Raw genomic sequence first — 57671 nt, 5'->3', positions numbered from 1 at the left:
TTTGTTTAAGCCTAGTATCTCCTATAAGCTGACAAATACGATATAACGAAATATTAATTTACGCAACAGTTATAATGAAATTAACTCAGTCTGTTACACTATGTTAAAATCGGATATAGTGGTAAATATAGAGGAACCGGGGTTATATAACCCCAGTGAATTCGGATGATTATTTAGCGGCTAAAATTTACTTGTTGCCGGATGCTGGCGCCCTACTCTTCTGGCGTTAATTAATATGATTTTAACTTTTTACTTGTTTCCTCTCCCCAGCGTTTGACGATGAATGCTTTGTGCTCTGGTAAAACTACTGAGACCCGCTCATATCCAGGAGGTAGACTTTGCCTGAATGTGCCACCCGCCAGCTCATCCAGGGATTCTTTATCCAGATCTGTTGATTCAAGCAGCATTGGTAGGGGCACTTCTAACGCATTCGCAATTGCTTCCATCACCTTGAGAGAGGGATTTCCGCTACCTGTTGTTAAATCAGAAAGAAAGGAATTTGATACACCAGATAGATCATGTAATTCTTTTTTGGTCATTCCGCGTTCATCCAAAATATGCAAAATATTGGTAAAGAATATATCGTTGTACACTGAGGATTTACCTTGTTTGGGTTTGGGCGGCAGAATAATTTTAGCCGCTAAAATATTGTTGACGATGAGTTAATGTTTAGCTAAACTTGAAACTCAGAATAAAAAGGAATTTTTATATGAGTCATAGTATGTGCCAGTTTAATCGGTAATCTTACCTGTGATACCGGTATTCGTCATAATCATTCTTCTAGTGGCAACTGTGTAGTATTCAATCTACAGTTAGTGAGATATGACGCATTGAGCCAACGTGCAATGATAAGGACGAAAAAACGGAGTAAGGCTTCAACATCATTGCCGAGGAATTCGGATACCTGGACACTAAAGCTCCAGGATAATAATAACAACGCGGAAAGCACCCCAACGGAGCGATAACGTGATGAGTCATAACGAGACAATGGAAAAGCTGAAAGCGGCTCAGGCGGCACAACGGCGCAATATTGAATCTAAAGCGCACCCGGGCGAAACCTATGAACAGACTGCAGCAAGGCTTCGTCAGGATAATGAGAACAAAGCCAGGGCTGCGCGTGACAAACCTTCCAAATCAGACATGCGTAAACCGCCAAAGGGTGACGAGCAGCTAGATTTTTTCGTACCCGCACTCTATGACGTTGGCACCAAGGACAGCCGCAGCATCATGGATGTGGCTGTTTTCCGTTTGTCCAAGAAAGACAAGCGTGCCGGCGAAACAATCCGCTACGAGATGTCGGACGGCTATGTGGAAGTCAAAGCCGGCCCGGACGGCATGGCGTCCGTATGGGACTATGACATCGTGCTGATGCTGGTATCGCATCTCACTGAATCGATGAACCTCTACCGGGAAGGAAAATGCGAAAAACCCGGTCGCACATTCCGGCCTCATGTTTCCGAAATCTTGAAGTTTTGCCGTAAAGGGGACGGAGGCAAGCAGGCAGACGAAATAGTTGCGGCGCTAGACAGGCTCAAAGGTACAACGATCAAGAATGTGCGGAACAGGACAGCCGCCAAAAGCGGGCGAGCCATGCTCGAAGTCGAGGCCGAGGGCCTGCTAAACAGCTATCGCGTAATTTCCTATACGGATTCTGGCAAGGTCGCTTCTGTCGAAATCGAAGCCCCGAACTGGCTTTACCGCGAAGTCACCACTGGAAAGCGGCCGGACGTGCTAACAGTCCATCCCGACTATTTCCTGATCGATCCAGGCATCGGCCGCTTTGTCTATCGCCTGGCTCGCCGCGCAGCTGGCAAAAGACAAGCTAAGTGGGCATTTCAGACGATCTATGACCGTAGTGGAAGCAGTGGTACGTTCAAAGAGTTCTGCCGCATCCTTCGCCGCATTATCAAATCCAACGAAATACCTGAGTACCTTCTTAAAGAAGAACAAGGACAAATCGGTCCCATCCTGGTGATGCGACATCGAGACGCAACCCTTGATTCATCTGACGATAGCATTGATGACGAACCAACAGAAATAGAAACCGATCAAAAGTAATATTACTAATCATTCTTTCACAGTACGAAAGCGTCATTCCTCTTTCAAGTTTCCGGTGTGTAATGTACGGACGCCGGTAGGATAAATTTGGCCTTAAATATCCTAAAGGGATCTCTAAAAAGAAAAAAGTAGCAACATTGAAAAAGGAAAAATTGTACGTTAGCTTCTATTCTACGGCTCAATCAATCAACGCAGCCGCCTAACATGACTTAAATCCTCTTTGCCGATCAGTCAGATTTGGAAACAAAACTTAGTGCTTCGCTTGAGGCATTCTCCTGCTCCCACCTGCGTACCAGTGCAAAAGCCCTGTGACGCAATGACTGAGGGAACTGCTTTTTTTCTACAATGAGATCAAGCGCCTCCTTCGCTTCCTTATCAATTGGTGCGCCTTGCTCAATCCAAGCAACGGCTAGACTAGGCCAATATTCTGTCTCCCACCCTAGACCAGCAAGGACAACGTTTAGCGCTGGCACTTCGGAAGAATCGTGCTCCGTATATGGATACTCAAGATTAATGATTAGTGTGCGCGGATCCATACTTGGTGCCAAATAAGTTAATTGGCCAGTCTAGTTGACGGAATGGCTATTTACAAATGCATTCTGGAATCTATTCAAATGAAAACGGAAAAAAGTCTTATGCCATGTTGGCCATGACAGAAAAAGATTCCGAATTCTGCGGCTAATCCTCTCATAAGCCTGTGGATAACCCGTACATTACACACTCAGGACCGTGTATCACACACCAAAATCCGTACATTACACACTAAAATCCGTACATTACACACCGTGCTCTTCCTCAAGTGTTTGCAAATAAACAAGTTTTAACCTTTTTTCACGTCTAAAACTTATTAAAACTTATTAAAACTCTTAAAACCTTTGTCAAAATGATTAACTGCCACCCGATTTCAGGAAATTACTTAGTAAAATGATAAGAATATCGTGAAAAGAATTAATCCTGCATCTGCACTATAAATTATCAAGAAAAAGCTTAGCCTCAAAACCTTATCCTAAGTATCCAAATCAAAACCCGTACATTACACACCAAGCGTTTTTGAACTTTAAAATCCAACCTTACGAAAATGTACTTCATCATCTATGTTTAAGATTCAATTTAATAATTGTTCCAAAAATCTCACATAGCCGAAATGCTAACGTATAAGATATAAACTGTCTCAGTTCGACCCAAAATTGCCTTTGAAGCATATTACGTGATCGGCCGTTGAACGCTGAACTACGGTCATTCAAGACACCAAGGTAAATCTCTTATCACTTCTCTAGATACTTGTTACTACCGCAATGAAAAATGCATGTTTGAGTATCTATTTGAATTATCTTCAGATACATGTGTGTTATTAACGATTTTTTCAATAATATTTTCAATTTTTTCGTCGCTAATTCCGTGCAATTCATCTGTAGTTAATACTTTATCAAAGTCGTTTTGAGCTTCATAAATCTTGCGCCTTTTATCCCAGTCATTCATATAGGCTTTACTGGTTACTCGTCCCAGATGCTCCCAATAGATCACCCGCTCATCTGAAAAACGAATTACGAAATCCGGGTGTATATCAAATGTCTTCCCCTTAACTTCGTATAGTTCTTCATAAGCAAATGAAAAATTGCCATACCTAGCCTTAGCTTCTAATAGTTTTCTATAAATAATGTATTCGACCCGGCTCTTTACTATTGCTCCTTCATCCGGAACATACGCATAAAATTGCCCTCCATCAGAGAAAAGACTTGTGCGCCTTCCGACAACTGCGCTTCTATACCTTATCTTGTTGAGAAAATCTGGAGCTGCGATTACATCATTACCTTGTTGAAGAAAGATCGTGACTCGATTCCTAGCTCGCGTTAGAGCAGTATAGAGAAGTTCTCGAGATGTATATTGAGCCTTCTCGGGTAACACAATGAATACGTGATTGAATCCGCTACCTTGCGATTTATGCACGGTAATCGCATAAGCGAGCTCCAGCATATTCTTGGTTCGTAGCGAATCCATAGAAATAGGTTTTTCGTTATCTATAAAAAATACCCGCCCGTTGTCCATAATGGCTCCAAGTGAGCCATTTGAAACTAATAGTTCGTTGTCGCTGTATTCGTTCTGGGTATGCATGACTTTGTCGAATAGCTTGAATACAACATCACCGCTATTCCGCTCAAAAGGCACACCTGGCCTCAATTTATCCTGAAAATGGAGGTTGATACCTGAGGCGCCATAGTATCCACTTTTATATGGCGAAAGAACTTGAAACCTTTCAAGTTCTTTCGGCTTTTGCGATGGACTCTTTATACCCAGGAAACTAGGCAAATTGTCAGTATAACCTTCAGCATCTAATAGCTCTTTAACTTTGACTGATAAGTGATCCTGCAATTTTTCTCTTGTATGCCAAAAAACCAACTCAAAGGCGTCGTCGTAAATACGACCTTCTTGCGTTATTTTGGCAAGATGTCCTTCTGCAAACTTACTTTCATTCGAGAATATTCGAGTAAATCCAATGAACTCTTCACTCATCTCGGCACGGCAATTAACCTCTAGCTGAACGCTATAGTTATTATAAGTTTCGGGTTTTTCCACCATCATATCAATGATGTCCGAAAACGGCTTACCAAAACCAATTGGTGGAAGCTGATTAGGGTCACCAACAAGAATTAGCCGCTTTAGGTTTTTGCTATCGACGCTTCGCAGGGTTGCTGCAAGCTTTGGTAAATCAACCATTGAGGATTCATCAATGATTAGATTGTGAATAATACTAGTTGCAGCTTGTGCTTTAGTATTTTCTTGTTCAATTAGAAATTTATCGATAGTTTTTGCATTAATTGATCGGATGCCTTCTTCATTGTTTTTCAGACGGATGACAGCCTTGCCTGTCAATGAAAGGACGACATGTGTTTCGCTATGATTTCTGAGGAAGTCAATAATCTTTAGAAGCTCATAAGATTTTCCCGCACCAGGAAATCCCGTGATCACAAAAAACGATTTACGAGCAATATTGTTGTATAAATGCCCACGCTCGTTTCGAAAAAGAACCTCATCAAATCTATCGCCAATTCTTTTACGAAGTGAGTCACTCGAATCCGATAAACCTGCTTCGAGTGACCTTGCAGATAGGCTATGGTCATTACGATTGATAAGACTCATGATGAAATCTTTTACGAAAACTTCGTCATCATAGAGTTCTTTCAGATAGTACTGGTGTCGATCATGAACTTTTCGGATGACCAATTTTTCACAAAAAAACTGTTCCACATCCTCATCTAGATCAGTCAGGTGCTCTCCGATCAAATACGGAGTATCCATTTTGTAAAATAACGAGTAGAATTCTGCCTCATTTATAATTTCCTTACTCTCGAGAAAGCAGTCTCCGGTCGATTCCCGATTACGCAAAATCTGGATAATTACCGCTCTAAGTCTTCGACTATCAGTTGGGCGAAAGTCATGAAAACCTTTAATTCGCCGCTGATACTTTAAAAGCGGCATTAAACTAATGTCGATTTTAAACAGATCGACCTGCCCGTCGATTTTTTCTCCAGAAAGTTCCTCTTCCGTTTCCTTTCCTGACTCATACTCCTCATAAAGAAGGTATGGGTTATGGCAAATAGCGGACAATTTATGACGAATACCTTTCTTCTTAATAATCCGTCTAAATTGATGCGCGGTAAGGTTAAGACTCGCAAGACGAAGAATGTTTTCACTATTGATTGAATGTTCCTCCATGAACTCCTGAACTTCTGCCACCAGATCATCGAATACATCATCAACTGAGTCCAATTCCCCACCAAGTGTGTCGCGGAGCTTAATTACATCCCCGTCATCTGCTAAATCAATGGTATTTATGAGGTCATTAACTTTTTTGAAATAGTGCTCTTTAATTCCGGGTATAGCTAAAAGCAAGTTTTTGAGCCCTGGTAAATAGCCACGCTTATCCCAAGTAAACTTGATTAAATCCTCAACCCTTTCAAGTTGGAGTTCCGTTTCATTATGATCAATAAATCCATGTTCCAATACAGTTAGTAAGCTACGACGAATCTTCATTAAAAGGTAGATTGCCTGGTCATCATCGATATGCTTGGCAACGTACGTAAAACCATCTCTTAATTCTGGCTCGTCGATAGTTACCGCGATCGCTTTGAGTAAATCCTCTGAAATACCACCACTATCGGAGAGTTTATCCAAGTATTCATGATACGGAATTCTTATTCCTGTATTTTCGAACCCCAGAGTGTAGCGAAGAGCCCAGTTCATTGAAGGGAAATTGGGCTGTTTAAGCTCATTGGCTTTTTTTACAAGCTGTTCCTTTGTTATATCAAAATATTCTGGCGTACCTTGATCTGCTAAAAGAGCACACCCGGTCACCAGATACTTCATATCTTCCCCTGAGATAGGGTTACTATAATTGCAGTAGGTGAATACAACGCTTTGATTTGGTTTTACATTGCGCTGAAAAAGTCTAATTCTGTTTTCAAAAATTTCTTTAGGATAGTAATTACCCCCATATTTTTTCTTTTCCTCGGGTCCTTTGACGAACGCCAGTTTGAAAGGCCAGGAAATCAAGGAATATGGGGGCAGATGTTGATTAATGTGCGGAAAATCTGGAGCAACAGGGTTATCATGATGAAACTTAAGGTTATATTCGCCGAAGACATTTATTGACCAAAAACAAGGTGGCTGATATTCGCCAAGATTTGGCGAGTCTGCTTTGCATCCAATACAATCCAGTTGATTTTCGACAGATATTTCTCGACGCCTCCGAATCCGCTCAGATAGCAATGAGTATTCACCAATGCAAAAATCATTTTGTTCGGGTGCCTTACAAATATTACCGTTCCATCTGTTATCATGCCACGCTGTCCTTAGGCAAAGGTGCTTGATATCAATATCCTGAGCCTCTTGGCTTGCGTAGAGTGCAAAGTTGTTATGATCAAGCCATTTCTGCTCAGATCCAGCACTGCGAGTAGCCTCATAGATTCTTTCTAACTGTTTTAACTGCTTGAAAGTTGGCATATCGCCAATTTTCAGTCTGTTCGCAACAGAGTAAGCAATGCTTCTATCTGTTCCAGAAATATTCTGGTTCTGAGAAATTTTATAAATTTCTTGAACATCAAGCTTTTTAGCCCATGCTTTTAATTCTTCATAACTCATTCCCATGCTTAACCTGTTCTATCCTATAATTTTTAATGACTAGTATTATGTACGGTAATTTAGTGAAATTTGTTAAAAGGTCAGTGAATTCCATTGACTCCTGGAAATGAAATTTCTATAACCGAGCGCGGCAAATTATAGGATGCTTCATACCATATAAACAGAGTCATCTTAGTAGAGTTGATCGTAGCTGCCAATTCAGGCTTGATCTTCCGTTACAAATTATATAATTAGGTTCGCCGCTAAGACATTAGATTACTGTCCAGTAATAAATAGCGGCATATAGCGGTAAAGCTGCCATTAGTCGAAAATTGGTGACAGTCTTTTGTTGGCACAACTGAGACCGTCAATGTTAAGTTCAATATAAATTGATGTTTGAAGCTGCCAGGTCAAGCTCAGACTTTTACACTCAAAGAAATTGCATCTTCAGCCTACTCAACCATATATGCCTCAAATTGAGTACCTCCGGCTATATCTGAGATAACTTAATTTCAAGATCAGAATTATCTTTATAAACCAGAAAGCTCCAATCAAAATACTTGACAGAATAGGACATAATGCCCTATTTTGACATTTGAAGGCCGAGCATTCCGCTCAGGTCAATTACCGGAGAATTCCCGATGAACCAAACTCAAAAACTATCGCTCGTTATTGCCAATCAACTTGCTGAACCAGTTTCATCTGATGGGATGGATGAACTGGAGGCATCTGCACAGCGTATGCCGGCCATTTCCATTGTACCGCCTGGGTTTGTTTTGGTTGATGTTATCTTACCCTCACATCAGGCGTTAATTGCCAGAAAATGGGCGGCTCAAGCAGAGATCAATGTCCCACTGAATGAGCAATTTGACACCACAAACGAAGATTAAGATGATGCAACAGGCTTCAGGATAGGACAACAGTGCTGCGAAATTATTAGTCTGAATCACTCAATATTTACAAACAATATAGGCGATAAGGCGGTTACTACAAAATCAACACCTGATAGTGGTACAGTTTGGGCTCATGATGGCATGACTACCGAGAATTCGGATAAACATAAATGGCTAATAAGTGATCACCTGTAATCCCGGATGTGTAAAATTAAGTTACAGCTTTGATCAACTAAAAATATTGGAATAATAGGAGAATAGAATTTGAGTCGCCCAGACACAACCATTAGACACGAATGCCTGCGCCCGGCCGAAAGATGGACTCAACCAACCGGGGAGGAAATCCGTGAGGTGCTGCGCCTCGCCGGCGGACTCACTGGTAGCAAGACTGCAAAAACACTTGGCCTTGGTGCCAAAGGCGACCGCACAGTAAGACGCTGGATCAGTGAAGAGTCGCCTATCCCTTATGCAGCATGGGCGATTCTGTGCGATCTCGCTGGATTCGGTCCAATTTGGAAAGACGGTTGAACGCCAGAAAGGAATTTTAGCCGCTAAATTTTTTGTTTAGATTCAGTAAACTGAACAATAATGGTTCAGCCGGATTGTTGAATAGGGAACGACGCTGGTTAGACAGTAAGACGACACAAAATAAGAAAGCCCCGGAGAATTCCGGGGCCCTGGCTTGGCGCTGTAACACCTAAGCCGTACTTTCCCAGGGCGGGATAAGATTAACATTGGACACGTTATAGCGTGGAGAGTCAAGTCATGACGAATATTATCAAGTTTCCTCAAAAGAATACTCAGCTAGAAAATTCCAATCCCGCGACGGTTAAGTCAGTTAAAAACTGTGATTCCAAGAAAAAATCTGTTCTCGATGGATCGCTGCACTTTGTTTGGGTGGTGGTCGTACTAATCTGGCCGATTCTTAAATGGATACTCTCCCTCGATGTTTTTTTTCAAATGCTGCGCATGATCTACCACTGGAATACACCCGGCGTTTATGCCGGTTGGACTTTTCTTCTGCATTTCTCATTGCTAACGACGCTCACCTATTTTGTTTCGTTTTTCAGACCGAAAGGGGCCAGATAACCAATACGCCTGTTCTTTGATTTTAAGAAGAAATAGCTACGCGGGCGGAAATGGCAGTGTAAATTTTAGCGGCTAAAATGATAAAGAATTTGACAAACAATAATAGTTTAGCTTAACTTTTAAGCATGGTCGGCGGCTGTAACCGCCTTTGTTCAACAACCAGGGTGTGAATGTATATGGGTGCAATCCATGAAGAAACGGTTAACCGAAGCCCAGTTTCAAACTGTCGTCAGGAAGCTGGAAATCGGACAACAGACCATCGAAATAGCACGGGGCGTATTAGTCGAGGGAAGGTCACAAGCCGAGTTTGTAGCCGAACTGGGCTTGAGTAAAGGAGCTGTATCACAAGCTGTCAGCCGTGTATGGATGGCTGCACAGAAAGCAAATCTTCCCGAGGGGTACGAGCGAGTGACAGCGGTACTACCGGAGCATCAAGCGTTTATCGTCAAGAAATGGGCAGAGGACGCAACAAAAAAACTGGAGATAAAAAAATGAAAACACTGGTCACAGCGAACCAAAAGGGGGGCGTCGGTAAAACTTCAACCCTTGTGCATCTTGCGTTTGACTTCCTTGAGCGTGGTATGAAGGTTGCTGTGATCGACCTTGATACACAGGCAAACGCTTCTTACACGCTGCAGGAGTTTCAGAGCGATTACCTGGCCAGCCAGATGTTTGCGGCGGAGGGCGACGAGCTACGCGCTTGCTTCAACAACCTGCCCGACGTACCAACCATGTGTCTGATAGCTTCCGATGCGCCTATGGCGAACATGGAGAAGCTCACAATGGTAGAAGCGGCGACGAGCTTTAAGAAGAATATCAAAGTGCTGGATGAATGCGGTTTCGATGTATGCCTGATCGACACCGCCCCGTCTCTTGGCGTCAGCATGGCCGCTGCTCTTTTTGCGGCCGATTATGTTTTTTCGCCTATTGAGCTTGAAGCCTATAGTATCCAGGGCATTAAGAAAATGGTCACGACTATCGTAAACATCCGCAAGTCAAACCCCGGTTTGCAATTTTTGGGCATGGTGCCCAGTAAGGTCGATGGCCGAAACCCACGCCACGGCCGGCACTTGAAAGAACTGGAAAACGCTTATCCCCAACTGATGATACCAACCGGCATTGGCCTTCGCAGCAGCATTGCCGACGCACTTGCCTCGGGAGTGCCCGTCTGGAAGATTAAAAAAACCGCCGCCCGTAAAGCCGCGAAGGAAGTCCGCGCGCTTGCTTCACACATTTTTGAGAAGATGGAGATTACACAATGAATACCAAAAAGTCACAGATATCCGGCTTGGGCCTGGATAGCATAGGTGATCTTTCGGGGCTTTTGAATCAGCCGGAAACCACCATGAGTTTCGGTCCACTGGATCTGTCACTGGAACTGATTGATGAAGACCCGAACCAGCCAAGAAAAAAGGATAACCCTGGTTTTTCAAAGTTAAGCCTGGATGAGTTGGCCGCGACAATCTCTCTTCGTGGCGTCAAGACTCCGATTTCCGTTCGTGAGAATCCAGAGGTAGAAGGCCGGTACATCATCAATCATGGCGCCCGTCGTTACCGTGCATCCAAAGTTGCCGGCAAGACAACTATTCCGGCATTCGTGGACAACGACTACAACGAAGCCGATCAGGTCATCGAGAACCTGCAAAGAAACGAGCTGACTGCCCGCGAGATTGCCGATTTTATCGGCCGCGAACTTGCGAAGGGCAAGAAGAAGGGCGAAATTGCCAAGGAGATCGGCAAATCGCCGGCATTCGTGACGCAGCATGTCACGCTGCTGGATTTGCCAGAGCCGATCGCCGGAGCATTCAACAGCGGTCGGGCTAATGATGTAACCGTTATCAATGAGCTGGTGACGGCATACAAGAAGAATCCCGATGAAGTGGATGTATGGCTGGCTGATGAAAGCCAGGAACTGACGCGGGGATCGGTCAAGCTGCTGCGCGAATTTCTGGAAGACAAGCGCCGGCACAGCGGAGAGCAGGGTAGCGACGAAGAAAGCGACCCTAACACAGTAGATGCTCTGGCTGGCAAGACCGATGCTGAAGCTGGCAGCAACGACCAAGTCTCTGAAGGTTCCAAATCCAAAAAGGAAGAGAAGACGACCGATCCGGAAAAGCTGAAAAAAGCCATAGTACGGGTCCAGCATGACGGACGACTGGCACGCCTGGTGCTCCACCGACGCCCTCCAGAAGATGGCTTCGCCTGGCTGAAATACGAGGATGACGGCCATGAGTTCGAGGCAAACCTCGGCGATGTGCAGCTTGTAGCGATCCTGGAAGGCTAACAAATAAGATCAGTCTCTGAATTCAAAGTAACCTTTTAATTTATAAGGAAATAAGTACAAATACCTAATTATTTAGTAAGTTATTGGTAACTTAGTGGTCTTCATCTAAAATTGCAGACAAGCACCGGAGCAACAATAAAAAAGCCAGCCTCTAAAAGCTGGCTTTTTTATTGTGCCGGATGAAATTCAACCATGTTTATTAATCTGCAACCATAGAAGAGGGTCATGAAACAGCGTCTTGTAGTTATGAATGGGCAGCGCATTCTTCAAAGCGAGCATGAAGGGGTGTGGAAGAATCAGAAGGTGGACAAAGCAGGCGAACTAAAGCCCGGCATATACAACATCTACATGGCGGAAAAGGCGGACAAGTCGAAGCGGTATGATGGTGTAGTCGTTCACACGGATAACGATAACGTGTACCAGAAAATAGACAAGAAATTTGTCATGCATTCCCGGAAAGATTTCGATATAGTGCCTGTTATGGGGAGTGCGAAAAGCATCAGTTATAACGATCAAGGCAAAGTTGTTGTTTCGGTTGAAGCCGTCACACTTAGCCGAGGGCGCTCTCGATAAATTTTAGCCGCTAAAAAGCGGAAGTGTCTTTGGATAAGTTTGGAATAGGCAATCGTGACCTTTAGGATGATTTTCCCAAGTATATACGAAAGGGTGTGCGACAATGAGTCAGAATATCAGTGAGTAAAATTGGACGATATGGACGAAATTCGAAATAGAATCTCTACGGCACGGCGTGCAAGTGACATGCGATTGAATGAAGGCAAAACTAAAACGCTAGCGACTTTCAGCTTCTGGCCGAACAGCATTATTTAAGAAAGACTAGGTTCGATTCACCATGGGTAAATCAAATTTCTATTTTGAAACATGTTAATTAAAGTAATATCGAGATCAGCCCACGAATGCTTCAAAAAGTGATCCTGTACAGCTTTGGTTGAGCAGAATTTTAGGCGTTGAGTTTATTACGACGACAATTATTACTTTCTTTGTTTTCTTCGTTCTTCTTCTCCTTCTTTCCACGATTTAAGTGACATCCGAAGATATTCTATTTTTTTTGATAACTTTGGAATTGGTTTTATCAATTGATCAAATTTAACTATGGCATGATTATTCCTAACATTCTCATCCCATTGAGTTATCCACCACCACTGGACATATTCTTTGATAGCCGCCTTACCTTCCCCAATAACTTGTCTTATCTGAGCCTCAGACTCGGGCTGATCCATAACAGTTATGTACTGCTTTGGTTTGGTAAACCATCCAGATTTGCTTAAGGTCTGCATCGGAGCGCCCGAAGTCTTCTTGACCATATTTAACACGCGCTCCTCAAAGTTTTTTGGCTCCGGATGATAGCGCATTTTTTTATATTGGCTTACAAAACGTCCCAGTCGAGAAAGCACGTCTGGCGGATAAATGCCCATTTTTTTGTCGAACCTTCCTTCTCGTGTCGCCGCTTCATCAAGGCTGCCAATCATATTGGTAACAAGAACATAAGCAACAGATTGATGCTTTGCCCGCTCGTTCAGCATCTTTAGCTTGGGAAGCATGCCTGGCGTCAGGAAGGAAAACACGTTTCTAGTGCCAGAATCGTTGGGATCGCGATGCCACAGCACGGGGTCAAATTCATCGAAAAGTATCACAGTGCGCGTCAGCAAGGAGAGTGCCTCGAATACAGCGCGTGCTCTCTTTTCGATGGCTTCTTCCCCCTTCACGACAATATCACTGGGGGTCACCTCTACCATGTTTATACTACACGTTTTGGCAAGTGCCTCGACGAGTGTCGTCTTGCCCGTACCAGGAGGACCGTGAAGAATTAGAGAACAAAGATCGGAATTTTTTGTTTCTGTTCTTTTCTGTGGACAAGTTGCGTGAGCTCGCATTCTTTGAAGTGCAATAGCAACAGATTCTTCCCGACTGAAAGAATCTTGTTCTGGCCATTCTGAAAACTGAAAATTATCAGGGCGCTCGACTTTATCTATAAATAATCTCAAACCATAATCCGGATAAAACAGATCATCGAGATCAGGTTTTTTTTCTAAATCCTTGGAATCTTTTACAGTAAAATGATCTAAGACGAGATTGTTGATCTGCTCATTGAGCATCTCGTGGATCATAGATAAGGCTAAGATTGCTTTGGCAGTTGCCTCTGAACTAAAGGTATTACTAGGAAAATACTCATAATGCCAGCCTGGTGTTTTTTCTAGTTTTCTAGGAGAGACCTGCTCACGTGTATCTTTGAAGAAGTTGAGTATTTTGCTAATTAACTCTGGCTGTATAACACTATTTGTGAGATGCATGTTTTTCAATAACTGAGCAAAGGCATGTAAAATATCGGCGTTATATACAAAAGTCATCCTATCATCTCCCACATGTATAGGACGGCTGCGCAGAAACATTCCCCGGTCAGAAATGGTCTCGGCAAGATGTCGAACTGCACGTTCTAAGCGATGATCATTGTTCCATTCATTAGTCAACATTCCATAGGAAGCAGCTGCACAGACCATCTCGCAAGGATCCCACTGCCGTTTTTCACCTGCCGATACTTTGGAAACTTCACGGTCCAGCACCGATGGTAGATAGCTCTTTTGAGTCGGATGCAGAATGTTATATACATGAGAGTCTATCATCTTGAATATGTCTCTAAGTGTTTTCCATTCTGGGAAGTGGCTAGGATCTATAGCTTTCAAGGCATTATCAGCATTTGATTTAGCGTCTTTGAGTATTCCCTCTAATACATAACGATGAGAAAGATCTGTTTGAAGTTTTCTTGCTTTGTTATTTCTGTACGGTTTTGTGCGTATTTCATAATTGCGGTACTTATCTATTTCTTTTTTGGCAGCGTCTACGGTCGCTGATGAATTTCGTATTACCTTACTCACCTCTTCTACTACTAGTTTTAAGTAATTATCAGTATCTTTATAATTAAAGGGAAATGACTGGAGATCAAAAGCAAGTGCATCTGATAAGTTTTGTTGGGCCGTATGGTAAGCGTGCGCTAATCGGTCCTTTTCTGCATCACACCAATCCTTTAAGGAGGGGTAAATACTATTGAGGATCTTGATCTCATCACTCGCAGTTTTAAACTTGTCGACCTGTTCGAAGAATGTGGCAGTATTAAGGAAGATATGCTGAAAGTCTGTAATTGCTTTTACACACTCACTTGTTGTGAAAGCAGATATTAATTTGTGGGATGGACTTGAACGAGCACCCCCTATACCATAATCAGGATAGTCTACTGAATAAATTTCGCGAGCTATCCAATAAAGGCAGAGAAACACTGGTTTTGTAAAAGCACAACCAGGTATTGCTACAAGGGCTTGCATCACTAATGCCGCATCCAGAACCGAACAAGGATTTGGAGTGCCTGGACGGCGTGGTCGGGGCTTTATCCCTGCAGTACTCCGATTTTTTTTTGTATGGGGTAATGTAACAATATGATTCAGCGTTAAATTCTTTAGATAATCTATATATTCTATAGGTGGTTCCTCTGATCTTTCTCGAATTGCCTTAACCACAATAGCTATGGTTGCTGTTTTCTCCTTATCCATAAGTTCTATTTTATTCTCGTCAGTCAGCCAGTCATTCAAGGACTCAAGCCCTTCATCAAGAAACTGTGTAATTTGCATCCTTTGCTCGTTCAGATCGCGTAATAAAGGAATTTGATCTTCTAGCTCACTGCTTTGGCCATTCATGGGATTTTCCTTGATTGTTGTTGAGTTAGAAAGCGTTTGATCTTTCAGGAACATTAAACAAGGTAAAGGAGTGGGGGGCGAGATTGAATTGATTTTGAAAATATGTTTTACATGCACCAATTTTTGGTGATTACTTTTCATGACAAGTTCCTTATGGGGTGTAGATCAACGACAACTACTTTCCAAGTATCAACAAAACTTTAACAGATCAGCATGATTTAAGATTTTGATTTATATAAATATTGACATCTAGAGAGTTTTCAATGTTCAAAAATAACAAAAAACAGATGGTAATTAACAAAGAACGGGGTCTTGCAATCCAACATGGCCGTATGGTGGATGAATTGTAAGGCGGATTTGCCTTGGCAATCCACCAACAAACGGAGCCTTGAAACCATAATGTTTCGCAATATCATCCGGCCTGTTTGGCAGCACGGGGTCTGCCATCGAATTTACAGGGATGCTGTATCAGAGCTATATCATCATCCTATGGCCTTGAATTTTATTTCAATCATGCCAGATTAAATCCATACTTTTACGTGATCGCCTTACATCAAAGCCCAAAGAGCAAGTCCAACTGCAAAAAACGTCATGCTGGCAGCTATCAAGTTCATAATCGCGACACGCCGAGATTCACGGATCGAGGAAGCGAGCCGGGTTGTTGTTGATTCCACTTCGTGGCGCAACGACTCGGCCGCCGCCTTTGCACCGTCCTGCATGGTTGTTAGCATCGTCTCACGGCTGACTGTTAGGGCTGCGTTGAGTGTTCTTTCTGCCTTGTTTTTGGCGTCATCGCCCCAGCGATGGGCGATGGATTCCATCTCTTCCTTGAAGCGATCCAGTATTTCCTGCTGGGCGGTTGCGCTGTCCTGCATTAACCGTTCGTTGATCGTTTGCAAGATCAAGATCGGATCGTCCCGGCCAACGGCAATGCCGTGCTTCGCTGCGATTTCCTTGATGGTTTCCTCTATCTTGTCAGTCGCCATCACAGCACCGCCGCGTTTTCAAGATACCCAAAGATTTGTGTGCGCACAATCTTGAGTCTCTGTCTGGTCATGATTGTCAGCGATTTCATTGCCAGGGCTTCATCGAAGGTCAGTCGGGCTTGCAGCATTTCCGAGAAGTCCCGGCCGTAGGTTTCTTCCTTGAGTGTCGGTATCTGGATAATGGCCGATACGCGATCTTTATTGTCTTTATATGCCTTCATCTGTTCAAACCCTTTTCCTTCGTGCTCGATAGGTCCCCAATAAGGGTTCAACCAGACAACAAACACGCATTCATCCGGGAACTGGCCGGCGAGTTGCGCAAATCCGCTTACTGTGTCTTGTAGAGCCTGACCACCGGTGACGACGGTATGAACAATCAGCTCATGCCCCATGTCTTGGAGCAGCGCCGGAACTTCGTTACTGATGAGATAGTGAGACAAGGCAACGAACGAACTGGCCCCATTGTCGATAATTACATCACTATCGCTGGGCGCTATCAGTTCAACCAGGGCGTCGAAGTTGCGGGTATTGATTTCATCGCCATCCATAATGTTCAAGCGACGTGCTTTTAGCGCCTTATATCCCTCAAATGTTGCATTTACCGGATCAGTGTCGATGCATAGAGGAGATTGCCCCTTGCTTGCCTTGTACTGAGCTATTGCAGCTGCGATCATCGACTTGCCGACGCCGCCTTTACCTTGTAAAACCATATGGATTTTGGCCATTAGAATAGATCCTCTTTATTTGGTGTTGGGTTAAATGTAAAGCCGCTCATTGCACGGGCTTTGTTCTTCTTTGGTCCCGAAGGCGCCTTAGTTCTCGTAGCATCAGCCTTCGGGCCGGTCTTTGTATCATCTTCTCGGGCTGGAGCAGGTACAGCGGCCTGCTTCGCCTGATTGGCCGGCGCATGAGTGATATGCCGACGGACGTGCTTCAGGAATGTCTCGTATCGGTAAGGTATCTTTCCCGTTTCGTGCATATGCTCCCAAATGGTCTTGAACGCATAACCAGCTTCAACTGCCGCCTTCACGTCGGCACGCACGGCCAGGAAAGCTACCATGTTTTTGTCCTGTCGAGGCCTCGAATCCTCTCGTTTCTTCACCCAGTCGGCCAGTTCTTCGGTATAGCTCTTTGCCATCTTTATCGATCCATTGTCGTGTCATCAGAACACTGCTTAAGCGCAACTACACCGCTACCGCATCGCTATAAGTGCACTGCTGTAACTCTGCCGGTGCGCCACTAGCGGCCATTATAAGCTGATTTTATATAATTTCGCTATATCGTAAATCAAATAGTATTATTACAGCGAGGAAATAGCGTATAAATCGAAATGACTAGTGGGTACTTTTTATGGCGTTAAGAACGCCGTAAGGCGGGCAGGATGTGTGAAGTAGGCCCACCAGCAAGCTTGGCAGTCCTACTTCACTAGCCCTTATTCGCGCTACGCACTCAACGGTTATCCTGCTCTGCGAGGCTGGCCGGCTACCGCCGGCTTTAGATGAGGGAAATGATGAGAGATAAGAAGAAAACCCGGAAAGAAAGTCCGCCCATCAAGGTGTACTGCCTTCCAGAAGAGCGACTGCAGATCGAGGCAAACGCCAAGGCAGCGGGCATGAGTCTGTCTGCTTTTCTGCTGACTGTCGGGCGGGGCTATAAAGTCACAGGCATTGTAGACTTCGAACAAGTGCGCGAATTGGCACGCATCAATGGCGATCTTGGACGTTTGGGCGGTCTCCTGAAGCTTTGGCTGACAAATGACAGACGTACTGCTCAGTTTGGCGAGGCCACAATCCGGGCGTTGCTGAGCAGGATCGAGTCCACGCAGGATGAAATGGGGCAGGTTATGAAGTCGGTGGTTCGCCCAAGGGCTGAATCATGAATTTTTTAGCGGCTAAAATCCTCAGGGAGGCGACTTGATTGCAAAGCATGTTCCTATGCGGTCGCTTGGCAAAAGCGATTTTGCAGGACTGGCGGATTACATCACCGATACACAGGGAAAAACCGAAAGACTTGGGCAGGTTCAGGTCACGAACTGCGCAGCAGGAACGGTGCAGGCCGCGATTGATGAAGTGCTGGCGACTCAGCACATCAACACTCGAGCCAAGGGAGACAAGACCTATCACTTGCTCGTCAGCTTTAGAACGGGCGAGAAGCCCAATGCCGACACCATCAAGGCCATTGAAGAGCGGATCTGTGCCGGTCTTGGCTATGGTGAGCATCAACGGATTAGCGCCGTACATCACGATACGGACAATCTGCACATTCACATTGCCATCAACAAGATTCATCCAGTACGGCACACGATGCACGAACCGTATTATCCGCACCGAGCTTTGGCTGAGCTATGCACCATCATTGAACGAGACTATGGCCTTGAGCCGGATAACCACGAATCGCGCAAGCGGAATGCCGAAGGGCGGGCGGTCGACATGGAACGCCATGCCGGTATCGAAAGCCTGATCGGCTGGATCAAACGGGAGTGTCTGGATGAAATCCGAGAGGCTCAGTCTTGGGCAGAGCTGCATCAAACTATGCGTGCAAACGGCCTTGAGTTGCGCGAACGCGCTAACGGTCTGGTCATCGAAACCGTCGACGGAACGATGGTTAAAGCAAGTACAGTAGCCCGCGATTTTTCTAAACCGAAGCTGGAAGCCAGGCTTGGTTCCTTCGAGGCATCGTCCGAACGGCAAGCGCAAATCAATGTGAAGCGGCAATATCAGAAGTACCCAGTACGTCTGCGTGTCAACACTGTTGAATTATATGCCAGGTACAAGGCTGAACAGCAAACCTTAACAGCTACCAGGACGGCCGCTCTGGAGAAGACAAAAAAGCGGAAGGATGAGCAGATAGAGGCTGCCAAACGGTCGAGCCGACTGCGGCGGGCGGCCATCAAAATCTTGAGCGAGGGGCGACTGACCAAAAAGCTGCTGTATGCTCAAGCCAGTAAGTCTCTGCGCAACGAAATCCAGGCAATCAACGAACAGTATCGAAGGGAGCGGAAGAGATTCTACGATGAGCACAGACGCCTCACATGGGCTGACTGGCTCAAGAAAGAGTCCATGCAAGGCAATGGCGAGGCCCTGGCTGCCCTGCGTGCCCGCGAGGCCGCCCAAGGCCTCAAAGGCAATACCGTCAAAGGCGAGGGTCAAGCCAGGCCTGGCCACGTACCCATACTGGACAACATCACGAAGAAGGGAATCATCATTTACCGTGCCGGCATGAGCGCCATACGAGACGATGGCGACAAACTGCAAGTATCACGCGAGACCAACAGCGAGGGTCTACAAGCGGCTCTCAGGCTGGCAATGGAGCGATACGGCGAGCGTATCACCGTCAATGGAACGGCCGAGTTCAAGGCCCAGGTCGTGTGGGCCGCCGTTGAATCACAATTACCCATCATCTTTGCCGATCCCGGCCTTGAGCGCCGGCGGCAGGAACTTTCAACGAAGGAGAAAGCAAATGAGCGAACCGGATCAATTTCCGACCGAGGACGAACTGATCGACGCGGCACTGGCCGCGCTGGACCAGGATCCACTGCCGACCAGCACGCTATCAGATTTAGAGGCGGGCCTAACGACAGCCGAGCAGCCGGAGCATCTGAACGCTCCGCCGGTATCGTCGGGAAGCCCAACATTGGACGCCCTGGACGAGTTCCGCCGCCCCAAAGCCAGCACCGTTTGCGAGAACTGTCCGAACTCGGTGTGGTTCGCATCGCCGGCGGAAGTGAAGTGCTATTGCCGCGTAATGTTCCTGGTCACGTGGAGCAGCAAGGAACCCAACCAGATAACACACTGCGACGGGGCGTTTTTGGGGCAGGAGTGAAACCGGAACAAATCGTTGCCGCTGAAAAATATATTGACGAGAGAGAGCAAAAGAGGTTTAAAATTTACGATATACCGAAGCATTTTCTATATAACGGACAAAATGGCACCTTCACTTATGGCGGTACCAGAAATGTCGACGGGCATGCTTTGGCGCTACTGAAACATGGCGATGAAGTCATGGTGCTGCCTATCGATCAGGCTACGACTAGGCGATTGAAGCGCATCGGGGTAGGCGATCCCGTTACGGTCAATCCGACAGGATCGCTCAGGACATCGAAAGGAAGGAGTCAATGAAACCTAAACACAATAATGCGGTTGGTCCCCAGGTTCGGGACAAAAAGAAAGGCAATAAACTGCTACCGACTTTGGGAGTGCTTTCTCTTGGTGCCGGACTGCAATCGGCCACTCAGTTTTTCGCCTACACATTTAACTATCAGGATAGCCTTGGCGCCCATGTAAGCCATATTTATACGCCCTGGTCGATCTTGCAATGGGGATCGATGTGGTACGGCCAGTATCCGAATGAAATCATGCGGGCAGGAAGTATTGGCATGTTGGTTTCCACTGTTGGGCTGCTTAGCGTGGCCGTAGCTAAGGTTATTTCCTCGAACTCATCCAAAGCAAGCGAGTACCTTCACGGTTCGGCTAGATGGGCCGGGCAAAAGGATATTCAAGCTGCGGGCCTATTGCCACGGCCGAGAACTTTTCTTGAAATCGTGACAGGCAAGGAGTTGCCCACTGCTGCCGGTGTGTATGTCGGCGGATGGGAGGACAAAAATGGTAAATTTTACTACCTGCGCCATAACGGGCCTGAACACGTCCTGACGTATGCGCCGACCCGTTCCGGCAAGGGTGTCGGCTTGGTTATTCCGACCCTGCTTGCATGGCCGGCCAGCGCCGTGATCACCGATCTGAAAGGCGAGCTTTGGGCCTTGACCGCTGGCTGGAGAAAAAAGTACGCCAGAAATAGAGTATTAAGCTTCGAGCCGGCATCGATCAATGGCGGCGTTTGCTGGAATCCCCTGGATGAAGTCCGGATTGGCACGGAAAACGAGGTAGGCGATGTACAAAACCTTACTTCCCTCATTGTTGACCCAGACGGCAAAGGTCTTGAATCCCATTGGCAGAAAACAGCCTTCGCGCTGCTGGTCGGCGTGATCCTGCACGCGCTTTACAAGGTCAAACACGAAGGTACAGAGGCTACTTTACCATCCGTCGATGCCATGTTGGCAGATCCAAACCGTGACATTGCCGAGCTTTGGATGGAAATGGCAACTTACGGCCACCAGGACGGTCAGAACCATCCAGCTATCGGATCGGCGGCTCGGGACATGATGGACCGGCCCGAAGAAGAGGCTGGCTCGGTCCTTTCCACGGCCAAATCTTACTTAGCCTTGTACCGCGACCCTGTTGTGGCCCGGAATGTCAGCAAGTCAGAGTTTCGCATCAAGGACCTGATGAACCACGACGACCCGATAAGCCTATACATAGTCACTCAACCGAACGATAAGTCCCGGCTGAGACCTTTGGTGCGCGTGATGGTGAACATGATCGTGCGTCTGCTGGCCGACAAGATGGAGTTCAAGAATGGCCGGCCCGTAGCCCACTATAAGCATCGTTTGCTCATGATGTTGGATGAGTTTCCAAGTCTTGGAAAGCTGGAAATCCTGCAGGAGTCGCTGGCTTTCGTGGCTGGCTACGGCATCAAGTGTTATCTGATTTGCCAGGATATCAACCAGCTTCGTAGCCGGGAAACGGGATATGGTCATGATGAGCAGATTACCTCCAATTGTCACGTTCAAAATGCTTATCCACCTAACCGTGTCGAGACTGCCGAGCATCTTTCGCGTCTGACCGGGCAGACCACCGTGATTAAGGAACAGATTACAACCAGCGGCCGCCGCACGGCCGCCATGATGGGGCAGGTATCACGCACGATCCAAGAAGTACAGCGGCCTTTGCTTACACCCGATGAATGTCTGCGCATGCCGGGGCCGCGCAAGAACGCATCGGGCGAAATCGAAAAAGCGGGTGACATGGTGATCTACGTTGCCGGTTACCCGGCCATCTACGGAAAACAGCCGCTCTATTTCAAAGATCCTGTCTTTCAGGCTCGGGCTTCGATTCCGGCTCCAAAACTGAGTGACAAGCTTATTCAAGTGTACAAAGCGGATATTCAGATATGAGCCGTATCTTGGAACGTTTTACGAGTGGCGTCGCGGTTGCGGGTATTGCCGCCATGTTCGTCAGCGGGGCCGCATACATCGTCGGCGCACGCATCAACACTACGAAAAGCATCCCGATCGGGCTGTACTGGATCAGCAATGAGCCAGTGGCTAAAGGCGCTTATGTGATGTTTTGTCCACCGCAAAACGGCGTGTTTGTGAAGGCGAAGGAAAGAGGATACATCGGGGCCGGCTTCTGTCCCGGCGGATTTGGCTACATGATAAAACGAATTTTAGCGGCTAAAAACGACATTGTAGCGATTAATGATGAGGGAGTACGGGTAAATGGTGAGCTTCTTCCTCTCAGTGTTCCGCGCAAGGTTGATACTGTCGGCCAAGCGCTGCCGCAATTCCATGTTGACCATTACAGATTAGGCGAAGCAGAGCTGCTGCTTATGTCCGATGTGAGCGACACATCCTTCGATGGCCGCTACTTCGGGCCGGTCAATCGGTCGCAAATCAAGGCCGTGATTCGGCCGGTAATTACACAGTAAGGAGAGGGAATGAATTTGTTTATTGCAGAAAAACCGTCTGTGGCAAAAGCCATTGCGGGCGAATTGGGGATTACTGGAAAAGGCGACGGATTCATCCAGTGCGGCAACGACAAAATAACCTGGTGCTTTGGCCACATGCTCGAGCAGGCCGAGCCGGATGACTACACACCGGATGACGTACCACGCGGCCAGAACGGCCGGAAGGTCTGGCGAATCGATGAACTGCCCATCATTCCTACGAACTGGATTCTCAAGCCCAAGGAAGATGCGAAAAAACAGCTTGCAACGATTGGAAAGCTGCTCAAGGAAGCTGACGTAATTGTGAACGCCGGTGATCCCGACCGGGAAGGGCAATTGCTGGTTGACGAGGTCCTTGAACACTTCTGCAATACCAAGCAGGTACGCCGGTTTTGGGTATCCGCACAAGATGCTGTTTCAGTCAGACGCGGGCTGGCCGCCTTAAAGGACAACACCACTTTTGCCGGCTGGGCCGATGCCGCCAAGGCGAGACAGCGGGCCGATTGGCTCATCGGCATGAATCTTAGTCGCGCATATACACTTCGGGCGCAGCGGGGTGGTTCCCGCGCACTCTTAACTGTTGGACGTGTGCAGACGCCCACATTGGCCTTGGTTGTTACTAGGGATCGGGAAATAGAAGGATTCAAGCCGGTGCCTTATCACACCATTCGGGCCGATATTCAGCACGTCGGCGGCCCCTTTACCGCTGCCTGGAAGGCTAAAGAAGATCAAGTTGGCCTCGATTCCGAAGGTCGGCTCGTCGATACGGGCATTGCCGATGCGCTTGTCGAGAAGGTGACTGGCAAGCCCGGCATCATTGCCGAGTATAAGCAAGAAGCCAAGAAACAGAACCAGCCGCTGGCTTTCGCACTGTCTGATATTACCCTCCTGGCTTCCAACAAATTTGGGTACAGTGCCGAAGATGTGCTGAACGTCTGCCAGACACTTTATGAAACCCACAAGTTGACCTCGTATCCACGCACAGATTGCGCCTATCTGCCGGAATCCCAACATGCCGACGCAGTCGATGTGCTGGAAGCGGTCAAACACGTCAATCCCGAGCTGGACGGGATAGTGGACGGCACAGATCTACGCATCAAGTCCAAAACATGGGACGACTCAAAAATCACCGCGCACCACGGAATCATCCCGACGATGCACAAAGGCAGTAAGGCGGGCCTCACTGACAAGGAGCGCAATATTTATGAGTTGATTGTCCGGGCTTACCTGGCGCAGTTCTACCCGCTGCACGAGTATATGAAAACTACCGTGGCGGCAGAAGTCGAGGGCGAAACCTTCACCGCGAGCGGAAAGGTTGTCACCCGTAATGGTTGGCGGGAGGTATTTCATGAGTCCGACGAAGACGGCAGCAAAGATCCGGAAGAGGGCAGCAATCAACACCTGCCGGCCATGAAACAAGGCGACGGCGTGACCTGCACCGCGGCCATCAGGCGGGACGCCAAGACGAAACCGCCAGCCCGGTTCACAGAGGGCACACTGACCCGCGCAATGGAGAACATCCATAAATTCGTGTCCGATTCCGAACACAAGAAGATGCTGCGCGAAGGCGACGGCATCGGCACATCGGCCACCCGCGCTTCCATTCTTTCCGAATTGAAGCGCCGCGAGTTCTTGGCCCTTAAGGGCAAGCAGATCGTCAGCACGATCCTGGGCCGCAGTGTCATCGACGCTCTTCCAGAAGTCGTGAAAAGCCCGGTTCTGACCGCCTTATATGAGCGGATGTTGAAAGGGATCGAGCAAGGCACCGCCGAGTTGACCACCTTCATTGCCAGGCAGGAAGCTTTCATCCGCGACCAGGTAGAGAAGGCTAACGAGGGAGCGGTGCACATCGCCGGCGGCAAAGAAGTTGTTCCGGTGTCCTCGCTGCATAAATGCATGGCATGCGGCAGCGGCTTGTCACGCCGGCCCAGCAAAAAGAAAGGCCATTTCTGGTGGGGATGCAGCAACTTCCCTACCTGCAAGCAAACCTACCCTGAGCTAAAAGGACGACCGGACTATAGCAAGGGCCGTAACAATGACAGTAATTGAGGAGTAAAACCATGATGCAAAGTGAAGATAATAACAGTTCAGCCAACGAAGTTGGGATCGAGTCTGAGGCAGACGTGCTCGTTGAAAAGTTGAGCGATGCAGAAACAACGCCAAGCTTTGAGGTAGAGTTTGATCCAGACGAGGCCGAGAAAGCCGGCGCCTTTGAAGAGGACGCCATCAGTGAAGCCGATGCGTTAGAGAGTAGCGCTGACCTGATAGACCTTGAGTAGTCGAGTATGGCTAAGCAATCTTACCCGGATCAATGGGATTTATTCGATGATTGGCTGGTTGCCGGGAATGCGGCAGTATCCCCGGTTATTCGACCAAAAGAGACGGACTCATTAACCGCATCGTTTGATCAGTCTCGCTATGTTCTCGCGCTACGTTTAGCTGAAAAGCTGGACAGGGACGGAGAAATCACAGTCAAGTTCTTAACTGACGAGGCGAATCGCGCTTTCGGCGGCACTCAGGCGGAAGGCATCTATTCTACCAAGGACGCCTATGATGCGATGGAAGCGGCTTTTAACATCCATCTTGGCAATACTGAGAAAGCCGACTGGACTGATCAAGACGCGGCATGGGCAAATAGCAAAGCAATCGAACTAACCAAGCGTATTCAGAAACTGCCCACGCAAACGCGTCGTGATGAGGAAATGGATGAATTCCAGCAATTCAGTACGCCTCCGGCACTCGCGTTTGTGGCTAATTGGGTGGCAAACGTCAAACGCAGCGATGTGATGGGCGAGCCGTCTGCCGGCACTGGTGATTTGGCAATCTGGCCAAAGATTGCCGGAGCCGAGATTGTTCTGAATGAGTTATCGCCACGCAGACAGGTGTTACTTTCCTCACTGTTCCCCCAGGCGAGACTGTTCAAGGAGAACGCGGAGCAATTGGACAACGTACTACCGTCCGATATAAAGCCTTCAGTCATTGTCATGAATCCGCCGTTTTCATCGACAGCAGGGCGTGTGCAGGGGCAACGCGACACATCGAACGGCGCTAGACACATCGAGCAGGCATTGAGACGGCTACAGGACGGCGGCCGGTTGGTGGCTGTTGTCGGCAATGGTATGGCGGCGGACCGACCGGCATTTAGCAAGTGGTGGAAGGAAATAGAGAAAAAATATAAGGTCCGTGCCAATGTCGGCATAGCCGGCAAAGAGTATGCGAAGTATGGCACGACGTTCGATAACCAAATTTTGGTTATCGATAAAACCGGGCCGACGACTCAGCCTGTTTTGACAGGTAGAGTCGAATCGGTCGCCGATTTACCCGCATTGTTAGAGGACATTAGAAATGAACGTCAGCACTCTCAACGAGAATTCAATCAACCGGCAGTCACAGCGGATACTCAAGCAGTACCAGATCCCTTGCAACCCAGCGACGGAGCTCGCGGCCTTGGTAGTGGTGCGGGAGGCGCTGGAACGGAATCTATTGGACACGGGGGAGATTCAGGAGCCCCTGTTACTGATAGCGAAACTCGCGGCGAATCCACCATTGGCGATGTCGTTAATGACGGAATCGGAGCCGGGAGTGGAGTTTCAAATGGAGCTGTCGGAAACACTGGAGGAAGCAGCGGCGCAGATATTGGAGGAAATAGTGGCGTCAGTGAAAGCAACAAGGCCGGAACAGTTACAGTAGAGATTAAGAGCGGCGAAGTCAGCGAGTTTACTGATTCTGTATTCGCCAATTACAGTCCTCAGCGTCTCACCATTCCAGGCGCAAAACCACATCCCGGAAAACTGGTACAGTCAGCGGCGATGTCGGCTGTAGAGCCGCCAGCGCCAATCTATACGCCCGTGCTGCCTGCGGATCTGATACAAGACGGATTGTTATCCATTGCACAGCTTGAGTCTGTAGTTTATGCCGGACAAGCGCATTCTCAGTTGCTGCCTAACGGTTCGCGGAAAGGCTTTTTCATTGGCGACGGGACAGGTGTCGGCAAGGGACGGGAAATATCCGGCATTATCCTCGATAACCTGATGCAGGGCCGAAACAAGGCGGTCTGGATTTCGTTCAACGAGGGATTGATTGAGGATGCGAGAAGGGATTTCGCAGGCGTAGGCGGCGATCCCAACAAGATCTTCTTTCAGGGTAAAACCAAGGCCGGTAATGACATCATCCAAGCAGATGGCATTTTGTTTACGACCTATTCCACACTGCGGGGCGGCGAGAAAAAACAGGCCAATGATCTGGGGCAGAAGGGCGGAAAGACGCGCACCCAACAGATCATCGACTGGCTGGGCAAGGATTTCGATGGCGTGATTGCGTTTGATGAAGCGCATAGCATGGGCAACGCCATTGCAATCAAAGGCAAACGTGGCGTTAAAAAACCTTCGCAGCAGGCGATTGCCGGCATCAACCTGCAAAAAGAATTGCCCAATGCGCGGGTTACCTATGTGTCGGCCACCGGTGCTACCGAGATTAGCAACCTGAGCTATGCGGACCGGCTAGGTCTGTGGGGCGAGGGTACGCCATTCGCCGATGTGAATACCTTTATCAGCGATGTCTCAAAGGGCGGTATCGCGTCAATGGAGCTCATCAGCCGCGATATGAAGGCAATGGGCATGTATCTCGCCCGGTCCTTGTCCTACGACGGCGTGAGCTACGAACGGCTGGAACATACGCTTTCCGACTTGCAGGAAGATATTTACAACGAGCTGGCCGGTGCCTGGCAGATCGTTTTAGAGAATGTTGAAGAAGCGCTGGAGATTACCCAGGCCGGCAGCAGCGGTCCAGCGAAAAGCGCGGCAATGGCGCAGTTCTGGGGCGCACATCAACGCTTCTTTAACCAGATCATCACGGCCATGCAAACGCCCCGCGTGATTGACGATATTCGTGAACAACTTGCAGCCGGCCATGTCGCCGTTATTCAACTGGTCAACACCAATGAGGCTGCCCAGGAACGCATCATTGCCAATGCAACGGCCAATGACAGGGCGCTCGAGGATCTTGATTTCACGCCAAGGCAGATGCTGATGGACTACGTTCGCAACGGTTTTCCGGTGGCGGCCTACGAAGAGTCCAAAGACGATAACGGCAATATCATTTATGTACCGGTCAGGGATTCGGAAGGGAACCCGGTCTTTGATCGTGAAGCGATTGCCCTGCGCGATGCATTGCTGGAAACCCTGCAACAAATCCGGGTGCCTGAGAATCCGCTGGATTCCATCATTAATGCCTTCGGCTCTGATAAGGTGGCCGAGATCACTGGCCGTAGCCGCCGGTTTGTCCAGGTTCGTGATGATGAGGGTAATCTGAAGGTCGTTGAAGAAAAGCGGGGTAAGCACTCATCCAGAGCAGATGCCGAAGCATTCCAGAACAACAAAAAAGACATTCTGGTATTTTCCGGGGCAGGCGGTACCGGGTATTCATTCCACGCTGACAACACCGCCGAGAATCAGCGTAAACGCATTCATTACATTTTGCAGCCGGGTTGGCGGGCCGATTCGGCTGTACAGGGCTTTGGGCGCACCCATAGGACCAATCAGGCGCAAGAACCGCATTATGTGCTGCCCACCACCAACCTGAAGGCGCAAAAGCGGTTTGTATCATCCATTGCCCGCAGACTGGATCAGTTAGGCGCATTGACACGCGGCCAGCGCGAGGCGACCAGTCAAGGCATGTTCACGGCGTCAGACAATCTTGAAAGCGAATATGCCTCTATCGCACTCAAGAATTTCTTCGGCGACCTTTATCGCAATAACACCGATCTGTCGTTTCATGATGTCACCAAGCAAATGGGGTTGAATCTGCTGGATGACAATCTTTCGTTGAATGAAAGCAAAATCCCGGCAATACCGCAGTTTTTGAATCGACTGCTATCACTGAAAACCGACATGCAGAACGCCGTTTTTGGCGAGTTTGAAAAGCGGCTCATAGAGTCCGTTGAATACGCTAAACAACAGGGTTTGTATGACGTTGGCTTGCAGACCATGACGGCATTGAGCATCAAAAAAGTGCGTGATGATGTCGCTTATGAAGATAAGAATACCGGGGCGCAGACCCGATATGTCGAGCTGGATGTCACCAACGAGATTCAATATAACTCATGGGACGACGCCAAGAACTTGGCGGGCTCTCGTCGCAATGCCGATGATTTAAGCGGCTGGTTTGTCGCTGAGTTCGGTAAAAACAAGGGGGAGGTCTTCTTTCTTTCCGACATAGGCGAAAGGCTCGACTCAGAAGGCCATACGGTACACCGTGGCGTCGTGCATACGATCAGAAAGAACGATCATCGATACATCGATAATGCCGATGTGATGAGTCGTGGCTGGGATTACCGGAGCGTTTCAGGCCGTTATCAGAAGGTGACGCTGACCCGGGCGATTGATGAGGCCGAGGCCGAAAAGCTTTGGCATGAACAAGTCGCCAGTGCGCCGAAAACCGAGACCAAAACCGAGCGGATGATAGTCGGGGCGATCCTGCCGATCTGGGATCGCGTCGAGGGATCGGAAACCATCAAGCGGCTGCAGACCGATGACGGCGAGCAGTTGCTGGGTCGAATGTTAGGGCCAAAGGCGGCCAAGCAAACGCTCAAGAATTTGGGGCTGGATTCCGGCTTGTCCAATATGACGGCCAGCGATTTGTTCAATGCGATCAAAAATGGCAACAAGGCCATTCTTTCTAACGGCTGGGAAATCACAACGGCCAAAGTCAACCACGAGGATCGGATCGAGATTAAAGGACGCAGTTATCTGACCGATGCCGAAAAACGTGTCCTGAAAGAGCAAGGCGCATTCATCGAGCGCATCAACTGGGCCGAGCGGGTCTTTATTCCAACTAACAGCGGCGGAATAGGGGTGTTTGAGCGCATCACCGCTTCGAAACCTGTCGTTGATCTGATCGAGAAGAACAGGCGTCAGGCAGCCGAAGAAGCTGAACAAGAGCATGGGATTCCTGATGTTTCAAACGAGCAGACCACTCAAGATGCGAGTGTCGAGGCCATCACCACCAAGAACGTAAGCGATGACATAGCAGTACCCAGTTATCAGGGAGATATTTCAATGAATCAGAAGAATGAAAAGAAACCCTATCATGAAACCGTTGCCGAGAACTTGATCAAACAGCTTGAAGCCGGAACTGCGCCGTGGCAACGACCGTGGGAGGCCGGCGCATCAGGCTCCTTCCTGCCGTATAACCCGACGACCGGCAACCGTTACAAGGGGATCAATGCATTGCACTTGATGTCGCAGAACCATGACGATCAACGCTGGATGACTTACAAGCAAGCGGCGGCCGCCGGTGGCCAGGTTCGAAAAGGCGAGAAAGGGACCGGTATTCAGTACTGGAAATTCACGGAAGAACAGATCAAGAAAGACGATAACGGCAAGCCGGTGTTAGATACGGAAGGAAAGCCGCTTAAGGTAGTCGTTCGATTGGAACGGCCTCGCGTATTTTTCGCGACCGTGTTCAACGGTGAACAGATCGACGGTTTACCACCGATCCAGAAAAAAGAACAGAACTGGAACCCGATTGAACGGGTTGAAAATATCTTAGCGGCCTCAGGTGCCAATATTCAACATAACGGCGGCGAGAGAGCGTTTTATCGACCATCGACCGATAGCATTCACTTACCTGATAAAGGGCTGTTTTCAAGCGCAGAGCGCTATTATTCGACAGCATTGCATGAATTAGGGCACTGGACTGGCCATTCGTCACGCCTGGATCGCGATCTTGCACATCCTTTTGGCAGTGAGGGGTACGCAAAAGAAGAACTGCGGGCCGAGATTGCAAGCATGATTTTGGGCGATGAGCTGGGTATCGGTCATGACCCAGGTCAACATGCAGCGTATGTCGGATCATGGATCAGAGCGCTGAAAGACGATCCTCTTGAAATATTCCGTGCAGCGGCCGATGCCGAAAAAATTCAAAACTATGTATTGGCCTTCGAACAAGTACAGGAGCAGGACCAGCAGCAAACGACCGACCCCGAACTGGTTGCGGAGTATTTTAACCAGACGCAAGTGCAGGAGATCAGTATGGAACCATCACAACACAATGCCATCGAGAGCGAACAGCAGACGCAGAGAGGCGACCAGGATCAACAGAAGTCCGAACGGCAATACATCAATGTGCCTTACAGAGAAAAGGGCGAGGCCAAGGCCCTCGGTGCACGATGGGACCGACAAGAGCAGGCATGGTACATTCCGCCTGGTGTTGAAACTGCTCCCTTCGCCAAATGGGCGCAGGGTTCTAATCAAATAGCTATGGAAGAAAAACCGGTCGAAGTTCAGGACCAAGACCAGCGTACTTATTTGGCCGTACCCTATGGCGAGCGTGTCGCAGCCAAGGTAGCGGGCGCTATGTGGGATAAGGTGGCGAAGTTCTGGTATGCCGGCCCTGATGCTGACATGACAAAGCTCGAACGCTGGAAGCCCGACAACATGCGAAACCAGCAAGGTCCGGCGATGACACCAAAAGAGGAATTTACCGAGGCATTGCAGTCCTTGGGCTGCATCGTGACCGGCGAACACCCGATCATGGACGGCAAGAAGCATCGGATTGGCGTCGAAGGCGACAAAAAGGGTGAGGAGGCTGGCTTTTATGTTGGTCACTTGGACGGTCATCCTGCTGGTTATATCAAGAACAACCGCACCGGCATCGACATGAAATGGAAATCAAAAGGCTATACGCTAGATCCACAAGAGAAAGCAAAACTGCAAGCCGAGGCCGCAACCAAGCTGGCTGAACGGGCAGCCGAGCAAGACCGCTTGCATGAAGCAACAGCGCAGCGTGTTAGTCGGCAACTGGAAACATTGATACCAGTGAATAAGCCGACCGCATACCTGGAAGCCAAGGGCATCGAGGCGCACGCTGGGGCGCTAACTGATAAGGAGGGGCAAAAGACCTACATCCCAGCCTTTGATGTAGAAGGAAAGCAATGGACAATGCAGTACATCCAGGAGGGCGGCACTAAGCGCTTTGCCAAGGACAGCCGTAAGGAAGGCTGCTTCCATCCAGTCGGCGGCATGGATGCTGTTGCGGCAGCGCCGACGCTTGTTATAGCAGAGGGCTATGCCACCGCCGCCAGTCTATCCGAAGCTTTGGATCATGCTACCGTTGCAGCGTTCGACTCGGGTAACTTGTCCCATGTCGCCCGTGCCCTGCATGAGAAGTTCCCGGATAAGCCGATCATCATTGCTGGCGATGACGACCGGCACCTAGCGGCTACCCAGGGAATCAATCCCGGCCGCGTCAAGGCCGAGGAAGCAGCAAAGGCAGTTGGTGGCAAGGCTATCTTCCCGATCTTTGCGCCTGGTGAACAAGCAGCGAACCCCAAGGCGTTTACTGATTTCAATGATCTTGCCACCAAGAGCGAGCTGGGCCGGGACGGAGTTGAGCGCCAGGCCATAGCGGCTGTAAAAAAGGCACTTCTTGAAAAGGATGAACGCCAGGAGCATATGCAGCAGCTCGAACAGGGGCAGAAGCAGGATGTTAAACAAGAACAGCGGCCGCGTCGTGCTATGAAAATGGGATAGCAACCCAATCAGCTTAACTTTTTGTGAAAGTTATCCACAAATTCTGTGGATAACCTTGTAAACAATTCGTCACAATATCTTCTAACTTTTTGTAAAATATGGAATTTAGTTAAATTGACTGAAAATTAATCAAATGGGGGTTCTAAGCCCTAACCCAAGAAATTTTGTAACGTTAATAAATACAGCAAGTTATCGGTAATCTGAAAAAGAGTTTTGCTTTGCAACTTTCCGTAAAACGACCATAAACCAGAAAGTTTTAATGTCGCCATGAATAGAAATGCCACTTACAGCCTTGGTGAATACACAGAACCAAGCATCGAAAACCGGAAAGTTATGAAATGCTGAGTTCTAAAACCGTGAATACTGTTTCGTAAGCGAGTTATTTATAGTTTTTGGCGTCAAATTGTTCGATATTTCATAATAGCTCATTGAATTTAATGGCTTTCCAATATTTCTGTGGTTAGGGCTTAGAACCCCAATTTGGTTGTCGAATAGCAAGTTAAGTAGCGTAGAGCATGTTGAAAATCTGTTCTCAGTGATCTCACAAAAATCCTGGGATAACAGAGTTCTTAAATACACCAAGAACCTGAATGATCTTGGTTACTTCGAATACAACGGGTGGCGCTTTTATCCCAAGCAGCGCAAAATTCAAGATATCAAGAACAATAAATACTATGACTTGAAATCAGTTAAATTGCTGAAAAGTTATGGATTCATTGCTGTTAAAGAAAAAAATGAATGTCTTGGCTCTAAGCTTGTCAAAAGTCTAGTTGGCGGCCAAATCGGAATTTCGGAATTGGGACTCTGATTGATACTGATGTGTTTTTTGCTTTGCTAAAGCATTTTTGCATTAGTAGGTCTTGACCGATCTGTGCAATGAACAAAGAAATCCGCTCGACCCATCATTCTACCAGACCTGTTCAAAAAGCCGCGCCGGTCCGGTGAATTCAGATATTAGGCGCATAGAGCCTACTCATGCCGACCGTAATTTGGGGACACAATTGACATCAGTATCCGAACTCCACTACCATCTTATTTCCTTGTCAGGGGGAGGCTATCGAGCAGCACTTTACCATGCAGGCGTTCTCCGCGCATTACACGCAGCAGAATTTTTTGATAGGGAAAATGTTATTGTTAACTCTGTCTCTGGAGGAGCGATACCAGCAATTATTTGGCGTGAATTCACATCTACTCAAAAAGGGCGTAAAGAAGAAACTTGGCCAGAAACTACCCTGTTGGATCTCGTCGAATCTAGTCCCATAGTGGGTGGTCGCTTTAATTGGCAACTGTTAGGGGGCTGGTTTTTTGCTCAAAACTGCTGGAGGCGTCATATTGAACGCTGGTGGGATAGACATGAATTTACGGGCGATGTAATAAAAGAATCACCAATCTTTCTGATTGAAGTACTAGATTATTACTCTGGCAAGTTCTGGGTCTTTCATGAAAAGATTCTATACATAGCTAATCGCGAGTTTTTCAGGCGGCACAGGAGCTGGCCAGAAATCAGCCTATCCCCGATAGATGCATTAACTTCAGCGACCGCGTTACCCGGCGCGTTCACTGGATTAAGACTCAACGGACGGCTTTTTAAGGACGCTGGAATCGCTGATAATTTGGCACTGCTTCCTCTCTTGGAAGTTCTAATCCATAATCCTCATGGAGATCGCCTTGGTAACGTTGCATGTTGGTTTTTATCAAATGCCGGCAAACCATTGTCTGTTCTTTCATCTCTTGATTTTCCACCAGGCAACTCAGAAACTGTCGAAAGTCTCGGTGTAGAAGACCGCCTACTCCGATTGACTGGTGATCTAGCTCAACCGCTTTATGTAAATGCACTCGCGGCCCTGCTCGAGGACTATGCGAAAATCAAGGAGGTGGGGGTATCTATTGGGCGTCCTCCTGACGATGAAGAGTCTTGGCTGAAGAGTTCCCTACCTAAATCTTTTAGACCATCAAGCGTACCAACAGCTCTAATATCTATGCCAAAAACAAATGCACTTGGCATTATGGCCGAAGGAGCTCAAGCGGCTAGTTTTCGATTATGCGATTATGGATTTATGTCCGTTGATCAAAGATCAAAACTTCAAAGTTTTTATCAAGAATTTAGTGAAATGCAACTGGGCAAATCAATATAGCGGCCATACTCCTGTTTATAAACCGATTAAGACAGCATTTTGAATAAAGACTAATGTATTTTTGTTGACAGCCTGATTTTTGGCCCAAACAGAGACGAAATCCTCCTTTATCTATGCCTGTGCCTCATTGATTAGGGTATTTCCTGAACAATGGGCGCAATAATCCCTCAACGTGTCAGCCCCGAGAATATTCAATACCCGCGCGAAATTGTAGCCCAGCACCATTAAGCTGAATTCACTAAGGCATTTTTCCAGGCCGCGCATCAGAAAATGATGCATGCTGACACGATGCTTGAGGGTATCAAAGGGATGTTCAACCAATGCGCCGCGTTTTCTCATACTGTCTGGCGCTTGTGCCATCCGCTGTTTATGGCGCTCGATCACGGCTTCATGTTCCCAACGTTCCATGTGCTTGTGGCTGGCTTTTTCGGTCAAACACTGTTTGCGTAATGGGCAGTGGCGACAATCTGCAGCATGACTTTTATAGTAAGTGAGCCATTTACCGTTTCTCAGCAGGGGCTGACCGCGGACTGTCAAGGCATTGCCTTACGGACAAACATAGCAGTCTTGTTCGGCGGGGTATTTGAACTGCTCACGAGTAAAGCGGCTTGGCCCCGAGGTGGCTTTTGATGTCCCTGGAATCGTGGCATAAACGGTCATGTTTTGCGCTTCGCAAGCCATCAGCTGGCTGCCTTCGTAATAACCCCTGTCGGTGAATCCCGTCAGGTCGGCTGACTGCAAAATATATTGCGCCTTTTCCAGCATTGGCACTAATTGATGGGCATCATTGCCATCTTGCGTCACTGCTTCAGCGATAATCAATTTGTGTTTGCCATCTACCGCGATTTGCGCGTTATAGTCGGCGATTTTCTTATCCAGATACGCCAGTTGCTTGTTGAGCTTGTCCTCGGTGTAAATCCCGGCTTTGTTGGCATTGGCTTTGAAAAAGCTACCGTCCACGGCCACTTCTTCGCCCCCAAACAGCGCCAGCTCTTTGCACAATAGCAGAAAATCACGGTTTGCGACCTTTAACGCAGTACCGTTGTTTTTACGGAAGTCGGCGATAGTTTTATACGTGGGTTGCTAACCTTCGATCAACCACATCACTTCCAGGTTGCGACTGGTTTCGCGTTCCAATTTCCGGCTGCTGCGGATACTCCGTAGGTAGCCATATAAGTACAGTTTCAGCAAGGTTGCTGGATCGTAAGGCGGCTGCCCAGCCCCGGGTAACTGGCTGCGTATTTTTAAAGCCTAAAGCCTGCAAATCCAACGTACCCACATACGCATCAATGGCTCATACCGGATTGTTGGGGCTGACATAATCATCAATAGAGGGTGGCAACAGCATTTCTTGCTGCCGATTGAATACCGGCTGATAGCGACGAGATGACATGACTGTATGACGGGTAGCTTTGTTGAATGAGACTTAATTATAAGGGATTGGAAAGGACAATACTTTCACAGTCTCTTGAGTGTAGCCACATTAGTCCATAGGGCGAACCATGGCATTTCTTTTTTCTTGCCAGGCGGCGATTTTCCTTGTTAATGTCTCCTGGTCGGGAATGCGCCGATCCAAACATTGCCGAGACAGAATACTCAGTTCGTATATGGACTTATATGAACGCCTCCCGCTTGCCAAGGACGAAATTTATGTGCTGGAACAGATAGGCTGCAGTTTTATATCCGGCCTGTCCACCAGGTGTTGAATCTGGTGCGCCCAGTCCGTCGCCGTGCGCTGATCGGTGACCGCCACATATGTGCGGTTTAGTTTAGCCAAATCAAAATATTGTCCTGTGAAAGTCTTATTCTTGCCTTGCCAATAACCAAATCTCTGCTTTTAAAGCATTAAAATCTATTAATTGCTTAACGCTTATCATCACTGACAAAAACTCAACAACAGTATTGTTGTTTCATGTATCGCTCTGTTGATTATTAGAGCTACTTATAGTCTGTCGACTTTTAGTCATCATCCTTGAAAATACTTGTGTATGAGCATCACGCATGTATTTGGTTCCAATTTAAAAAAACACAGAATCGCAGCAGGCATTTCTCAGGAAAAACTTGCAGAAATTTGTGGGCTTCATCGCACCTATATCGGTGCTGTCGAGAGAGGAGAGAGAAATATAACCCTTATTAATGCTGAAAAAATTGCTCAAGCACTTCAAATAGATTTGGCTGAACTTGTAACTGATTTTTATGGAAAATGAATGTCGCTAAGTAAGAATTTAAAAGAAATATTAGAACTGGAAGAGAGAAATACTGTAAGTAATGCTTTTGGTGGACTTAAAGCAGAAGGAAAGACTAAAAGTTATTCTGTTGCCAAAATTAAAGATTGGTTATTTGCCCAAGAGTTAAATGATACTGACCGAGTCGGAACTTCCCTCAAAAAAATTAAAGAATGTTTACCAACAAAGCGCTTACATGAGAAAGTAGTTGCCAATCTTTTAAGATTTAGTTTTTTAATAGAGCTTACTAATTTAACGGTTGGCTCAACAAAAATGAAAACAAGATGGCTGCCTGGATTAATTCTGATGCCACAAGAAGGCTCGTTTGAACCTATTCAAGGTACCTTTAAAATTGGGAATGATCCGCGTGCATCTAGCTTCGAGGAGTGTTGTGAAATTTTTATCTATTGTTTAAACACAGTGGCATGCAAAGTTTCAGAAAATGAACTTTCAATTCAAGAGCTTAATTCTTTATTAGAGAATACAAGTGTCCCATATGAATTTGTATTTGATTATATTGATCCGAAAATTAATCCAGTCCATAAAGTTGAAAATATAGGATGGGTACTCAATGATGATATTCAGTGGCTTATTAAAGCTAGACCTATAATTTGGCCATCTCTTAATAAGCAGTTAAAAGATAAAATTCAAACAAAAACTTATAAGACAGATAGGGCGTTAACGGGAAAAGATAAAACAAACCGTGCAAAACGATGGGAAGTTTTATCAGACGATTTCCAACATGCCACTTTAACTGAATGTTGGAGTGTTGAAAGGAAGCTTCTAACAGAACTGGTGGGATTTGAAGGATTTCCTAGAGAGATTAAGGAAAAGCTCAACGATCAAGGGCTACTTGGATCATTCAATGTTAGTAGATGCTCAGTAACGTTGGAATCTTTAAATTTCAATACTCTTCTAAGTCCTGTTGTGCATGGTCGCTCCGATTATCAAGTTGGACACTTATATCCTCTGAAGAGAGGCGGCAAGCATAAAGGTACTAACGTATGCTGGCAGTCATCGGATGGTAATCGTATTCAGGGAGACTTAACGATTAACGAAACAATTGAACTATTCAATAATATTATCAAGCGTAAACAAGAACTTGGCGATTTCCTCTTTGATATTGTTGAAGAACAAATAGCTCAAGAAGCCTAGGGCTTCTATCTTATGAACATTGACCAAGTAGCGGCTAAGATGCCCTCTTGGTCTCTTGCAAATTGTACTTAGAACACCATTTGCTTCTGATCATTTACACCCCACACTCACTCCCATCTGTACAAATTTTAATAATCTTAGCGTCAAAATTAATCAACAACTTGATTTTCATAATTTGTAATGACATTATGAAAAAACAATTTCTGTTTTTAACAATACAAAATACATATTATGAATCTAGAATTATCAATGGATACAGAAATCCATGAAGTCTACCGTAGAATTAGGAATTATCTTGCAGGAAGAGTAATTGGAATTACTCGTGATAAATCATTGCTTCATGAGGTCGTAAAATGTCTCTTCTGTCATGTCAGGTTAATTGAGTCTAATTGCCTCAACTCAATCAGTGAGGCAGAAGATGTTGCAAAATGCTATCGAAATGCCTTTTCTCAACTCAAAAATGAGCTGGATCATATTTTTTCTAATGATGAAGAAATATTACTAGATCCTACATCTATTAATTATGTCCATCAGGCGCTATCTCTATTAGATCTATCAAATCCTCAAAAGGACCCTCTTGGCGAGCTATATCAAGCATTCATAGGTTCAGACCTAAGAATGGCTGAAGGTCAATTCTTTACTCCTCATCAAGCTATTGAGTGGATTGTTGAAGCTATCGCTCCACAGTCTGGAGAAAAAATAATAGATCCGGCTTGTGGGCCTGGTGGATTTCTAAGCTATGCAGCAAGGTACTTATTGAGTAATGGCATTGATCGGCAAGAAATAAATAGCTGTCTATTTGGAATTGAGAAAGATGAGTATCTTTCAAAATTAGCAAATGCACATATTGCACTTGCGACACTAAGAAAAGCTAATATATTTTGCGCTGATTCAATTGAAAAGAAAGATCTACAGGGGAAGCCATTATCTTTAGAACTTGAAGGTCAGTATGACATTGTATTAGCGAATCCACCATTCGGCGCAAAAATCAAAACGGGTTCTGATGCGACTCGAAAACAATTTGACTTGGCATATACGTGGAAAATAGATAAAAAAACTGGAAAGATCACCAAGACAGGAGTTCTTCAAAAAAATACCCCTCCACAGATCTTGTTTATCGAGTTATGTTTGAAGCTACTCAAGCCAGGAGGAAGAATGGGTATAGTTGTCCCTGAAAGCATGATTTCTAATTCATCAACCAGTCATGTGGTTCAATATATTAGAGAAAACGCTGATATTTCGGCTGTTTGTGGAATGCCTGAGTCTCTCTTCAAGACCAGTGGAAAAGGTGGAACACACACTAAAACTTGTTTATTAATTGCCCATAAAAAACAAAAAGATGTTAAAAATCAGAATATTTTTATGGCAGAAGTAAAATGGTGTGGGCACGATAGCAGAGGTAACAAAATACCTTATAACGATCTTCCGACGACACTTTCTAATTATAAGTCTAAAATAGAGAAAGAGGATTACGATCATCTTGGGTATTACATATCAGAAGCTTCAATAGCTGAAAATATATTGGCTCCAAGATACTATAACCCTGAACCTCTAAAGAAGCTCAAAATTCTTGAAAAAACACATGATATTGTCTCTATAGAATCACTTGTAAAAGATGGCGTGATTTCATTTTCAACAGGAGATGAGGTTGGCAAATTAGCTTATGGGACAGGCACAATACCATTTGTAAGAACATCAGATCTTTCTAATTGGGAATTAAAGCTAGATCCAAAGCATGGAGTTTCTAACGAAATTTACTCAAGCCTTTCAAAAAAACAAGACGTAAAAGAAGGCGATATTTTAATGGTAAAAGATGGTACGTATCTTATTGGTTCATGTGCGTATGTATCTAAATATGATGAAAAAATGGTTTACCAAAGTCATCTTTATAAAATTAGAGTGCATAGAAAAGATATAATGTCTCCATTTTTGTTATTAGCTCTTTTATCTAGCGAGCCTGTGATTCAACAGATAAAGTCAAAGCGTTTTACTCAAGATATTATTGATAGCCTTGGTAAACGAGTTAATGAACTTCTACTTCCTATACCAAAATCCAAGGATCTTCGAAATAAAATTGAAAGAATGGTTCAACAATCTGTTGAGGATAGAATAGAAGCTCGCGAACTCGCAAGAAAAGCTAAAATAGAAGTTGTTATGTAAGCTCGTTTTTTCTAGTCTAAATTGTTTAGTTAATGATTAGCTTTATAAATGTCTGCTACTAACTGTAGCGGCTCGTCTTTGAAAATGGCCGTGGCCCGGATATTTTAAATTTGGCCAGTAAGGGGTGGCCGCAGCATTCGGAAAAAATCGTATGCTAAGCGGCGCTTGCGAGCTTGGACTCCCTGCTGGGCCGGCCATGTCCAGTTGGAGTACATCCCTACCGGGCTTGGATGCGAGCAACTTAGCGTCAGGATAGGGTCTGTTCCGATATTCCCTGACAAATCCTGCGCAAATTCCGAGGGTTCAATCGGATCGATTCGGTCTGAGCATATGGTTGTTTCCGTGTTCCTTGGTCACCCCAGTAAAAGTATGATGCTTCAACAGTGGCCTCATTCAATAGGCGACCTTGAAACTCGGACTGTCCTCCGGCCGACTGTGGCGCTTATCGTAAAGCCGAGTCGTGGACACATTGGCATGGCCCAGCCATTCCTGGACCTTGGCAATATCGGCCTGGTGCTCCAGCGCGTTGGTCGCGGCCGTGGCTCGCAGCGAATGCACGCAGAAGCCATGCGTATCCAAAGTGATGCCGACCTGCTTGGCGTAGCCCAGCACCGCCCGATACACGGAACGCGGATTGAGCGGTTTACTGAGATCGCCGGTGGTGTTGTTTTTCACGGGCCGGAACAAGGCCCCGTCCAATTCGCCGCTATGGCCCGCCACGTCCAGATAGGCGGCCAGCAGGCGCTGGGTCCGGGGCTCGACCGGCACGAAGCGTTCCTTGCTGCGCTTGCCGTGGACATGGAACATCATCACGCCGGTGCGCCGCTGGTAGTCCTTGATCCGCAGATTGCACAGTTCCTGGCGTCGCAAGCCATGGTAGAGCAGGGTGGCCAGCATTGCCTGGTCGCGTTTGCCTTTCAGGGTATCCTCAGGCGGCGCTTCCAGCAGCCGCCGGGCCTGTTCGTTGCTCAGGGCTGGCGTTTTGCCTTCATGACTATTGGCCAGAGGGCGCTTCACGCCCTTGACCGGATTGTGGGTCACGGCGTTTTTCTCGCACAGATAGTCGAACAGCGACGACAAGGCTGACAGCTTGCGGCGCACTGTGGCCTCGGCGAACCGGCGTTGCCCAAGGGTTTGACGCCAGGCGATGATGTGGGCCCGGGTGACGATGCGAAACTCATCCAGCTGTTCGAGGCCGACAAAACGCGAAAAATCCCGCAAGTCGTTTTGATAGGCCCGTCGGGTTTTCTCGGAACGGATGTTGGCGAGCCACTCAAGTTCCGCCGGCACGTCGGCCAGCCGATGAAATTCGGCAGCGGTGAGAGCACGTTCTGGGTTCTGGATCGGCAAATCGGCCATGGCGGTTTATGCCTTAATTATTGTGATGAAAGGGGCTGCGGTTTTTAGGGTGAAATTTTAGGTCCTATAAAAGCCATTATAGGACCTAAAGCCGAGGATCAGAAGGACTTTATTTAAGACCGAAGGTGCGCTTTATTCGCACTGCTTTATACGGCTGTCGCTTCGATGTCAGCAGAAGGTTGAGATCGGTAAAGAACATTTTCTGAAGAGTGGAAGTTTTTCAACCAATCTGGATGGCGTTTGAGGAGGGAAGCTTAAAGTTTAAAACATCAGTTACATGCAGGTCATCCGCTTGACAAAGTCTTGTAGGCTTTGTCCTTCAATATCCGTAAATGTCGCGCTTTCCGGCTCAAGGCTTTGAATCCGGTCCAGCCGGAAATTGCGAAAATCGTCACGCAGTTCGCACCAACCGACCAAGGTCCAGACGTTGCCCCAAAAATAAAGGCCCAGCGGCCGGATACGGCGCAGGCTTTGTTCGCCGTCGGCTCGGCAATAGACGATCTGTAACGGATGTTTGCCATCGATGGCTTTGCGGCAAATATCCAGGTTAATATCGAGATCCTGGCGCTGATCGAAGCGCAATGAAAACAGTTTGCTGTCTTCGATCTTGGTTCTCAGTTCGGTGGGAATAACAGCGGTAATTTTGTCCAGCGCCGTTTGCGCCGAATAACCCAGTTCGGTCCCCGCCCAGGCCTTTACCATCCTCGCACCGACGACCAATGCCTCGATTTCGTCCGAGGTAAACATGATCGGAGGAATGTCGATGGCGTGTCGTAGCCTATAGCCGACACCGGCTTCGCCCTCAACCGGTACGCCGGACAGACTGAGATCCTGAATGTCCCGATAAATAGTGCGCTCGGACACCTCCAGGCGCTCGGCAAGTGCCTTGGCGGTGATCAAGCGCTTGTTGCGCAGAATTTGTACAATTTGAAATAAACGGTCAGCGCGTCGCATCGTGCAGGGCAGACGGCTGATGCTTCAGTCGCCTGTTAGTCAATTAATGATTAGGATGGCGAATATAAACCAACCCGGTTGCCTTCGCTATCTAAAAACAGCGCGAAGTATCCGCAGTTGCCGTCATGAATCGGCGTTTTGGCAAGGAGAATACTGCCACCGTGTTTAACGGCTTTGTCCAAAGGGACGCTTAAATCCTCGCCGCCGTTGAAGTAAACCACAGCCCCGGTTTGGCTGGGCAGGTAATGCTCGCCCGATACCAGCATGCCGCTAACGGCTCCTTCATCGCCAGCGAAAATCGCCAGTTGATAATTGTCCATTGCTTCGTCTTTAAAGGTGGTTTGCAGAACATTTTGGTAAAAGGCTTTTGCGCGTTGCATGTCAGTGACCGGAATTTCAAACCAGGTTGCTACATTATTCATTTTTATCCTCTGTGTTTTAAGTGTTAACGAGTAGCCATGGTATGACAGCCATCCTGACAGCGTGCTGTCAGTAGTGTTTACGCTTAATATTTTTTTATTGATCCCGGATAAAGTCCAGCGGTCCTCACTGGCAGACCAACTCCACAGAGGGCTGTTGTTTCAGCCGATTGCGATTTGCAGTGTTGTTAGTGCTTGGCGGAGCGCGATGGAAATCGTTAGACGAGTAACAATCGCCATCTCGTCAAGATCTGAACCGAGTATCGGCTCGGTGAGCGATGCCTCTCGACAACGCGAACCGATATCGTCGTGATGATCTTCTTCCGCGAAATTTTCGCCACAATCTATTCATGTTGGGGAAAGCGCAGTGGAAGAAGATAGCCCTGGGGCATCATTACCAGCGATTCTCCGCCCATTTTTTTATCCCGGCCTCCGCATCATCTAACAGCGCTTCAATAGGAGAGAACGCAGAAAAAGGCAAAAAGCGTACGTTAACGATTAAGCGGTGCCGTTGTGACTGGGAAGGTCAGGCTAAAATCTGCACTAGCGGGCGCATTGACACAAACCGTAGGGGTTTCAGCGCAAATGCGCCCGCTAGTCCAACATGGCGGAAATCGAATTGAGCATCTTTTCCCGTCAATGTTTGGATCGGCGCATTCCCGACCAGCATTGTCATAAAAATAACATGAAACCTTAACAATTTTTCCAAAGGTTTTTACTTAAAATGTGTTGACTTAGTTTCTGCGTTAGGCTGACAAACAAGTCATTGTGTAAAAACCAACCTTATCACGCATCATTATTAATAATTTCATAGGGAAGAATTGTGCTTAAACTGAGATTACATAAACTGCGTCCGCTCGCGCTGGCAATAGCGGCGACCTTCATTCTGGCGACTGGCGCCCAAGCGGCCTGTGTGCCATTGACCGCATTGGGTAGTGCTTATAGCGAAAACTTTAACAGCCTGGCGAACACTGGTACGGCTAATACTTTAGCCATCAGCGGTTGGGCGATGCTGGAAACCGGCAGCAACGCCAACACCACCTATGCTAGCGGCATCGGCAGTTCTACTACTGGCAACACCTATAGTTTTGGCGCATCCGGCAGCACAGATCGGGCATTCGGCGGCTTGCAAAGCGGTTCGTTGGTACCTACCATCGGCGCCTGTTTTGTCAACAACACCGGCTCAACAATTACCAGCCTGGCGGTTAACTACACCGGAGAAGAATGGCGCCTGGGTACTGCAGCGCGCACCGATGCCATCAACTTTCAATTCAGCACCAGCGCAACCGCGCTGAACAACGGGGCTTGGACCGGCGTTAGCGCCCTGGATTTTGCCACCCCGACGACTACCACCGTAGGCGCTAAAGACGGCAATGCCGCCGCCAATCGGGCCGCTAAATCGTCGACTATTTCGGCATTGAACATCGCCAACGGCGCGACATTCTGGATACGCTGGACCGACACCAACGCCACCAGTGCCGACGATGGCCTGGCGGTAGACGATTTCTCGTTGACACCCAACGGCAGCGTTTCTTCGGCCTGTTCCGCGGCAGATACCCCCATCGGCCAAATCCAAGGCAGCGGCGCAACGGCTGCACTGACTGGCACTCGCACCGTTGAAGGCGTCGTAGTCGGCGACTACGAAGGCGCAACGCCTGCATTGGCTGGCTTCTACTTGCAAAACACCGCGACCAACGCCGATGGCGACCCTAATACCTCGGATGCGATTTTCGTCTATAACGCCGGCAGCAACGCCGTTAGCCTGGGGCAAGTTGTCCAGGTCACCGGTACTGTCGCGGAAAATCAAGGTCAAACCGAAATCGACGCACCCACCGTCGTGTCTTGTGGTTTGACCGATACTGTCGTGCCAAACGTCGTCACATTGCCGGTTCCGGCTGCCGTTGACGGGGTCGATTATTTGGAACGTTTCGAAGGCATGTTAGTTAACTTCCAGCAAACCTTGTATGTCAGCGAGCATTATCAGCTCGGTCGATTCGGTCAAGTGGTCATGTCTGGCAACGACCGGTTGCCGCAACCGACTAACATTGCAACCCCAGGCGCAAATGCGCTGGCGCAACAAGCGGCGAATGATTTGAACCGCATTATCGTTGACGATGAGCGCCAAAACCAAAATCCTGAACCCATTCGGTTCGGTCGCGGCGGCGCCAATCTGACAGCCAGCAATACCTTGCGCGGCGGCGATACCGTTACCAATCTGGTTGGCGTGATGACTTACACATGGTCCGGCAACGCCGCCAGCGGCAATGCTTTCCGGCTACGTCCAATCAACGCCTTGGGCGGCGGTGCGCCCAACTTTGTCGCGGCCAATCCGCGCGCTATAGTCCCCGCATCGGCCGGTGGTGTGTTGAAAGTGGCGAGCGCCAACCTGCTGAACTTCTTTAACACCTTTACCAACTGTACGCTGGGCGTTGGCGGCGCAACATCCACCGCAAATTGCCGTGGTGCGGAAAACCAAACCGAATTTGATCGGCAATGGCCAAAAACCGTTGAAAATCTGGTCGGGACCGGTGCGGCGGTCATCATCGTCAACGAGATGGAGAACGACGGCTATGGCACCAGCAGCGCGATTCAGTTCCTGGTTGACAAAATGAACCTGAAAGCGGGCGCCGGCACTTACGCCTTCATTAATCCGGACACCCATAACGGCACCAATTCGCTGGGTACCGATGCGATCAAGGTCGGAATTATTTATCAACCCGGCGTGGTGGCCAAGGTTGGCACCACCGCAGTGCTCAACACGGGCGCCTTGGGTCAATACTACACTAGCTCAGGCACCACCAGTCGCAACCGCCCAGCCTTGGCGCAAGCCTTTCAGGAAAATGCCACGGGCTCGCGTTTTATCGTCGTCGGCAACCACTTGAAATCCAAAGGCAGCGCTTGCGATACTAACACCGGCTTGGTCACCAGCACCTACTCCACTACTTCGGTCGTGGCCGATGCCGATGCCGGCGACGGTCAAGGCAATTGCAACCATACGCGCACCGCAGCGGCCGAGGAACTGGTTGCGTGGCTGGCACTGGACCCGACCGGCACCGGCGATAGCGACATTTTGATCATGGGCGATTTGAATGCCTACGCCAAGGAAGATCCGATTACCGCGATCAAAAACGCCGGTTACGTTAACCTGATCGAAAACCATATCGGCGTCAATGGGTATTCGTACGTGTTTAATGGGCAATGGGGGTATCTCGACCACGCCTTGGCGTCGTCCACCCTGGTCAGCCAAGTGCAAGATGTGCTGGAATGGCATATCAATGCCGATGAGCCCAGCGTATTGGATTACAACACCAACTTCAAAAGCACAGGCCAGTTGAGTAGTCTGTATTCCCCCGATGCCTACCGCACATCGGATCACGATCCTATCGTCATCGGTGTGACATTGGTTGGTCCATAAGATTATCGCATCATCTTGATCTGCTTGGAAACCAGCGGCGGCTTTCGTCGCTGGTTGCTTTTATTTGCGGCTGTGCGAATTATTAAGAGAAATCGACTTAAATTTTTTGTAACCCGTGCTAATTGGGTAACTGTTGTTCTAACCTAGCAATCACATTTTCATCTCAGCGAATATGGAGTCAGCACTGATGCTGAGCAAACAATTGCTTTCAGCTACCTAAAGTTGAATGCCTGGCCGCTACAAATAGGGGGAAAAATTGAAAGCCATTTTGCAGTCAAAGGGACAAATCGAGAAATCCCTTGTCAAAAGCTATACATATCATGTATTTTTTATGTATATAGCGTATATATTATATGAGGTTAACCATGCATATCAACTTATCAGCTGAAATGGAGCAGTACCTTCAAAGCAAGGTCGGCACAGGCTTTTACAGTAACGCGTCCGAGGTAGTCCGCGACGCGATCCGTCGGATGCGGGAAGAAGATGAAAAACTGGCGGCGCTTCGTGCGGCCGTGCAGGTCGGCGACGAGCAGATTGAACGCGGCGAAGGAATTCCGTACACGCCGGAGCGGCTTGAAGCCATTACCGCTAAAGCTTTTGCCAATTCCCGTCAAGGCAAGAAAGTAAACCCCGATGTTACGTCCTGATGTCGCGTTAATTCTCTCGCCTCAGGCCGAGGATGACTTTACCGACATTCTGCAATACACCCTCGATACGTGGGGCGAAGCACAGACTTACGCCTATCTGGCTATTCTCGATAAGGCGCTTTTGGCCATTCAGCAATATCCCCAAATCGGTCATGTCCGGCCCAAACTTTCGACTGCGCACCGTCTTTTTCCAGCGGGTTGTCATATCATCGTTTATCGGGTCAGAGACAACGCCGTTTATGTCTCCCGTATTCTGCATGAGCGAATGGATATAACGCGGCACATCTAAAAATAGATGTCCTTTATGAGTATATTCGGAGGACGGTAAGGATTGCTTCGTAAATGAGTAACATCCCATTGCATCCCTTGGTATTACTGGTGTGTATTTCAACTGCAAGAAAAACGAGCGTTTATCTTGCGGTCAAAAAATTGCCCGTTTGATCGGAAAATAGCACAAGAAAACTCATCGCAAAAATCAAAACAAGGTTCAATGCCTTGATTTTGATTTTCTTGTACTGCCTGTTACTCATTTACGAAGGAATCCTTACGGTTCTCCAAAGACAGGCATTGAATGCGCCAGTAAAGTGCGGTCTTACAATGGACTGATGGTGCACGTCTTCGGCAAACTCGCGGCGGCTCTGTTTTTCTGGAATTTTTTACGAATCAGCTCTTAATTCACATTTAAACACAAGACTTTCAACAAAATTATTGCAAACAAATTTATTCTAACGTATAAGCTATGTTTCTATAGTTAGGGACTTGTGTGGTCAAATTGTTTACTTCTAAATGAAGGAGCACCTTATGACAATTGATACGAAAAACCACCAGGAAGATGAGCTAAACGAAATTGATCCTGACTTATTAGAACGCGCACTTTCTAGCTTTCAGACAGTGTTAAGACAGCCGATCACTGTGGATCGGGTAAATCACTGGCTGGCTGAAAACGAACTTTATAGGCCAATTTTGGCGACGATATTATCCCGTACTGTATGGGGAGAAATTCGCTGGCAAAAAGCATTAGGACGACCTTTTTCACCCACACTAGCTAGCGCCTTTGTCATCGAACATTCTCACCAGCAAAGTGTAATGGAATATGTGGGAGGAGGAGTCAAATTCATAGATATTTTAGCCCCACACCCTGAGCCATCGAAATGGGACGGGCCAGACGACGAGGAATATTATCGCGTTAGTTTCAAGGCAGAAACGCCGCAAGGATACCCGACTCGAATCAGAGTTAACTTTGCAGCTCAAGTCGGATGGGAACATCAAGGTCGGGGCTTCCGCTTTATATCACCACCAGAAAAACAATTTCTCAAAAGCGACAAGTTCACTGTATTGGAACCGTTCGAAATAGTAATGCTTCCTTTGTTACAGCTACCAACATCTTAGAACTGAATCATAATTCCGTAGGGCATAATCTAATAGTGGAGGCTCTATGATCAGACTATCAAATCAATCACCGCGATATGATAGTAGAACGCTCATATTTCTAGCAGTTATTTTATTACTAGCTTTTTTTGCTGTCGTAACATTATCTTCGGCTAGAGCAGATCCAACCAGTGTGCTCGGCGCAACGGCCGAAGGGGTCTTCGGCGAAAGCTCCTCAGTAGGGCGTGGCGAACCCGATAATAAAACGGGTGCGATGACATACAGCTACCCTTTCAGCCTCCTCTCAGCACGAGGGCGCCCCCAGCCGCAACTTACGCTGAGTTACAATTCTTTTTCCCGTGATCGCGAGGCCGGGTATGGTTGGGGGGTGGACTTACCGGTTATCGAGCGTAAGCCACTGTCTGGCAACCCTTGCTTTACAGAAGAAGGGATACCTATCGCCTGTGGAGAGCGGCGAGAAGATGCAAATGGTGCTCTGATCAGCGAGGATCGATACTTATACAATGGACAGCCATTGGTCTTTATTTGCCACCTGACGGATTCGAAATTAGATAATGACCAGAATTGTGGTAAAGAACCGCAACCGACATGGCATTCCCTTAAAGGTTGGCGCTATTTCCGTCTTCAGGTCGAAGGGCCGTTTATTAGGTTTTACCTATCTCCAAATCGACGTTATTGGAAGGTGCAACTCAAAGGTGGCGAGCTACTTGAGTTCGGTAAGCCGCCAAACAGCAAAACTCCAGGAGTTGAGCATGCAGTGGATAATGAAAATGCCATCCTCCGTTGGCGGCTCGTCCGGTACTCCGACGCCGTACACACACTCGTTGGGAGAACGGTTAACTATATTGACTATCGCTGGAAACGGCTCGGCAAACGCGGGCTTTTGTTTCTGACTGATATTTATGATACACCACGCGCTAGCAACCACCACAGCGATGCCGACTTTGCTCATCATACTCAGCTTGACTGGCAAAAGCCGGGCTTCCCTCAAACTCATTATGCTGATCCATACCGCGCTACGCCTGATTTACGTCTAAGTCGTGTCGCGGTCGCGAGCATGCCCTGGACTGGTACAGGGCCGCGTGAGGTAATCCGCGCCTATTTTCTAGACTACGCTCCGGCCCAAGGTCAAGCCTCAACTGCACCGCCCAATCCAGTGTTTCAGCTTTGGCATCACTCATTCCTCACCGCAATAGGAATGCATGGCCGCTGTAATCAGTTCGAAGATGACCAAGGTAGGATTCCGGAGGATCAAAAGTGCCCTTTTCCTGGTATCCATACATATGGAAGATTTCCTAGTGCGTCATTTTATTTACCACCCACAACATTCGAGTACGAGGACGGGAATCCTGTATTTGTTATAGCACAGACCACAGAAGTGCAAGGCGGCCCGCCTAAAGCCGTTGACGAGAACCGTGTGCTGCCTTACCTCAATAGCGTCGGAGTCGTCGACTTCAACCGCGATGGACTACCGGACATCGTGCAGGGCTGGAACTCGCAGTTGAGATGTGAAACTCACTATTGGCCCGATTGGGATGAGTGTGAGATTGCACGTCCCCTAATGGGGTATCTGAATAGAGGAATTGATGCAACTCGCGTGTCCCTAGAACATCAGTGCTTTGACGCAGGAGATAAAAGCAATACGTCCGGCCTAATGCATTGGGCCTCTAACGCTCAGGAAGGATTATTTAATAATACCGGAGGAGCTACTATTGTTGGTTCATGGGGCGAAGGTATGGTCGCCTGGAGCAAAGCAGACTACGCACCTTACCGTGCCCGCCCTAGGCTACCCGGATCCAAACCAGACGAGTTCGAACCCGGAAGCGGTTGTGATGCCGATCATTTTAAGCTCGCTGACTTCAATCCCGGCTGGGAATGGGAAAAGACACAACCTTTGGATTGGGCTAAACCTTCAATTTCTGATCATATATCATCGCAGACTGTGACAGGAGGCCATGGACCTTACTCTAATATCTCACGCTGGTTTACTGACATAGACGGAGATGGCCTCACTGATCGTTTCGTTTCAACGGGTCAACAGGCAGGTGACTTCGAGGTAGCCTATCCCGAATTTACAAAACGCTATGCCCAAAATGAGCCGCTGCCAGGTGGAGGAGTAGGCCCAGCTCAAATACCTTTTGTGTTTGATTTTAATCAAGCGGAAGCTAGGAGCTTAGCCCCCAGCGTACAAGGCTCAAAAAGAGGCACCAAGTTTTTCTATGTTGATATCAACGGTGATGGTCTAGTTGACTTGGTCACTCAGAATCAAAAAGACAGTGGAGGAATTCCACGGGTAAGACCAGGTAATGGTTACGGGAAGTTTACCTGCATTGATTCACAACAACCATCTTCTTGGCCTTGTAAAGAATTGCCTACCGAAGCAGCATCGGTATATGAGATTGAAGCCGTGGGGTCTCGTATGCCATGGCCATTCACTGACGATACCTTTTTCCACGATGTGACCGGAGATGGCCTGGCAGATATTATTCAGTACGATATGGCGAGTGGGGAAGTAAAGTTATGGGTAAATCAGGACGGTCATTTGTTTGCCTGCCCAATCGAATCATGCATCGCCGGCATTGTCCAGGATCATCGTACAGCCACTCGCAACATTGGTGTACATCGGACCACGTTTGCCGATATGAATGCCGACGGCATCGATGATGTCGTAATCCTCGCCAAGCAAGGTGCTTACGTTGGCACTTTTATGAAGAAAGGTGTCATAGTACAAGGATCCGAGCGAGGGGAGGCGCCCAGACCTGGCCTGCTTATACGGATCCATAACGGCTATGGTGCAACGACAGACATCCGTTACCGCACCATCCAGTCTCTCGACCTGGAAGTCAAAGGCACTCCACTCGCATGGCAGTATCATTCGCCTATGGTTGAGAGCGTTGTCACGCAGACCGTCACTCAGGATAGTTATCATGCCGGCGGGGATTCCAACGCCAAACAAGTTTCGGAACCTTACCAATTCAGGCGCAAAGCTCAGTATATTTACCGAGATCCTGCGTATGATCGATGGTCCAGGACTTTAGCCGGATTCCGGAAAGTTGTTACGCGTTCCGGCGATGAACCAGCCGAAACCGCTACTACCTATTGGTTTGGACCCTGCCAGAATAACGGTCTCAATGCTCGGCTTCCGGGTAGGGAGGATACACCGCTATGCTCCGAAGGAAGCGATGATGAGGATGACAAGTCATGGACGGGTAGGATTGTGCGCATTGATCGGGGTAAGCTGAAATTGTTCCCCGAAACTGCTGAATGGGGTCGCCGTATCGAAGACGGAAAACCTGGCCACCTGTGGACTAAAATTTTCAATTACACAAATACTACTCTTTTTCCACTTAATGCTCAGCGTGATCGACGCGTAACATATTCATACGCAGCAAAAAACGACACCTATCTTTATGATGATGCTCAGCCAGTGACAGCAGGCGCTCATTACCCTTCGGAGACAGGAGGCGATTCAAAGGATGATGCCCCTCATCAGGAAGGTATTCGCAAGCATCTAACCCGCTTAGTCGAATATGACAACTGGGGTACTATAAAGCGAGTCATTGATAAGGGTGTTGTTGTCAAAGATGAGGATTCGGCAGAAGACCCTGACGAAACAACAATCACGTTGTTTTCGTCGAAAGATGCATCTAATCCTAATGGCCCAGAAAATAGCTCGCTTGGTACGCCCGGCCCTATCCCTTGCACGTCCGATTGGCAATGTTTGCCGGACTTTGTTTCCATCTGGCAGCCCGATCCTGGTTATCCTGACAAACTCCTTCGTAAATCTCGTATTACTTACGAGCCAGTGACTAAAGATGTTAAATCTATCCAAGGATGGCTCGACAAGTCGTCTATTCCACTCGGCCGTCATCATCCTGCCGGTAATAATCGCACGGCTCCAAATCCTGCCGGGCAGTCACTCGACAGCGGTTGGCATAACCTCGCAACATTAAGTTATGACGCCTGGGGTAACGTTATCCAGACCGCCAGCGGTCAGTCTCCCGGAGGCTCGCCTCCCAGTTGCATAGCCACTGTTTATGATGAACCTTATCAACACCTACCCAATGTCGTGCGTCAGTTTAAAAACGGTTGTGGCAGCGCTGCTCTTGAAACACGGAGCGTATTTGATCGAGGATTCGAGCAAGCCGTAAATTCGATAGCGCCCAACGGCAGCACCAGCGAAATTAGGTTTGATCCATTTGGCCGGCCCAAGGAAATTTACCTGCCAGACCCAGACGCTACAAATCAGCCCCCTATACTCGCTGGACAAATCTTCTACAGAGACGATAAGCCTTTAAGTTATATTGATGTGCGGCATATAGTAGGCCCCGGAAAGAGTACTAGATCGGTGACAATTTTCAATGGTCTAGGTGAATCCGTCGTTGGTTTTGACCAAGGAGACAACGACGACTGGGTGGTGAAGGGTTGGCGAATAACGGATTTGACTGGCAAAGTCAAAGAAGTTCGTCGTCCCTGGGCATCTACTGAAGATCCAGTAGATACGGCGATTAATGCAAAATTTATCCCAATTCCAACGGATAATTCGTTATTAAAAATACGTTACGATGATTTTGGGCGAGCGAGTTCCATAAAAGAAAACTCCCCTGGTTTTTCTAAAGAACTTTTGCGCTACAGCTACTTTCCGCTCGCACTAGAAACCCGCGATGCTGAACAGCTAAAATCCGGAGGATCTCACGAAAAGGCATTCCAACGAGTCGAGTATGACGGGTTCGGGCGCAGCGTAAAAGCTGTTCAGCACATTAATAATCCGGTTCCAGATAATATCACCACGACCGTTAAATATAACCCAACAGGTGAGCCAGCCACCATTACACGGACGCACGCCGGAGGTACTTATCAGCGTACAATGGAATTCGATAGTCTCGGGCGATTGATGGTTAACCGGGAGCCAAATACCGGCAACAATTGGCATTATGTGTGGGATGACGCTGGCCGTCTGGTCGGAACCAGCGATGCGAGAGGGTGCGGTGAAAATTTCTATTACGATGGGCTTAGTCGTTTGATAGGTGAGGACTATTCCCCGTGTCTTGATTCACAAGCGGCTTATACCGCTCTAAATCTTGCGACGGGTGAAGGCTTTGAAGCTTTTTACCGTTACGATGAGTACGAAAATGATCAAGTCAGACCTGAGCCGAATTTTGCTGATGCTCCTAAACTGGCTATGGGGAATCTCGTCGCGGTACGGGACCGTGGCAGCCACACGCGCTTCAACTATGACGCGCGCGGCCGCATCCGCCGTGTCTCGCGGCAAATAGCCAAACCCGAGGGTTTCAACACTGGCTCAGCCTACGCACTGCACTGGTACAGGTCACGGCGGGATTACGATATTGGCGATCGTCTTACACGCAGGACCACAGGAGTGGATATCCCGAAACTACTCATGAATGGAGGTAGCGAAGAACGTTATACTTATTCCTCACGCGGATTTCCCTTCAGTATCGACAGCTCCTATGGCCGCATTATTAATAGAGCATTTTATGCGCCTGATGGTGCACCAGACAGTATTGTCTATGGGGACTTTTACAGGACGATAGCGGCATTTAAATATGATGCCAGGCGCCGACTCACGCGCTATGATCTCGCTAATTCCAGGCCGCGTTCTACATTATTTGGACCAAGATATCTTACTTACATCGATTACCACTTTTCATCGTATGATGAGGTTGGCAATCCATTGGTCATTGAAGATCGAAGTGAGGGTGTAATCGACGCTATCTCATTAGCTAAATTACCGCCAGATGCAGCGCCCGTACTGAAACGCAGCATGGAATATGACGATCTCTATCGTTTGGTACGTATTGACAACACGTATAACGTCTCGGGCGGAATCGCTCCATGGCGTTCCCCGTTTGAGATCGAGATTAACACAAATGATCGCCACCCAGTGCCATTGCGTTCGCTTTCAACAAGAGTGACCCAACAAACCTTCGATTATGACGGCTTAGGCAATATCGCAGCTTCCGAGGACGATCTCAAGGCTCGCTATGAGCGGTCGCTGGGCTCTAATCTTGGATACGGCACAGCGCAAAATGGTCCGAACCAGCTACGCTCAGGCGAAGGTCTGCAGGTACGCTACGATGAGGCAGGTAATCTGGCGGAGCTCAAAATAGAACGCCCCGGTAACTGCCCGACCGGTGCCTCCAGCCAATGCGCCCAATGGTTCGCTTACGACTGGGACGAAGTCGGGCAACTTGCCCGTGCGCGACGCTGGGATTTCGATGGTAATGTGCTACCGTCCCAAACTTCGCCCAATGCTCTTCCGGCTGGAAAACCAAGCTGGGATTTAAACTATGTCTATTCGCTAGGGTCCCGGATTCGTAAAAGTTCGACTAATACTAATGACCTTACGAATCACACGCTTGAAGTTTTCGATACGTTAAGGATCCAACAAGCTCCATTCAACTCTGCAGATGGAGACTACCAAGTAAAGCGTGACAACGTACATGCTTATCTGGGAGGAATGGCACACGTCTTTTGGGATGAAGAGGATCAGTTTCCCCATCAGTTGTCTGGTTCTGCGATCACAATGCATCTGAACATGGGCGATTATCTTGGCTCGAGTGCCGTCATCATCAATCATGCGAAGAGCGAGCTTGTCGAACGTACAACTTACCAACCTTATGGTGCCGTCGAAAGTGATTATCGACCGAAGTTTTTTCGGGAACCCTATAAGTTTACCGGCAAGGAGGAGGACATAGAAGTTGGGGCGACTTACTTCGGCGCTCGATATTATCAGCCTTACCTGGGAAGGTTTATGAGTGCTGACCCCTTGACTATTCATGGCCTTGGAAGTGATCTGAATCCATATTCCTATGTTAGCGGTAATCCAATTGTTTATTTGGATCCGAATGGGTTAGACAAGATTCCAGAGGGAGCCAAGGATATACAATATCACCCAGGCGGCTGGTCCGCCGTAGGGAATGGCCAACTCGAAGTGGGTAATTATGATCCGCCAGAAGTGCGGCATGCAGAATCTGAAAGGCCTTCGCGTGAAATACGAGATCCGGTGTTCTTCGAGAGAGGGCCTATAAATGATGCAGGTACTCCGGTCTTTGATAAGATTCATGCAGTAGCTGTAAACGCAAGTCCGGTCTTTTTTGCCATCGGAGTCGCAACTAATCCCGAACGGACACTTCAGGACGTGATCATGCCACGTGCCGAAATCATCGCTGGTATTTTTGGAATGAACTACTCACACGTTAATGGACCAATCAAACACCGCGATGATATCGATTTTGAGGCGGCGATAGTCACCGCCTCTTTGGTGCCCGGACCAGGTGGTGTTAGTAGATTAGCATCGATGGAAAAAGAAGCAGGAGTGGCATCAAGAAATATTTGTCCCGGAGGAGTCTGTCCATGCTTTGCCGCTGGCACACCAGTAGCTACACCAGATGGCTTTAGACCTATTGAGTCGATTAAGGTTGGTGACTTGATAATTTCTCGAGACGAGGTGACTGGTAAACTTTCCAAGCGTCGAGTCGTTCGCACTTTCATCACTCCAAAGCAAAAAGTCGTTAAGGTACAAATCAAACAAGCTCAGCAAGTGGATACGGTTTTAGCTACAGTCGACCATCCATTCTATGTGAATGGTCGTGGCTGGACTGGTGCGGGCTATCTTGAGCCTAATATGCATGTGTCCACAGCATCTGGTATGGCATCAGTAGTCGGAATAGATGTGCTGGAAGCAACCCGAACGGTTTATAATTTAGAGGTTGAGAGTACGCATACTTACTTTGTAGGTCATTTGGCGAGTTGGGTTCATAATTCCTGTTATGCCAAATACAATCGGCAATCAGATTTTGGGGGAGCGGCGACCCGTGGGCCAGCCGCTAGAGCTATTAAAACGGCTGCAGAAGGTAAGCCCTGCCCCGATTGCAGCGGGATAATGATTTCTGGTACGCGGACCCAACCTGTTGCGGACCATAACCCTCCTCTACGTAGTATTTTCGAAAATGGTGCAAGAAGTTGGACGGACATCCAACGTCGGAATTATGCAAATAGTCCGGGAGCTTTTGGTGGGGCATCTTGTTTAACCTGTCAGAACCGTCAAGGTGCCCTAGAAGCAGCTAAATCAAGAGCAACCTATAGCGGTGAAATGTGGTTTGTAGGCGATTAGTTAGTAGATCAACGGCTCAACATGAGAATTATCCCATCTATCGGACTTACCAGAAGAATTCTGTAGCTATTTATTCAAAATTAATTTTCCATCATAAGGTTTAAACCACCGGCTTTAGCCGGTCAGCTTTAGCTGCGATAATCTGGCCAAGGAGGTGGCAATGGACTATAGATACGGCAGCCATACGGTTTACCAAATTGAGTACCATTTTGTTTGGGTAACCAAGTATCGTTACAAAGTACTGAGTGGTGAAATAGCAGAGCGAGTAAGAGATTTGGTTCGCCAAACCTGCGAAGCGTTTGAGATACGGATTATAAAAGGCGTGGTCAGTAAAGATCATGTCCATATTTTGGTAAGTGCCCCGCCGAATATGGCGCCAAGCGAAATCATGAGGAGAATCAAGGGACGAACTTCAAGCTATCTGTTTGAGGAGTTTCCCCACTTGAAAAAGCGGTATTGGGGAAAACATTTTTGGGCACGTGGCTATTTTTTGCGCCACCGTTGGACAGATGACCGATGAGATGATCAAACACTATTTGGAGCATCATTTTGAACCTAACCCAAACGACAATTTTAAAATGGAGCCGGATTAAGACGCGTCGTTTAGTCGACGCGTATCCGGACTTTCAGTCCGTTATTCGAACCCACCCGCTTGAGCGGGTGGTTGTTTAGTGCTATTAGCTGCTTCGAGCTGTAGTGAATAACGTGGACTTAATGCTGCAGAATGAAGATTGATGCGGTCCCTAAACCCCAAATTACGCTGGCTTTCGCGTTCCAGGCGCCGGCTGGATTGGATGCGGTTCAGGTAGCCGTAGATATAAAGCTTGAGCAGGACGGCGGGGTGATAGGCGGGCCGGCCTGTTTTCATGGGAGTAACCCCAGCAAATCCTAATTTGCCCAGATCGAGCTGTTCGACAAACACCTCTACGACGCGAACGGGATTGTCTTCCGTCACATAGTCGTCCAGATGCTCAGGAAATGGGGGTTGAATTTCTGATTAAGTATTCCTTCAGTGCATCCTTCATCAGTTCCGCCAGACTTGTCAATCGGCATTGAAATTTTGCCACTTTTTGAATAAAAAGAGCGTCCAATTTTCCCCAACCTACTATTCAAGTATTTGTTATTTAATAGATTTATCAAATTATCATCATGCCGGTTGGTGGAAAATATTCAACGCTGATTTCCACTGAGCACGTAATATGCGTATGGCATACCATAGCGACACTGTTTTCCGTATATTTTTGGGGTGGTTTGAGCGGCATTAATGGTGCTTTATCTAAACCGCCGGAAAACAACTGTTTTACGATAGGTCGCAATGTGCCACTATGTATAGCCATCCATAGCGACCCCTATGTATAGGGCCCAACTATGTATAGCCGTGATTAGCTGTTGGTGGCAAACCCTGATTTTACTGACCTTTCAACCAACCCTCAGTCAAGAAACTTTACATAGT

38 protein-coding genes and 2 pseudogenes are annotated in these 57671 nt (G+C 47.7%); 25 read left to right on the top strand and 15 right to left on the bottom strand.

Features of this window, described 5'->3' with window-relative positions; translation table 11 throughout:
- Positions 1 to 230 precede the first annotated feature (230 nt).
- Positions 231 to 593, bottom strand: a complete 363-nt coding sequence (locus METLU_RS0101775) for a transcriptional regulator (protein ID WP_027156720.1) — start codon at positions 591 to 593, stop codon at positions 231 to 233.
- Between the two features lie 394 nt (positions 594 to 987).
- Between METLU_RS0101775 and METLU_RS0101770 the strand changes: the two genes are divergently transcribed.
- Positions 988 to 2058 (top strand): replication initiator protein A, encoded by a 1071-nt coding sequence (locus METLU_RS0101770; RefSeq protein WP_231383527.1) that lies wholly within the window; start codon positions 988 to 990, stop codon positions 2056 to 2058.
- A 227-nt stretch (positions 2059 to 2285) separates the two neighbouring features.
- Here METLU_RS0101770 and METLU_RS26550 read toward each other — a convergent pair whose 3' ends face one another.
- Together METLU_RS26550 and METLU_RS0101755 are read right to left on the bottom strand one after the other, a co-directional pair.
- Positions 2286 to 2594: a hypothetical protein gene (locus METLU_RS26550; RefSeq protein WP_051299736.1), complete on the bottom strand. Its 309-nt coding sequence runs from the start codon at positions 2592 to 2594 to the stop codon at positions 2286 to 2288.
- A gap of 751 nt (positions 2595 to 3345) precedes the next feature.
- A complete protein-coding gene (locus METLU_RS0101755) occupies positions 3346 to 7197 on the bottom strand; it encodes an ATP-dependent DNA helicase (protein WP_196806475.1) in 3852 nt (1283 codons plus the stop codon).
- A 620-nt stretch (positions 7198 to 7817) separates the two neighbouring features.
- On the opposite strand from METLU_RS0101755, the gene METLU_RS0101750 reads away from it, so the two are divergent.
- The 6 genes from METLU_RS0101750 (at position 7818) to kfrB (ending at position 12015) form a co-directional block, all read left to right on the top strand.
- Entirely contained in the window at positions 7818 to 8066 is a 249-nt protein-coding gene (locus METLU_RS0101750; protein ID WP_027156717.1) for a hypothetical protein, read from the top strand.
- A gap of 768 nt (positions 8067 to 8834) precedes the next feature.
- A complete protein-coding gene (gene kleE / locus METLU_RS28225; RefSeq protein ID WP_027156716.1) occupies positions 8835 to 9158 on the top strand; it encodes a KleE stable inheritance protein in 324 nt (107 codons plus the stop codon).
- Between the two features lie 189 nt (positions 9159 to 9347).
- Complete coding sequence (locus tag METLU_RS0101740; protein WP_027156715.1) at positions 9348 to 9653, top strand: transcriptional regulator KorA; 306 nt, start codon at positions 9348 to 9350, stop codon at positions 9651 to 9653.
- Positions 9650 to 10420, top strand: coding sequence for a ParA family protein (locus tag METLU_RS0101735; RefSeq protein ID WP_027156714.1), 771 nt, complete (start codon positions 9650 to 9652; stop codon positions 10418 to 10420). The genes METLU_RS0101740 and METLU_RS0101735 overlap by 4 nt, the downstream gene beginning before the upstream one ends.
- On the top strand, positions 10417 to 11442 hold the full coding sequence (locus METLU_RS0101730; protein WP_027156713.1) for a transcriptional repressor gene korB: 1026 nt from the start codon (positions 10417 to 10419) through the stop codon (positions 11440 to 11442). Before METLU_RS0101735 ends, METLU_RS0101730 begins: the two co-directional genes overlap by 4 nt.
- Before the next feature lie 225 nt (positions 11443 to 11667).
- On the top strand, positions 11668 to 12015 hold the full coding sequence (kfrB, locus tag METLU_RS0101725; RefSeq protein WP_027156712.1) for an IncP plasmid survival protein KfrB: 348 nt from the start codon (positions 11668 to 11670) through the stop codon (positions 12013 to 12015).
- Positions 12016 to 12431: 416 nt separating this feature from the next.
- Here the strand turns inward: kfrB and METLU_RS0101720 are convergent, their stop codons facing one another.
- The 4 genes from METLU_RS0101720 to METLU_RS0101700 form a co-directional block, all read right to left on the bottom strand.
- Entirely contained in the window at positions 12432 to 15287 is a 2856-nt protein-coding gene (locus METLU_RS0101720) for an AAA family ATPase (RefSeq protein ID WP_027156711.1), read from the bottom strand.
- 407 nt (positions 15288 to 15694) lie between these two features.
- Complete coding sequence (locus tag METLU_RS0101710) at positions 15695 to 16132, bottom strand: conjugal transfer protein TraM (protein ID WP_036242762.1); 438 nt, start codon at positions 16130 to 16132, stop codon at positions 15695 to 15697.
- Positions 16132 to 16857, bottom strand: a complete 726-nt coding sequence (locus tag METLU_RS0101705; RefSeq protein ID WP_027156709.1) for a nucleotide-binding protein — start codon at positions 16855 to 16857, stop codon at positions 16132 to 16134. Before METLU_RS0101705 ends, METLU_RS0101710 begins: the two co-directional genes overlap by 1 nt.
- Positions 16857 to 17270 carry a TraK family protein gene (locus METLU_RS0101700; RefSeq protein ID WP_027156708.1) on the bottom strand — a complete coding sequence of 138 codons (414 nt, stop codon included), beginning with the start codon at positions 17268 to 17270 and terminating at the stop codon, positions 16857 to 16859. Before METLU_RS0101700 ends, METLU_RS0101705 begins: the two co-directional genes overlap by 1 nt.
- A gap of 369 nt (positions 17271 to 17639) precedes the next feature.
- Between METLU_RS0101700 and traJ the strand changes: the two genes are divergently transcribed.
- The 8 genes from traJ to METLU_RS0101655 all read left to right on the top strand — a co-directional run bounded on the left by traJ (position 17640) and on the right by METLU_RS0101655 (position 34358).
- Positions 17640 to 18011 carry a conjugal transfer transcriptional regulator TraJ gene (gene traJ, locus METLU_RS0101695; protein ID WP_027156707.1) on the top strand — a complete coding sequence of 124 codons (372 nt, stop codon included), beginning with the start codon at positions 17640 to 17642 and terminating at the stop codon, positions 18009 to 18011.
- A gap of 34 nt (positions 18012 to 18045) precedes the next feature.
- Complete coding sequence (gene traI, locus METLU_RS0101690; protein ID WP_027156706.1) at positions 18046 to 20250, top strand: TraI/MobA(P) family conjugative relaxase; 2205 nt, start codon at positions 18046 to 18048, stop codon at positions 20248 to 20250.
- On the top strand, positions 20247 to 22142 hold the full coding sequence (locus METLU_RS0101685) for a type IV secretory system conjugative DNA transfer family protein (RefSeq protein WP_027156705.1): 1896 nt from the start codon (positions 20247 to 20249) through the stop codon (positions 22140 to 22142). Before traI ends, METLU_RS0101685 begins: the two co-directional genes overlap by 4 nt.
- Entirely contained in the window at positions 22139 to 22675 is a 537-nt protein-coding gene (gene traF / locus METLU_RS0101680) for a conjugative transfer signal peptidase TraF (RefSeq protein ID WP_027156704.1), read from the top strand. The genes METLU_RS0101685 and traF overlap by 4 nt, the downstream gene beginning before the upstream one ends.
- 9 nt (positions 22676 to 22684) lie before the next feature.
- Positions 22685 to 24742, top strand: coding sequence for a DNA topoisomerase III (locus tag METLU_RS0101675; RefSeq protein ID WP_027156703.1), 2058 nt, complete (start codon positions 22685 to 22687; stop codon positions 24740 to 24742).
- 11 nt (positions 24743 to 24753) lie between these two features.
- A complete protein-coding gene (locus METLU_RS24270) occupies positions 24754 to 24972 on the top strand; it encodes a hypothetical protein (protein ID WP_036242759.1) in 219 nt (72 codons plus the stop codon).
- Between the two features lie 6 nt (positions 24973 to 24978).
- A complete protein-coding gene (locus METLU_RS0101665) occupies positions 24979 to 32223 on the top strand; it encodes a strawberry notch-like NTP hydrolase domain-containing protein (RefSeq protein WP_027156702.1) in 7245 nt (2414 codons plus the stop codon).
- An 860-nt stretch (positions 32224 to 33083) separates the two neighbouring features.
- Entirely contained in the window at positions 33084 to 34358 is a 1275-nt protein-coding gene (locus METLU_RS0101655) for a patatin-like phospholipase family protein (protein ID WP_081678995.1), read from the top strand.
- A gap of 111 nt (positions 34359 to 34469) precedes the next feature.
- Here the strand turns inward: METLU_RS0101655 and METLU_RS27725 are convergent, their stop codons facing one another.
- The 4 genes from METLU_RS27725 to METLU_RS28920 all read right to left on the bottom strand — a co-directional run bounded on the left by METLU_RS27725 (position 34470) and on the right by METLU_RS28920 (position 36135).
- Complete coding sequence (locus METLU_RS27725; RefSeq protein WP_027156699.1) at positions 34470 to 34793, bottom strand: transposase; 324 nt, start codon at positions 34791 to 34793, stop codon at positions 34470 to 34472.
- Positions 34794 to 34904: 111 nt separating this feature from the next.
- On the bottom strand, positions 34905 to 35360 hold the full coding sequence (locus METLU_RS27720) for a transposase (protein WP_027156698.1): 456 nt from the start codon (positions 35358 to 35360) through the stop codon (positions 34905 to 34907).
- Positions 35361 to 35441: 81 nt separating this feature from the next.
- A complete protein-coding gene (locus tag METLU_RS29095) occupies positions 35442 to 35549 on the bottom strand; it encodes a transposase (RefSeq protein WP_196806474.1) in 108 nt (35 codons plus the stop codon).
- 457 nt (positions 35550 to 36006) lie between these two features.
- Positions 36007 to 36135, bottom strand: a complete 129-nt coding sequence (locus METLU_RS28920) for a hypothetical protein (protein ID WP_269209146.1) — start codon at positions 36133 to 36135, stop codon at positions 36007 to 36009.
- A 211-nt stretch (positions 36136 to 36346) separates the two neighbouring features.
- On the opposite strand from METLU_RS28920, the gene METLU_RS0101635 reads away from it, so the two are divergent.
- The 3 genes from METLU_RS0101635 (at position 36347) to METLU_RS24265 (ending at position 39898) form a co-directional block, all read left to right on the top strand.
- Positions 36347 to 36565, top strand: a complete 219-nt coding sequence (locus tag METLU_RS0101635; protein WP_027156697.1) for a helix-turn-helix domain-containing protein — start codon at positions 36347 to 36349, stop codon at positions 36563 to 36565.
- The gene (locus METLU_RS0101630) at positions 36566 to 37738 is read left to right on the top strand and encodes a hypothetical protein (RefSeq protein WP_027156696.1); all 1173 of its coding nucleotides are present in this window, start codon (positions 36566 to 36568) and stop codon (positions 37736 to 37738) included. It begins immediately after the preceding gene.
- A 231-nt stretch (positions 37739 to 37969) separates the two neighbouring features.
- Positions 37970 to 39898, top strand: a complete 1929-nt coding sequence (locus METLU_RS24265; RefSeq protein WP_036242757.1) for an N-6 DNA methylase — start codon at positions 37970 to 37972, stop codon at positions 39896 to 39898.
- A 393-nt stretch (positions 39899 to 40291) separates the two neighbouring features.
- Here METLU_RS24265 and METLU_RS0101620 read toward each other — a convergent pair whose 3' ends face one another.
- From METLU_RS0101620 to METLU_RS0101610, 3 genes are all read right to left on the bottom strand, one after another.
- Positions 40292 to 41188: a tyrosine-type recombinase/integrase gene (locus METLU_RS0101620; RefSeq protein ID WP_231383525.1), complete on the bottom strand. Its 897-nt coding sequence runs from the start codon at positions 41186 to 41188 to the stop codon at positions 40292 to 40294.
- Between the two features lie 342 nt (positions 41189 to 41530).
- Positions 41531 to 42211 carry a helix-turn-helix transcriptional regulator gene (locus METLU_RS0101615; RefSeq protein ID WP_027156694.1) on the bottom strand — a complete coding sequence of 227 codons (681 nt, stop codon included), beginning with the start codon at positions 42209 to 42211 and terminating at the stop codon, positions 41531 to 41533.
- A 50-nt stretch (positions 42212 to 42261) separates the two neighbouring features.
- Positions 42262 to 42633: a VOC family protein gene (locus tag METLU_RS0101610; RefSeq protein WP_027156693.1), complete on the bottom strand. Its 372-nt coding sequence runs from the start codon at positions 42631 to 42633 to the stop codon at positions 42262 to 42264.
- 820 nt (positions 42634 to 43453) lie between these two features.
- Between METLU_RS0101610 and METLU_RS0101605 the strand changes: the two genes are divergently transcribed.
- The 7 genes and pseudogenes from METLU_RS0101605 (at position 43454) to tnpA (ending at position 56811) form a co-directional block, all read left to right on the top strand.
- Positions 43454 to 46045 (top strand): ExeM/NucH family extracellular endonuclease, encoded by a 2592-nt coding sequence (locus METLU_RS0101605; protein ID WP_196806473.1) that lies wholly within the window; start codon positions 43454 to 43456, stop codon positions 46043 to 46045.
- Between the two features lie 365 nt (positions 46046 to 46410).
- Entirely contained in the window at positions 46411 to 46692 is a 282-nt protein-coding gene (locus METLU_RS0101600; RefSeq protein WP_027156691.1) for a type II toxin-antitoxin system ParD family antitoxin, read from the top strand.
- Positions 46679 to 46981 (top strand): type II toxin-antitoxin system RelE/ParE family toxin, encoded by a 303-nt coding sequence (locus METLU_RS0101595; RefSeq protein WP_027156690.1) that lies wholly within the window; start codon positions 46679 to 46681, stop codon positions 46979 to 46981. Before METLU_RS0101600 ends, METLU_RS0101595 begins: the two co-directional genes overlap by 14 nt.
- A gap of 268 nt (positions 46982 to 47249) precedes the next feature.
- Positions 47250 to 47366: pseudogene (locus tag METLU_RS29285) on the top strand (IS982 family transposase); the annotation flags it as partial.
- Positions 47367 to 47493: 127 nt separating this feature from the next.
- Positions 47494 to 48081 carry a hypothetical protein gene (locus METLU_RS0101585; RefSeq protein ID WP_027156689.1) on the top strand — a complete coding sequence of 196 codons (588 nt, stop codon included), beginning with the start codon at positions 47494 to 47496 and terminating at the stop codon, positions 48079 to 48081.
- Positions 48082 to 48127: 46 nt separating this feature from the next.
- The gene (locus tag METLU_RS0101580) at positions 48128 to 56218 is read left to right on the top strand and encodes an RHS repeat-associated core domain-containing protein (RefSeq protein ID WP_027156688.1); all 8091 of its coding nucleotides are present in this window, start codon (positions 48128 to 48130) and stop codon (positions 56216 to 56218) included.
- Between the two features lie 160 nt (positions 56219 to 56378).
- A pseudogene (gene tnpA, locus METLU_RS24260) lies at positions 56379 to 56811 on the top strand (IS200/IS605 family transposase).
- Positions 56812 to 56852: 41 nt separating this feature from the next.
- Here tnpA and METLU_RS27085 read toward each other — a convergent pair.
- Positions 56853 to 57209 carry a transposase gene (locus METLU_RS27085; protein ID WP_269209150.1) on the bottom strand — a complete coding sequence of 119 codons (357 nt, stop codon included), beginning with the start codon at positions 57207 to 57209 and terminating at the stop codon, positions 56853 to 56855.
- Between the last annotated feature and the right edge of the window lie 462 nt (positions 57210 to 57671).

This window comes from Methylobacter luteus IMV-B-3098 (assembly GCF_000427625.1).
GTDB lineage: Bacteria > Pseudomonadota > Gammaproteobacteria > Methylococcales > Methylomonadaceae > Methylobacter > Methylobacter luteus.
Note: the sequence above shows the minus strand (reverse complement) of the source record. Positions and strands in the feature narration are given on the sequence as shown.

What these genes read in the sequence shown, in the direction of transcription:
- METLU_RS0101770 (WP_231383527.1), top strand. Translation starts at nt 988, where the DNA reads ATGGAAAAGCTGAAAGCGGCTCAGGCGGCACAACGGCGCAATATTGAA.
- METLU_RS26550 (WP_051299736.1), bottom strand. Translation starts at nt 2,594, where the DNA reads ATGGATCCGCGCACACTAATCATTAATCTTGAGTATCCATATACGGAG.
- METLU_RS0101755 (WP_196806475.1), bottom strand. Translation starts at nt 7,197, where the DNA reads ATGAGTTATGAAGAATTAAAAGCATGGGCTAAAAAGCTTGATGTTCAA.
- METLU_RS0101750 (WP_027156717.1), top strand. Translation starts at nt 7,818, where the DNA reads ATGAACCAAACTCAAAAACTATCGCTCGTTATTGCCAATCAACTTGCT.
- kleE (WP_027156716.1), top strand. Translation starts at nt 8,835, where the DNA reads ATGACGAATATTATCAAGTTTCCTCAAAAGAATACTCAGCTAGAAAAT.
- METLU_RS0101740 (WP_027156715.1), top strand. Translation starts at nt 9,348, where the DNA reads ATGAAGAAACGGTTAACCGAAGCCCAGTTTCAAACTGTCGTCAGGAAG.
- METLU_RS0101735 (WP_027156714.1), top strand. Translation starts at nt 9,650, where the DNA reads ATGAAAACACTGGTCACAGCGAACCAAAAGGGGGGCGTCGGTAAAACT.
- METLU_RS0101730 (WP_027156713.1), top strand. Translation starts at nt 10,417, where the DNA reads ATGAATACCAAAAAGTCACAGATATCCGGCTTGGGCCTGGATAGCATA.
- kfrB (WP_027156712.1), top strand. Translation starts at nt 11,668, where the DNA reads ATGAAACAGCGTCTTGTAGTTATGAATGGGCAGCGCATTCTTCAAAGC.
- METLU_RS0101720 (WP_027156711.1), bottom strand. Translation starts at nt 15,287, where the DNA reads ATGAAAAGTAATCACCAAAAATTGGTGCATGTAAAACATATTTTCAAA.
- METLU_RS0101710 (WP_036242762.1), bottom strand. Translation starts at nt 16,132, where the DNA reads ATGGCGACTGACAAGATAGAGGAAACCATCAAGGAAATCGCAGCGAAG.
- METLU_RS0101705 (WP_027156709.1), bottom strand. Translation starts at nt 16,857, where the DNA reads ATGGCCAAAATCCATATGGTTTTACAAGGTAAAGGCGGCGTCGGCAAG.
- METLU_RS0101700 (WP_027156708.1), bottom strand. Translation starts at nt 17,270, where the DNA reads ATGGCAAAGAGCTATACCGAAGAACTGGCCGACTGGGTGAAGAAACGA.
- traJ (WP_027156707.1), top strand. Translation starts at nt 17,640, where the DNA reads ATGATGAGAGATAAGAAGAAAACCCGGAAAGAAAGTCCGCCCATCAAG.
- METLU_RS0101685 (WP_027156705.1), top strand. Translation starts at nt 20,247, where the DNA reads ATGAAACCTAAACACAATAATGCGGTTGGTCCCCAGGTTCGGGACAAA.
- traF (WP_027156704.1), top strand. Translation starts at nt 22,139, where the DNA reads ATGAGCCGTATCTTGGAACGTTTTACGAGTGGCGTCGCGGTTGCGGGT.
- METLU_RS0101675 (WP_027156703.1), top strand. Translation starts at nt 22,685, where the DNA reads ATGAATTTGTTTATTGCAGAAAAACCGTCTGTGGCAAAAGCCATTGCG.
- METLU_RS24270 (WP_036242759.1), top strand. Translation starts at nt 24,754, where the DNA reads ATGATGCAAAGTGAAGATAATAACAGTTCAGCCAACGAAGTTGGGATC.
- METLU_RS0101665 (WP_027156702.1), top strand. Translation starts at nt 24,979, where the DNA reads ATGGCTAAGCAATCTTACCCGGATCAATGGGATTTATTCGATGATTGG.
- METLU_RS0101635 (WP_027156697.1), top strand. Translation starts at nt 36,347, where the DNA reads ATGAGCATCACGCATGTATTTGGTTCCAATTTAAAAAAACACAGAATC.
- METLU_RS0101630 (WP_027156696.1), top strand. Translation starts at nt 36,566, where the DNA reads ATGTCGCTAAGTAAGAATTTAAAAGAAATATTAGAACTGGAAGAGAGA.
- METLU_RS24265 (WP_036242757.1), top strand. Translation starts at nt 37,970, where the DNA reads ATGAATCTAGAATTATCAATGGATACAGAAATCCATGAAGTCTACCGT.
- METLU_RS0101615 (WP_027156694.1), bottom strand. Translation starts at nt 42,211, where the DNA reads ATGCGACGCGCTGACCGTTTATTTCAAATTGTACAAATTCTGCGCAAC.
- METLU_RS0101610 (WP_027156693.1), bottom strand. Translation starts at nt 42,633, where the DNA reads ATGAATAATGTAGCAACCTGGTTTGAAATTCCGGTCACTGACATGCAA.
- METLU_RS0101600 (WP_027156691.1), top strand. Translation starts at nt 46,411, where the DNA reads ATGCATATCAACTTATCAGCTGAAATGGAGCAGTACCTTCAAAGCAAG.
- METLU_RS0101595 (WP_027156690.1), top strand. Translation starts at nt 46,679, where the DNA reads ATGTTACGTCCTGATGTCGCGTTAATTCTCTCGCCTCAGGCCGAGGAT.
- METLU_RS0101585 (WP_027156689.1), top strand. Translation starts at nt 47,494, where the DNA reads ATGACAATTGATACGAAAAACCACCAGGAAGATGAGCTAAACGAAATT.
- METLU_RS0101580 (WP_027156688.1), top strand. Translation starts at nt 48,128, where the DNA reads ATGATCAGACTATCAAATCAATCACCGCGATATGATAGTAGAACGCTC.